The organism is Microcoleus sp. MON2_D5 (assembly GCF_036701905.1).
In the GTDB taxonomy this organism is placed as follows: Bacteria; Cyanobacteriota; Cyanobacteriia; order Cyanobacteriales; family Microcoleaceae; genus Microcoleus.
Genome location: NZ_JAUBRM010000006.1, coordinates 1 through 57,671 on the forward strand (window position 1 = coordinate 1; position 57,671 = coordinate 57,671).

The window sequence follows — 57,671 nt, forward strand, 5'->3', positions numbered from 1 at the left end:
TGTCTACACAGTCTCTTATGCTTATTTTGTTAACTTTGTCAAGTTCATATTATACCAAATTAGATGAGCTTACCCTGTACCAGCGATACCATTGCCTATCGATTCGAGCGCCACCAAAACGAAATTAAACAAGGTGCTAAACTAACTGTACGGCCAGGACAAATAGCAGTCTTTGTCAGCGAAGGCCAAGTTGCCGATATCTTCGATCCGGGAATGCACGAACTGTACACCCGCAACTTACCCGTTCTGGGCACCTTAAAAGGTTGGCCCTACGGTTTCAACTCTCCCTTTAAAGCAGAAGTCTACTTTTTTAACACCAAAATATTTACCAACCTGAGATGGGGAACCTCTAACCCTGTAATTATCCGCGATCCCGAACTCGGCCCAGTGAGAATGCGGGCTTTTGGCACATACAACATTAAAGTTTCCCATCCAGAACAACTCTTAAAGCAACTAATCAGCACTGACGGACTATTTCAAGTAGATGAAATCACCGATCAACTCCGCAATACAATAGTCAGTGCCTTTGCCAATTGGGTTGGCAGTTCCCGCGTTCCCCTGCTGGACTTTGCAGCCAACTACACCCACATGGGCGAACAGGTGCGAGTTGCCATACAGCCAAGTATCCAGCAGTTTGGCTTAGAGTTAACTCAGCTATTAATTGAAAATATCTCGATGCCGCCTGAAGTTGAAGAAGCACTCGACAAACGAGCTTCAATCGGACTTCTGGGAAATATGCAGCAATATACCCAATATCAAGCTGCTAACGCTATAGAAGCATCTGCAAATAACCCTAGCGGCGGCAATCAAGCATTAGAATTTGGCATGGGAATGGCACTAGGCCAGCAAATGACAAATATGATGCAGCCGCCAGCATCGCAAACACCGCCGCCACCTCCTCCGCCAATACAAACTCAGTGGTATATTGCCCAAAACGGTCAACAATCAGGCCCTTTTGAATTGCATCAACTTCTGCAAAATGGTTTGACACATCAGGTAATGGTGTGGCGTGCGGGTTTTGACGGCTGGAAGTTAGCATCGCAAGTGCCGGAATTAGCATCTTTGTTGGCGACAGTACCGCCGCCTCCCCCGCCAGCCGCCGCCTAAAATTTTGCATATTTAGTTAATTGGTAATTGGTAATTGGTATGGTTTCCCGATTACCGATTAGCAATTACATCACCAATTAACCATTATGAATACTTCTGAACCTGCTGTTAAACGTTTTCCTTGTCCTAGCTGCGGGGCTTATTTAGAGTTCAACCCCCAAGCAGGAAAGCTCAAGTGTGCTTACTGCGGCTGGGAAGATGCAATTCCCCAAACGGCTGAAGAGGTAAAGGAGAACTCTTACGAACAATATCTCCAAGTCGATCGCACGACGCTGACAACTTTGTCAACAACAGCCCTGGAAGTAAAATGCAATGATTGCGGAGCAACTGTTACTTTTGAACCGCCGAAAGTAGCGGGCCAATGCCCATTTTGTGCTTCGCCAATTGTGACGCAACCTGAAAAAGCTAGCCCTAGCGTGCATCCAGAGGGAATTGTTCCTTTTGAAGTTACTGATAAACAGGCCAGAGAAAGCATTCAGAAGTGGCTCAGCAATCGCTGGTTTGCTCCTTCTGCTTTGAAATCCCTAGCGCAACAGGAGAAAATTCAAGGGGTTTATTTGCCGTTTTGGACTTACGACACTTATACGGTTAGTTACTATCAAGGTTCTCGCGGAGAACACTACTACGTAACTGAAACTTATACGGAAACAAACTCACAGGGCGAAACAGAAACTAAAACTCGCCAAGTGCAACATACCAGGTGGTGGCCTGCTTCTGGGAAAGTCGATCGCTTTTTTGACGATATTCTGATTCCCGCTACAACTTCAGTCGATCGCCCCCGCCTAGATGCGTTAGAACCTTGGCATCTCAAGGAGTCGCTGCGCCCTTACAATTCATCTTATTTAGCTGGGTTTGAAGCGCAGCGATCGCAAGTTTCTCTCACTCAAGGATTTGAATCTGCTAAAAATGTCATGGCTCCTACTATTCGCTCGGATGTTTGTAGGAATATTGGTGGCGACGAACAGCGGGTTCACAGCATTTCTACTGATTACAGTGGTATCACTTTTAAGCATATTTTGCTACCTGTGTGGCTGTGTGCCTATCGTTATCAAAACAAACGATATCAAGTAATGGTTAATGCACGCACCGCTGAAGTTCAAGGCGAACGTCCCTACAGTGTTTGGAAAATTACTGCTGCTGTTGTTAGCGGTGTCGTGCTTGCGGGTGTTATGTACCTATTGTTTACTGGTAATTGGAAATATATCCGTGTTCCCGGTCTCCCTCAACCCCAACCCCAACCAACTTCCTTACCTGTACCTAGCCAAAAATTACCACCAGCGCCTGTTCCCTCTACCGCACCTGTACCGAACAAAAAATTACCGCCAGCGCCTGTTCCCTCTACCGCACCTGTCCCCCCGAACAAAAAATTACCGCCAGCGCCTATTCCCTCTACACTCTAGTAATTCTCGATGGAGCAGTCACCGGAGGCGGCGGAGGCATCGTCGTCGGTGTAGTAGTCGCGATCGATGTCAGTAAAATTAACTCAATTATTATTTGATCCGAATCAATAAGTTTAATGTAAATCTACCTTAAGGAGTACACAACAGAGTTTTTAAGTATCTTTTTTTAAACACCTAAATTAAAGAGAGCTTGTTCTGTTTAATTTAGGTGTTGCTTTAAGTAAAGATTATGAGTACAGTAGATTTAATTGTACTGATGATTTTAATAAAAACCCATACTATTTTCCGAAATAATATATAAACTACGAAATATAGACCTTTAAAAACACATTCATGAACTGCAATTGATAGCATATAAAACTTCGTGAAAAGCGAAAACTTGTAAATATATTGTGTCAACAAGTCACAGAATATTTAATTAGTACAACAAACGAACTTTTACTAACAAAATTTGAGAATCAATTGTATGAATCAAAATCAAATTAAATGGTTGGCCGCCGCTCTAATGCTAATAGACCACATCGGATTGATGCTTGAAGCAGAACCCATGCGTATCATCGGCCGCCTCAGTTTTCCGTTGTTTAGTTGGGTATTTGCTCAAAACTGGAAACGACCGGGGGACAAAAATCCTCTGATTACTCGACTGATATTATTTGGGGTACTTTCTCAAATACCTCATATGTTACTTTTTGGCAATTTGCAGTTAAACATCATGTTTAGCTTTGCCGTAGCAGCACTAACTTTGAGCTACATCCGACGCTTCGATCGCAAAATTGCAGTTTTAAGCACAGGTCTAGTAAGTGCTCAAATTTTAGGAGTGACTTACGGCTGGTATGCAGTGGCTTGCCCGCTATTGATGATTAGGTGGAAAGGAGGAGGCTCTCGCCTTTGGTGGTTCGGCTGGACTATAGCAAATATCGGATATGCAATTAGTTGCAAAAGCTGGATTCAAATTTTCGCTATATTCACACCGCTAGTTCTGGCCTACTACGATACCTCTAAAGACCAAAAACCCACGGCTCTAGAAAAAAGATTTTTCTATTATTTTTACCCACTACACCTTGGGGGGCTAGCGGCACTGCGAACAATGGTCTAAATAAGACTGGGGATTCTAATTAGTTCATTGTGGATTTTTTATTTAAACGAAGTACAACCGCGTCTCTGAGCGATCGCCCCCAGAAGATCGCGATCGCTTTCCTGTAACTTGCCTTCACTCTGTCATCCAGGAGTATCTGACAGAAGTCGGGATCTTTGCTGGCTTACCCGTCGGTGAGATTTTTCCCTAGGCTGAGAATGACAAAATATTGTAACGAGTTGTAAAGTATAATTAAACCGAAGCGAACACAGAGGCCAAGTAGTATCAAATGCGAGTTGCGATCGCCGGAGCAGGCTTAGCAGGACTTTCCTGCGCTAAATATCTTACCGACGCGGGTCACACCCCCATCCTCCTAGAAAGTCGGGACGTACTCGGCGGCAAAGTAGCCGCCTGGAAAGATGCAGACGGCGACTGGTACGAAACCGGCCTCCACATCTTCTTCGGCGCATACCCGAATATGCTCCAACTATTCAAAGAACTTGACATCGAAGACCGGCTGCAATGGAAAGAGCACTCGATGATTTTCAATCAGCCGGAAACCCCCGGAACCTATTCCCGCTTTGACTTTCCAGACCTTCCGGCTCCCTTCAACGGCGTCGCAGCCATCTTGAGCAACAACGATATGCTCACCTGGCCGGAAAAAATCCGCTTCGGTATAGGTTTGATTCCGGCGATGCTTCAGGGTCAAAACTATGTCGAAGAAATGGACCAATACTCGTTTTCCGACTGGCTCAAAAAGCAAAACATCCCCCCCAGAGTCGAAAAAGAAGTATTCATCGCCATGTCCAAGGCGCTCAACTTCATCGACCCCCACGAAATCTCTGCAACCATACTGCTGACAGCCCTCAACCGCTTCTTGCAAGAGAAAAACGGCTCGAAAATGGCCTTTTTAGACGGTTCCCCCACAGAGAGGTTGTGTCAGCCGATGGTAGACTACATAACTGAGCGCGGCGGCGAAGTACGGCTGAATGCACCCATCAAAGAGTTTTTGCTCAACGATGACAACACGGTGCGCGGCTTCCACATTCGGGGAGTAAAAGGGGCAGAGTCAGAAATTCTGACGGCCGATATTTACGTTTCCGCGATGCCGGTTGACCCGCTCAAGTTGATGATGCCGAAACCTTGGGGCGAAATGGATTATTTCAAACAGCTCGAAGGCTTGGAGGGAGTACCCGTCATTAATGTACACTTGTGGTTCGATCGCAAGCTAACTGAAATCGACCATTTGCTGTTCTCGCGATCGCCCCTGCTGAGCGTCTACGCCGACATGAGCAACACCTGCCGCGAATATGCCAACCCAGACAAATCCATGCTGGAACTGGTTTTAGCACCGGCCAAAGACTGGATAGGCAAATCAGACGAAGATATCGTCGCAGCCACAATGGTCGAGTTAGAAAAACTCTTTCCCGATCAAATCCCAGAACCAGCCAAACTGCTCAAATATCACGTAGTCAAAACCCCTCGTTCCGTCTACAAAGCCACTCCCGGACGCCAGCAGTGCCGTCCCACACAAACAACTCCCATTAGCAATTTCTATCTAACGGGGGATTATACGATGCAGCGTTATCTTGCGAGTATGGAAGGTGCCGTGCTTTCTGGTAAGCTGACAGCGCAGGCTATTTCAACGGCCAATAACCAATGAAAAATTAAGAATTTTTCATAAAGACGTAAAAAATCTCCCGTTTTCTAAACGGGGGAAAATCAGTTCTAATCTTTAAATTTCTTATTCTCGGATGCTGCAACTGTCAAAACTCCAGTGCATGAGAACTCTGGCTTCTGTGGATGACTCTTACGAACTGTGCCGCCAAGTCACCGCGAGTTATGCCAAAAATTTTTATTTAGGCACTCAACTCATGCCCGAAGCCAAGCGTCGGGCGATTTGGGCGATTTACGTCTGGTGCCGCCGCACCGACGAACTCGTAGACGGGCCTGGTTCTGATGCAACGACCCCTGAAACCCTCAATCTGTGGGAAAAACGCCTAGAATCTGTGTTTGCCGGCCATCCTCACGACGACTACGACGTAGCTTTGGTGGATACGCTGTCTCGTTTCCCGATCGACATTCAGCCGTTTCGAGAGATGATTGCGGGCCAGCAAATGGACTTGTACCGCAGCCGCTACGAAACTTTTGAAGAGCTCAATCTTTACTGTTATCGAGTAGCGGGTACTGTAGGGCTGATGTCGATGTCTGTCATGGGTGTAGGCGAATCGAGCTCCGCTGCTAACTGGAATTGGCATTGGGGGAATAGAATTCCCAAAGAAGAAGCGATAGCCCTGGGTATTGCCAAGCAGTTGACTAATATTCTGCGCGATGTCGGAGAAGACGCCCGCCGCGGCCGCATTTACCTTCCCTTAGAAGACTTAGCCTTGTTTAACTACACCGAAGAAGATTTATTCAACGGTGTAATTGACAACCGCTGGCGGGAATTGATGCGGTTTCAAATTCAGCGAGCTCGCAAATTATACGCCAGCGCCGAACCGGGAATTAAAGTGCTCAGTCCCGATATCCGCTGGACAGTTTGGGCTGCTACTATGCTGTACAGCAGGATCTTAAATGCGATCGAACGCAATCAGTACGATGTTTTCCAGAAGCGGGCTTATGTTAGCAATTCTCAGAAACTGCTGTGTCTCCCCGCCGCTTGGATGAAGTCAAAAGTGCTTTAGCCGCAGGCAATTTTGCTGGCGATTCGGCAACGGGTAAGGGGTATTTGTCAAGTTACAAATTATATGATGTCCAGCAAATTGCATATGAGGTTTGTGGGGATGCGCTAGTGCCGTGTCCCTAACTTTGTTAGGTTAACTTAAGTCAATTTATAAGTCAAATTAGTGGAGTAGCGGGCGGAATTTTCAATTGGGCGATCGAACTTTCCAACAATTGCTTTTCCTGCTGGAGTTTTGCTTCTAAATTTTGAATTTGTTCTCGGCGGGCTTCAACTTCAATCAAGCGGCGAGACAATTCTTGACTCTGCAAAGTGAGAGATTGCCTCCAATCTTCTGCTTTCTGGGCTTCTTGCTGCAAAAAATCGGGAGTAAAGCCTGTTGTTAAATATTTCTCAACTAATTGTAGTACCCAGTTTGTAGCTGCTTGAATATTTACAACCTGGTTATTTTCGCCAATATCTGCTAATACTAGCATCCCTTCATTTAAAACATTAGGTGCCGAGTTAATTGGATTTTGAGCAAAATCTGGCGGTAGGGTCAAGACAGTTTCTTCAAAAAGCATAGCCCAAGTATCCTCAGCATTTTGGCAAGCCAGCAATTGCAGACTTATCTCACCTAAAATTTCCTGATTTTGTACTTGGGCTAAATATAACATGAGGGTAATAAGTGATTGCTTATTAGTTATTCATAACTGGTAATGGGTAAAAACAGCTATCCGTGTATTCCGCGTCCTGCTATTGGTAATTGATAATTGTAGGATTTGCGATCTCGTAGGGGCGGGTTTTACAAACAATTTATGCTTGAAACTAACTATCTCGTAAACCCGCCCCGGCCACAGTCAACAGTCAACAGTCAACTGTCAACTCTTAAAACAACTTTAGCCGATCGCGCAAAATCTCCGCCTGTTTTTCGGCTTCCGCCAAAGCATCCCTCGCCCCCTGAACCACATCAGGAGTAGCCTTATCCACAAACTTCTGATTAGTCAAACGCGCCGCAGTATGCTTAATTTCAGCTTCCACCTTGCTCAACTTCTTTTCTAATTTAGCACGCAAAGCGGCCAAATCCACCACCCCAGCCAGAGGAATCAATACTTGCACAGTACCGACAACCCCAGCAATTGACCCCCCTTGACCCCCATTACCAAGGGGAGATTCTGCATCCAAACTAGCAGTTACGGTCAGATTTTCGACTTTTGCCAAATCCTGAATGTAAACGCTTCCATCTGAGATTATTTGGCGTTCTTTCTCGCTTTCGCTTTGCAAAATCGCCGTCACCTTCACACTGGGTTTGATATCAGCATCGGCCCGCAAATTGCGAATAGTGCGAATAGTACCGAACAACAACTCAAATTGCTGTTCTAATTCAGCATCAATTAGCGAGATATCGGCTTCAGGATAAGCTTGCAAAGCCAAACATCGATCGTCACCTGTTTGAGTCAGAGTGTGCCAAATCTCCTCAGTAATGTGCGGCATAAAAGGATGCAGCAGTTTCAGAATACCTTCCAACACAAAAGCAAAAGTTTGCTGTGCCACTTTCTTAGAATTTGGTTCAGCATCCTGCTGCAAGCGAGACTTGACTAACTCAATATACCAGTCACAGAAATCGCCCCAGATAAACTCATAAAGTCCCTTCGCCGCTTCCCCCAAACCGTAATTTTCCAAACAATTGCGGCTTTCTTGCACAACTTGATAATAGCGAGACAGAATCCAGCGATCGCACAATTCCAAACCACCTACCCCAGAAGGACTTCCCAACTGTTCCGGAGTCTGTCCCTCCAAATTCATCATCACAAACCTGGCCGCATTCCACAACTTATTCGTGAAGTTCCGGGAAGCTTCCACTGATTTCGATTCATCAGTTTTGCGATCGTACTCCATGCGAATATTTTGACCGGCCCCAACCACTTCCTTAACCAAAGTGTAGCGCAAAGCATCAGTACCGTACTTGCCAATCAACAGCAGCGGATCGATACCGTTGTTTTTACTCTTAGACATTTTCTGACCGTTTTCATCCAACACCAAACCGTGAATGTAAACAGTATCAAAAGGCATCTTTCCAGTAAAATGTCCGGCCATCATCGTCATTCTAGCAACCCAGAAAAAGATGATATCAAAACCCGTAACTAAAGTAGTTGTGGGATAGTAAAACTCCAAATCTTTAGTTTCATCCGGCCATCCCAGAGTTGAGAAAGGCCACAAACCGGACGAAAACCAAGTATCCAATACGTCTGGATCTCTTGCTAGCTGCACGTCATCACCAAATTTAGCCGTTGCTTTTTCCTTAGCTTCAGCTTCAGTTTTCGCAACTATAAAAGGTGTTGTATCAGTAATTTCTCCTTGGGTTTCGCTAACAGCATACCAAGCCGGGATTTGGTGTCCCCACCACAATTGCCTGGAGATACACCAATCCTTTAGCTTCACCAGCCAATCGCGATAAACCTTTGTCCATCTGTCAGGAACAAAGAGTGGTGAGTTACTTTGATCTAATGCTTCTAAAGCGCGTTGAGAAAGAGGATCTATCTTCACAAACCATTGCGTAGATATCAACGGTTCGACCGCAACTTTGCCGCGTTCGCTGTAGGGAACTGTATGCTTGTAATCTTCTATTTTAACCAAAACCCCGTCATTTTCTAACCGCTTTACCACATTTTTCCGGGCAACAAATCGGTCTTGTCCTTGGAACTCTCCGGCATTTTCATTTAAACTGCCGTCCTTATTCATGATGTTAATAAACGGCAAATTATGACGTTTACCCATCTCGAAGTCATTCGGATCGTGGGCGGGTGTCACCTTGACACAACCAGTTCCGAAAGTCGGATCGACAAACTCATCAGCAATGATTGGGATTTCGCGATTCACGATCGGCAAAGTCACAGTTTTACCGATAAGATGCTTGTAGCGATCGTCCTGTGGATTCACAGCCACCCCAGTATCGCCCAGCATCGTTTCCGGCCGAGTCGTCGCCACCTCCAAATAACCAGAACCGTCCGTCAAAGGATAGCGGAAATGCCACAAATGGCCTTCAACTTCCTGCTGGTCTACCTCCAAATCCGACACAGCAGACTGACTCGCCGGACACCAATTCACCAGGTAATTGCCGCGATAAATCAGCCCCTCATCGTACAGACGGACAAACGCTTCTAAAACCGCAGCGGATAAGCCTTCATCCATCGTAAAGCGTTCACGCGACCAATCGACAGACACGCCCAAACTGCGTAATTGATTAGTAATAGTATTGCCCGATTCCGCTTTCCACTCCCAGGCCCGTTCCAAGAATTTTTCTCTACCTAAATCGTGGCGAGTTTTGCCTTCTGCTTTGAGTTGCTTTTCGAGAATAGTTTGAACTGCGATGCTAGCATGATCCGTTCCCGGCAACCACAGGGTATTGCGTCCAGTCATGCGGTGATAGCGGACGAGGACATCAATCAGCGTCTCTTCAAAAGCGTGTCCCATGTGGAGGCTGCCGGTCACGTTGGGCGGCGGGATGACGACGCAGTAAGGTTCGCCTCCGGCTTCTGGGTCAGCTTTGAAGGTTTGGTTGTCTTCCCAGTATTTTTGCCACTTGGCTTCGGTGGCTTTGGGGTCGTATTGGGGTGGTAGATTTGCGGTCATGGTGGCTTGAGAGTTTGATCTTATTTATGATTGTGCCATAGAAGGGAGGAGAAGAGTTTTGAACCGCATCCGCGTCAGAGGCAGAGGGAAGAGCGATATTCAAGGCGGGGCGGGTTTACGTTAAAATGAAGGTAAAATTAAAAGGTTTGATGGCATTATGAATGTAGCAGCACTTCGACATCAAATCGATCGATGGCTCGATCGACTCTCTCCAGAACATCTGGCATTAGTTGCGAGTTTTATAGAGTTTCTAAGCCAAAAGCAACGTCAGGGGGTAATCATTTCGCAAAATAATCTGCCAGAGGTTTTTTCAGCAGATATCAAAGAGATGCCTCCTGCTAATTCTTTTAGTATTCCAGAACTCTCAGAAATTGACGGAGAGGGCCAATCTAAAGCAGCGCTTCTACAAGATTTTCGGCAAGCTTGGCACGAAGCCATGACTGGGCAAACCATTTCGGTTGCTCAAATGTGGGAAGGAATTGAAAATGACTGACTTGCCCTTAATTCAAGTTATAGTTTCACCAACCTTCAATCGCAATTTACGCACTCTTGCAAAAAAATACCGCAGCATTCGCAATGATATTCAACCCATTATCGAACAACTCACACGGGGAGAACTGCCAGGAGATCGAATTGCTGGAGTGGGTTATGCAGTCTTCAAGTTGAGAGTCCGAAATAGCGACACTCAAAAAGGTAAAAGTGGTGGATACCGTTTAATTTACTACGTCCAAACAGCAACGGGAATCATTTTGCTGACCCTTTACACCAAATCCGAACAAGTCGATATTGCAGCAGAGGATATTCAGAACATTATTACAGAATACGAGCAGCAGCAGAGCGAAGATCGAGAGGATATCTAAGAGTTGGGGAATCTTGCGCCGTCGAATATGAGGTTTCGACATCTTCAGTGGTTAAATCCTTTTAATATCTTATTTGACAGAAATCCCTAATCCACAACCCGCCTTCTCTGGGAGAAAGCCACGATTTTGCCGATCGACCGTTTTTTTGCATTAGTCCTACTGGTAAAACAACTTGCAATAATTAAGAATCGCAATGAATAACAGTTATCCAACTCCAGGAATTGCGTTTTTTGTTCTCAAACTCAAACAAAAATTTATAGTTTGTAGGCGGGATTTAACATCGTATAGCAACACGGGCGACTGCTATACCTCGATTACTTCACCTCCTTATAATCAACTCCATAACTCGTATCTCTCCCCGACAAATACGTAGTTTTCCCGGTTAAAGTCTCCAGAGTGTTTTTCGTTTCAGCCGAAGTAATCGAATTCAGAGGTACGCCGAACTTGCTAGCCAAACCAGCCGCCACGCCCACACCTTGTCCTTGATAAATATTCACCGTCGCAATTCGCCCGACGGATACAGCCATACCGACATAACCGGACGATCGCCCGACAATGGCTAAATTCTTGACTTTGCTAGCTAAAGCGCTTTCTATCCCGAAATTATAGACTGGCAGCGGCGGAATTCTCGCAGATAAATTCTTGACTCCGCCCCGCATATCGAAATCGTAGGAAAAACTGCCGATCGACTTTTCGGGTACTGTTCCTCCTTTGATAATCTCCTTCCCCGTCAGCGGATCTATCACATCGCGAACGTTCAAAGTTTGCCTGATATAAATCTCGTCAGGAAGAAATACTCTCACATCTTTACCAGACTTCTTTTGTAGCCAGTATTGAAGATGTGACATTTCTCTAATCATTTCAGGAGTCGGTTTTCTGCCGTTAGCTTCCATCTTCATGATTTGGTGAACTTGGTATTTAAACAGAAACCCGTTCCAGGACAGCACATTTTTGTTATAAACGCAGACATTGCCTTTATCAAAAAAGAATCCTTTATTTTGACTAAATGGCAGATTTCTGTCTATGTGATACGCTGCGCCTATGGCTACGCTTCTGATATCGTAGCCGTCTGTATATGGCTGATAAATCGTACTCCAGAAATTCCTCAGCCAGAATTTGGTACTAGCCGGATCTTTAGATTTCATAATGCTTTCTTTAATCTTTTTTACCAAAGGCCGGTTGTAAAGAATTGCATCTTCTATTCTGCGGAACTCGGACATCGTTATACCTGTAATTCTCGGAACTATAGAGACAGCTAAAGTTTCATTTTTGGATTTTATATTTTGAGATTCATATCCTGTATAATAAGATAACCCTGCTTTTCTTGCCAATTCGGCGTCTTGAGTTACGTCAATAAAAGAGTTGGCTTTAATGGTTAAATTTCTGCCTTTTACTTCCGCATATTCGATTTTTTTATTTACGACGCGGGGAGTAAGAGTTGAGTTAGAAATAACTTTGACTCCTGCTGCTGAAAGCATCTGTTTGAGAGCTCGATCTGCCTTTTTTGGGTCTAAGCAAGATTCGGGCGCATTCGCTTTATCTAAGAATTCCTTAAAACATTGGGCGTAGGGTTGGCGATACCAACCGGGGATTTTATCTACATCGATGTAAGCTAAACCGCCACGGGTGAGTAAGCCGCCCAAAGGAGCACTTCCGTAGTTCGATCGCACGATCGCAACTTTGCCCTTTGCGCCTAAAGTTTTCTTAGCCCATATCGCCGCACATATCCCCGGTACTTCATCACCATATACTACTACATCGAACTTTTGCTCCGGTGATTTTTTGGGAGGTACTGGAGGCGGGCTGCTGGATTTTTGCTGCCGAGTTCCAGCGTCTAAGGTAGCACTTGCTGGGTCTCTATTTGCGATATAATTTTCTATTTCTCTGAAAACCGGATAATTAAGTAAAAGTTTTAGGGCGGCAAAGATGATTGCAATTGAAGCTAATTTCTTAAAAGTAGAGAGCATTCAGTTGACTCGTTTGTAAATTTGCATTACCTGAAAGCACAGTTCAGGGTTGACGGAATTGAATATAGCACGTTTAGATTATTTCGACACAAGTTTAAATTTTCCGGCAACTGTTGTTAGAGGTTTTGCCAGTGTTACTGGTTTGGCAGGGCAATTGATGAGGGTAAGGATGGTGGGTGCGATCGCATCTCTGATATCTGGTGTCGGGAAGGGCGATCGGCTACAATAATTTAAGAACAACAATTGAGTCACCTTAAACATACAGAAAAAATGAAAAAAGTTTTTGTACATCCTGAATGTCCTTTTTCAGCAGACACATTTAACCTAGTGGCACAATTTAATGAAAATCCCCGATCAGATTTTTACCCTCAACACAAAAAAGTTTTCTTGCAATATGTTGAAAATCCATTAAAATATATTTTAAGCCAGGTGGAAGAGCTGTTACCTGATTTTATCAAAAATTATATAAATTTCAGGATTGACCAATTTGGTTCTCTCCTTTTATTCCAAGGATTTCCCTCAATATCGTACAGTGTAGCTTTGGGTCTGGGAGATATAAATTCTTTAGATAATGCCCAGTTAATGCTAAATATTGAACCTGAAAAATTTACTTTTGGAATTTACTCAAAAATAAAAAATTTAAAAAAATTAATTAACAATTATAGCTCTCAATGTAGAAGTGATTCCTGGAAAACATTGCTTGAATTATATAAGCTGCCCCATCAAAGTTTTTGCGAGTTAAATCGCCAGGTTCATTCTTATAATTACCTAATTGAAGACTATAGGTTCGTAAAGATTGAAAATTCACTATCTGTTTTGAGTTTGCTAGAAGAGATTTTTTGTTGGCAAGAAATACCAAAGAATTTATTAATGACACCTAAAGTCAATAACATTCAGGTTGCTGTCTCACTAGAATCATCAGAGGTATTAGGATATTCGGCTAAACATTTAATCACAAAAATAGCACAAACATTTAAAAAAATATTTCCCTTGTTTTTATTGTTTAATCTTTATGAGAAGGACTTATCTGTTCTGGTAAATGAATATTTTTTATTATACAAAAAAGAATTTAATCAAGCCTATTATCTCGAAGAAATTTCGGAACTAACTGGTTTTCAAACATCTGAAATTAACCGCTGGATACGCACCATTAACCGCAAGCAACAAGCCATCATTCAAGGCCCGCCCGGAACCGGAAAAACCTTCCTAGCTCAAAAACTCGCCCAATACTTAATCGGTGGCGGTGACGGCTTTTCAGACATTATTCAATTTCATCCAGCTTATACTTATGAAGACTTCATTCAAGGCATCCGTCCGCAAAGTCAAGATGGAGGATTAACTTATCCCCTAGTTCCCGGCAGATTCCTAGAATTTTGCAAACAAGCCGAAGCCCGTGAAGACACTTGCGTTCTCATTATTGATGAAATTAACCGTGCAAATTTATCTCAGGTATTTGGAGAATTAATGTATTTGCTGGACGATCGCGATCGCACTGTTAAACTAGCCAGCGGCCAACAATTTACAATACCTAAAAATGTCTGCATCATCGGTACAATGAATACGGCCGATCGCTCTATAGCCTTAGTTGATAACGCACTCCGCCGCCGCTTCGCATTTATCCCCCTATCTCCTAACTATAAAGTCTTGCGTCACTATCACAAAACATGGCAAACAGGTTTTCCCCTTGCTAGATTAAATCGCTTAATTGGTATTTTAAAAGATATAAATGTGGCAATTAACAACAAACACTATCAACTAGGCATCTCCTTCTTTTTGACAAAAACTTTATCTGAAAATATCCAAGATATTTGGCAAATGGAAATCGAGCCATACCTCGAAGAATACTTCTTTGATAACCTGGAAAAAATGGATGAGTTTCTCTGGGAGAAGATCAAGAATAAATTGGGCTATTGACAATCTAACGCCGTCATTAACGCCGAGACAGTGGCGTTACTGCATCCACCACAATTATGAAACCAGAATCACCCCGAATTATCGAACTTACAGAATATCAATTAGCAACTTTTGAACAAGACTCAATCCCCGAATCAGTAGGACAGAAAATATACCATAATTATGCCAAGGAAATAGATATAGAATTTCCCAACCCTAAAACAAAATATCAATGGCACTTAAAATCTAAAGGCAGAGTTGGCAACATTCCCATCACTCCAGAATTTCACATCGCCATCCGCCCCAAGGTTTCCATAAACAACCTCTTCGGAATGCTTGACTATGCCTACAACCTTAAGATAAAATTTCCCCAAGGATCGATTCAGTGCCAATTTTTAGAAGAAAGTTACGAGAGATTAGCTAACTTCCTTGCCCAAAAAATTCTAGAACGCTGTCGCAAAGGATTATATCGCGATTACTTATCCAAAACAGAAAGACTCGCCTACATTCGCGGCCGCGTCGATTTGCGGTCAGCCCTGCAAAAACCTTGGGATGTTAAACTAAAATGCCACTATAACGAACAAACAGGCGATATCGAAGACAATCAAATTCTGGCTTGGACACTTTTCATCCTTGGCCGCAGCGGTTTGTGCGGTGAATCTGTTTCATCGACTGTGCGAAAAGCCTTTCACGCACTCCAAGGATTTGTTACATTAAAACATTTTAAATCAGAAGCTTGTATTGATAGAAATTATCACCGTTTGAATCAAGATTATCAACTTTTACACGCCTTATGTCGATTTTTTTTAGATAACACAGGGCCCAGTCACGAAAAAGGCGATCGCGAAATGCTCCCTTTTCTCATAGACATGGCTAAGTTATATGAACAATTTGTCGCTGAATGGCTCAAAGCAAATACACCAAAAGGCTTTTTTGTCAAACCACAACACCGAGTCACCCATGACCAAAACTATTTCGATCGGATTGACTTACTCCTAGGCGATAGTGGAACAAATGAAATCCTGTACGTCCTCGATACAAAATACAAAGCTCCCGATAAAGTAGACAATACGGATCGTAATCAAGTAGTTACCTACGCAACGCTACTAAACTGTAAAAATGCAATTCTCATCTACCCTCAAACTCTCAAAGCGCCCATAGACCAACAAATTGGCGATATTCAAGTTCGCAGTCTAACTTTTTCCCTAGATAGCGACCTCAATCAAGCCGGAAAAACCTTCTTAACCTCTCTACTTGCAAACACCCTCCCCTATTGGTGACAACTTAAGAAAACGTACAAATTTTTAAGGCATACAAAAAAAATGTAAATAGCTGAAACATTTACAGGCAAAGCAGTTTAGATCCCTTGAAGGAGTAAGGGATCATCTCTGTTTTGCTTTTTTACTGCGATCGCCCCCGCTCGCTAATGAGATGATTCCCAAAACAGTCTTGATGTACAACAGCTTAATTAATAAGCCGTATAATTAAAACAAGAGAAAAAGTAATTATCCAGAAACAACTTCCGTTCCCCAAAAGCGCATTGATTCGCGCCGCCATATTCAGATAGACCAGGCAACTGTGATAGATTGGTTCGACGCAGTATTACTGCACTGCGGCAGTTTCGACACTGCACAACAAGCAGTCCACAAAAAGCTGTGAGCTGGATGAATGCGGCAGAAGGAATTGCCGACAGGGTGCCATCTCTTAAGCTCGCTCGCCCTACTTAAATCACAAATATGATGAACTCTCAAGATTTTTTGAGGAGTGGTGATGGGTACTTACCCAACAAGGAAACTGATGCGCTAAAAACTACCCACGATGTCTGTGTTGATGTTCCATTATATACTCACGATATTTCCTCTGTCGAGGACTCTCAAGTCGATCTAACTCGATCTGACTATGTGAGTATCCATCAATGGTTTGAAGCACAGGTTAAGCAGACTCCTGATGCGATCGCCCTGTCATTTCAAGGGCAAGAATTAACCTATGATGCCTTAAATCAACGCGCAAACCAGCTCGCCCATTACCTTCAAGCACTAGGAGTGCAACCGGATGAACTGATTGCTATCTCTATGAATCGCTGCATGGAAATGGTGATTTGCTTTTTGGGGGTGATCAAGGCTGGGGCGGCCTATGTGCCGATCGACCCAACCTATCCCCACGAACGTCGAGCGTACAAGTTACAAGACGCCGCTGTGCGATTCATTTTGATTCAACAGCATCTGGTTGAATTTTTGCCAGAACACAATGCTCGCGTGATTTGTCCAGATACAGACTGGCACGAGATGGCGCTATACAGCACTGAAAATTTGTCTCTGCTGACAACGCCCGAGCATTTGGCTTACGTTATTTACACCTCTGGTTCGACGGGATATCCCAAGGGTGTAATGATTGCTCACCGGGGCATGGTTCACCACAGCAAGGCGATCGCACAGGCATTTAATCTTGGATTGGGCGATCGGGTACTTCAATTCTCTAGCATGAGCTTTGACACCATCATTGGGGAAGTTTTTCCATCCTTGGTAAGTGGTGCAACAATCGTGCTGCGAACGGAAGACTGTATTAGCTCTACCCGCCAATTCCTCGAATTTATTGAGCAAGAACGCATTACTATTCTGCACTTGCCAACTGCTTTTTGGCATGGCCTCGTCAGCGGACTCTCATTGCTACGCGTTCCCATGTCGCCAGATGTGAGATTGGTGATTGTGGGCGGAGAAAAAGCCTCTCGGGCTCTGTATGGTGAATGGCGACAATTGGTTGGGCAATATCCTCGTTGGCTCAATGCCTATGGGCCAACTGAAACTACGGTGACGGCCACCATTTTTGACCCGATCGCTGAAGATTACGATCTCAGTAGTGAAGCAGACATTCCGATCGGTCGTCCTCTTCCCAACAGCCAAATTTACATTCTGGATGAAAACCTAAATCTTGTGCCAGATGGCGATATTGGAGAACTGTATATTGGCAGCCCAGGGCTTGCGAGGGGATATCTCAATTTGGCAGAACGCACTGCAAGTAATTTTGTTGCTAATCCATTTAGCGATCGACCTGGAGACAAACTTTACAGAACAGGGGATACTGCCCGCTATTTACCCAATGGAACGTTGGAGTTTATTGGTCGCATCGATTTTCAAGTAAAAATTCGAGGTTTTCGGATTGAGTTACTAGAGATTGAAACCTATTTGGAACAGTACCCATCTGTGCAACAAGCTATAGTTTTGGCACGGGAAGATGTACCCGGTGAAAAGCGCTTAGTGGCATATATCATTCCGAAGCACGGACAACCAATTCAGGTGTCTGCATTGCGTAGTTTTCTACAAACAAAGCTACCGGCATACATGATTCCGCCAGCGGTTGTAGTGATGGAGAGCTTCCCCATGACCCCCAATGGTAAAGTCGATCGTCGTGCATTTCCAGAACCGCAGGTTGTTGATATGGTTCAGTACAGTGAAATTGTGTTGCCTATTGATGGACTAGAAGCTCGACTTGTCCAAATTTGGGAGCAGGTACTCAATATTAAGCCGATCGGTACTACGGATAATTTAATGGATTTAGGCGGTACATCCCTGCTAGCAGCTCGCTTAGCTGACAAAATTGACGAAAAGTTCCAGCAGAGTTTGCCACTATCGATTATCTTCCAAGCCCCAACCATCAAACAATTAGCCGACATTCTACGTCAAGGGAATATCCCCAGCCAAAGCCTTTCCTTAGTTGAGATTCAACCGAAGGGTTCTGTGCCACCACTATTTCTGTTTGAAGGAGTGTCTATTTATTATCCGTTAATTCCATATTTGGGGCTAGATCGGCCGATATATGCCCTAATTACTCTTGTTAAAGATCGCATGAATGGACCACTCAATAAGGTTGAGGCGATCGCAGACTATTACATCAATGAACTCGTGAAGGTGCAACCAGAAGGCCCCTATTATTTGGGTGGTTTGTCATTTGGAGGTATTGTTGCTTTTGAGGTAGCTCAAAAATTGGCAGCTAAAGGACAAGAAACAGCGTTATTGGTGATGTTTGATTCCATGTTGCCCTCTGCCTACAAGCCCCTACCCATTCAGCAGCGGCTGCGCTTCCATACCCAAAAAATTGCTAAGGAGGGTATAGGTTACATCGTCCGTAGTGTCGTCGATAAAATAATGACACTTACAGACCCCATGACAATGCCGGCCCGCAAGACGATCGGGCGATACTTTAAGCCGAAAGAACCTACAGAGTCAATGTCTTACACCACAGACTATTTGATGACAGAGAAGATAATTCAGCAAGCAGAACGAGCTTACGTGCCAAAACCCTATGCTGGCAAAGTAGTTATGTTTAGAGCACTGGATTCTGAAGAGGGCGTAAGTGTCAGTCTCGATCCGGATCTAGGCTGGAAACCTTTTCTCAAAGACAATCTGACCATTTACGATATACCTGGAGACCATCTAGGTATTTTACAGGAACCCAATGTCGGGGCGATCGGCAACCGAATGAAGCTATTGCTGGAAGAGGTAATGGTGCAGCAGTAAAGTTTTTGGCATTCTTAATCGATATTCAGACAGGGTTGCATCGAATTATTGCGGTTATTAGAAAGATGAGGTACAACTTAGATTGCAGAATTTTAGATTAGGGGAGTGGAGGATTGGAGGATTGGGGGATTCGAGGATTGGGGAATTGTTAATGAATTGGTGAATACCTCATCTTTCCGAGAACCGCTATAGATAATTCAAGAAAGTAGAACTACCCTCAATCAAGCATGAAAAACATTTTTAAACTCTCTATTGCCAAACACTCTACCCTAACTCAATATGCTTGGGTTAACGCTTTTTTCCGAATCTCATCTCACGATTTCATAGGCAATACAGGCATTTTTTGAAATTTAGATATTTCTGAAATGAATTGTATTATTCCCTAACTCTTCTCTGCGCCCTCTGCGCCCTCTGCGGTTCATTTCTCCACAAAAAAAGAGGCGCAATTGCGCCTCCCAAATCTTTCATGTCTGCGTTTTAAACACTAACAGCCACTTTCGCTTCTTTTGCAGTCAACTTCTCGTAAGTCGCCCGCATCTTCAATCCGACTAACACTTGGAACAAACCAGTACCATTGTTAGAACCAGGATATTCGCGGTGCTGGAGTAACAGGTGAGTTAACTCGCCTTCATACTTCGCAGAAGTCTTGCTCAAATGGCTTTCGATGTAAATAACTTCTTCGAGATTCTCGAATTGACCATCTACTTCCAAAATCGAGACTTCGTGACCGTAGAAAGCATCCGGCCCGTAGTACATCTTAATTCCGGGATAGGAACAAGTCAGCTTGCGGCCGCAAGGAACCCAGTTAATTGTTGAACCTTCGTCAAACAAATACGCAGGCTCAAAATTGGCGATGCCTTCGCGCTGGATCATCTGCACGCGCAGAACCTTCCGCTCTTTGTCATCTTTGATCAAGTTGGTCGGCAACACTTGAATTACCACATCAGCATATTGCTTTTGCGGGTCGATGTAGGCTGTAAAATCGGGTTTGCGAGCATTGATCGCAAACAGCACGTCTTCGTAACGGTGGCCCCGTTCCGCCATGTCGCGCTGGATTTTCCAAGCAATTTTTACCTCGTCGCTGATGTCGAGGTAGACGCTGAAGTCGAGGAGCGATCGAACTCGCTCGTCGTACAGCGGATGCAGCCCCTCAATCACAATCACGTGATTCGGCTCTACCCTTTCGGGCGGGTCGATCATACCGGTTTCGTGGTTGTAGATCGGCTTGTCGATCGCATTACCTTCTTTGAGCGCCTTCATTTGCTCTGCCATCAGGTCAAAATTGTTCGCTCTGGGGTCAAGGGCTGTAATCCCTGTTTCCTTGCGCTGCTTGCGATCGAGACTGTGATAGTCGTCGAGGCAGATTACAGTCACGAAATCTTCCCCGAACAAATCTGTCAATCGGCGTAAAAAAGTAGATTTTCCGCATCCGGAATCTCCGGCAACGCCAATTAAAACCACGCGATCCGGCTTACTGGTCATAGTTTCCCTCTAAAACAATCACGGTTTACTAACTAACTCAAGTCTAGATTCCACAAAATTTCAGCCCGCAGGTAGCGACCAGCAGGCTTTATGCTGCTTTGCTACCCCGAGAGGATCGAGTTCTCACCAGCATACAGCAGTGAGTTGACTGCCTGCCCGGGAAGACCCAAGCAATCTTCAAGGCAAGTAATTAATACTAACTTTAGCGGTTAATCTTACCAGAATGCGTCCGCCCCCTACAAGCTCAACCTCATTAAACTGCTCGAATCTTCCTTTCTCGGGTGGGGCGCTCCCCAAATCACAAGGACTTATCGGGGCAGATCCCCCGATCGGGTAAAATATTGGCAGTACGCAGACAACAATAGCTATAGGTCAACAGCCGAACGCAATAGGGCTCGGTGAGCGCGGCGTTCGGCTAGTAGGGATTTGATACGCGAGCGATCGCAACTTCAACACTCCTGCCGGCGTGGCGAGGCCCAGAAATTGGCGAGGCCAATTAGTCCCGATGGCCTTAAGAAAAAAGTAAATTGAGTCTAACGTCACATTCTCTTTCTTTATAACTCTGTATCGTGAAGGAAAATCAACAAATGTACAGCCCAAGCTTATCTGGTGGAGCGGCAAACTCAGAATCAGGCAGCCGCATCTTTGTTTACGAAGTGGAGGGTATGCGTCAGAGCCAAGCAACTGACCAATTAAGTAACCCGATTCGCCGTAGTGGCAGCGTATTTATCTCCGTGCCCTACGATCGCATGAATCAGGAAATGCGTAGGATTGCTCGCATGGGTGGAAGAATTGTCAGCATCCGCCCCTCAAACAGCGCGCCCGAAACAAATGGCAAAGTCGCACCAGAAGCAGGGCTACAGAGTCAGAAATCTGGAGAAGAAACTAAGCCCATGACTCAAGCCAAGGAAAAAGTTCAGGTTCCTGTTAACCTCTACAAGCCGGCCAATCCCTATATTGGTAAGTGCATTTCTACAGAAGAATTGGTCAGAGAAGGCGGCGAAGGCACAGTCCGTCACGTCACCTTTGACATTTCTGGAGGCAATTTGCACTATCTCGAAGGTCAAAGTATCGGGATTATTCCCGATGGCACAGATAAAAACGGCAAACCTCACAAAATTCGGCTGTACTCGATCGCCTCCACCCGTCACGGCGACCACCTCGACGACAAAACAATCTCCCTGTGCGTCCGCCGGCTGGAGTACAAAAGCCCAGAAACTGGCGAACAAGTGTTCGGTGTTTGTTCGACTTTTCTCACCGGTTTGCAACCGGGGGATGATGTCAAAATCACCGGCCCCGTAGGTAAGGAAATGCTGTTGCCCGACGACGAAGAAGCCACCATTATTATGATGGCTACCGGTACGGGTATTGCTCCTTTCCGCGCTTACTTGTGGCGGATGTTTAAAGAAAACAATCCCGATTACAAATTCAAAGGTTTAGCTTGGCTGTTCTTGGGAGTTGCTTACACCCCCAACATTCTCTATAAGGAAGAGTTGGAGCAATTGCAGCGCGAGTTCCCCGATAATTTCCGCTTGACTTATGCCATCAGCCGCGAGCAAAAGAATGCTGACGGCGGCAAGATGTACATTCAAAACCGGATTCAAGAGAACGCAGACCAATTGTGGGAATTGGTTCAAAAGCCGAATACTCACACTTATATCTGCGGTTTGAAGGGTATGGAAGGCGGAATTGATGAAGGAATGTCTGCGGCGTCTGGCAAGCACGGTGTTGACTGGGCTGGCTATCAGAAACAGTTGAAGAAAGAGCACCGTTGGCACGTTGAAACTTATTAATGTGTTACCTGATTTAATCTGATTTGTAGGGTGGGCTTGGCTCGCCCTACAATTGTTTTTAGGGCAATTGTCTCCGACTTGTAATATCGTTTCCGGTTGCATCGGAATAATAAAATCGAGTCAAGAGTTAACACTCAACCATTCAGTTTTTCGACGCGCCCGTCAACAGTCAACAGTCAACAGTCAACAACCATGTATGAGTGCAACCGGAATTGATATAAGGTACCGAATGCGTACCCTACAATACTATTTTCACTGCTCCGGTACGGGAATAGCCTACAATGGTTGTGGCTTAATTGAGTTTCTACGGGTCAAAGTCGTGGCTTTCAAAATTGGTTTGTTAGGTTTGGGTACAGTTGGCGCGGGAACAGCAGAGATTTTGCTCTCCCCAGACGGCCGCCATCCGCTGTTGCAGGAATTGGAAATCTATCGGGTGGGAGTGCGCGATATTTCTCGAACTCGGTCTTTACAATTGCCAGAAAATGTGCTGACAACTGACCTAGAAGCGATCGCAACTGACCCGGAAATTGATATTGTAGTAGAACTGATTGGCGGATTGGAACCGGCGCGATCGCTCATTCTGCAAGCTATTGCCAGCGGCAAGCACGTCGTCACTGCCAACAAAGCAGTTATCGCCCGCTACGGGAATGAAATCTTCGAGGCCGCCAACAAAAAAGGCGTTTACGTAATGCTAGAAGCTGCGGTCGGCGGCGGCATTCCGGTCATTCAAAGCCTCAAACAATCTTTAGGTGCAAACCGCATTAAAACTGTCACCGGCATTGTCAACGGCACAACTAATTACATCCTGACGCGGATGCAAACAGAAGGCGCCGACTTTGCCGAAGTGCTCGCCGACGCTCAGCAATTAGGTTATGCTGAAGCTGACCCCACAGCAGATGTAGATGGATTAGATGCTGCCGATAAAATTGCTATTTTAGCCTCGCTAGCTTTTGGCGGACGCATCAAATTAGCAGATGTTCACTGCGAAGGTATCAGAAAAGTTAGTGCGGCTGATATTGACTACGCCGACAAGCTGGGATTTGTGATTAAATTGTTGGCTATTGCTCAAGAAACCTCCGGCTACAATGGCAAGCAAGCGGAGGGAGAAAGCGAACTCCTGTCAATTCGAGTGCATCCTACTTTTGTGCCGAAAACTCATCCGCTGGCGAGTGTCAACGGGGTTTACAATGCAATTTTAGTCGAAGGAGAGCCGATCGGGCAATTGATGCTGTACGGGCGCGGCGCCGGTGCGGGCCCCACAGCTAGCGCTGTAGTATCCGACATTATAAATGTGGCGGCCATCCTGAAAAGTCAAGCTGTTCCGACTCCTCATCCTTTACTCAGTTGCAGTCACCAACACTACTGCAAAATTGCTCCGATGCAGGAACTTGTTACTCGTTTTTATGCTCGTTTTCTGACCCGCGATACTCCGGGGGTAATTGGCAAACTCGGCACTTGTTTCGGCAACCACAAAGTTAGTTTGGAATCTGTTGTGCAGACGGGAATTCACGGCGATTTAGCAGAAATTGTCGTCGTGACTCACGATGTTAGGGAAGGCAATTTTCAACAAGCACTCGATGAAATTCGCGCGCTGGAAGCAGTCGATAGTGTTGCTAGCACGTTGCGAGTTTTGTAAAAGTGATTTGCTAGGGGCGGGTTTCACATAAAATATTGGCTAATAATTAACAATCTCTAAAACCCGCCCTATCACTCCCCCAACGGTAAATGTCATGTAGATTTTTGCTATCTGATACAAGTAAAAGTTAATTTAGATTCTTCGTTGTGCGGTGGCGGGTTTAGGTAGATTTTTTGTACTTATTAAATATTGTTGGTAAAATCGGCGGCTACGCGATAATGAAAGGAACAGAATTCGATTTGGTCGATCGGCAAACGGGAAGGCACTTGCTAGATTCCCTCTACGAAAAGTTTGCCAAACCCCAAATGCACGATACTTTTAAACCCAATAATCCTTCAATTTACATTCGGCACGAGGAAGGGCAAGTTATTGATGGAAATTATATCATAGAAAAAGTGTTTGAAGACTCTCGCACTGGTTTTTATGCTGAAAGTCGCGTTCCCATTTCTGGCAATAATCCGCCTGTTATGGTGATTCGCGGATACGGTTCTTGGTATCCTTTCGATCGCGTTTTGGAAGATACGCCAGATGTATTTATGGCAAAACTAGAACGCCAATTAAAATCGGCACAAACTGCGGGTGCTATTGATTGGATAAAACAGCAATTTCACAGCGGGAATCCGCCGGATGTCATCGGAGAAAGTTTGGGCGGCAAAGTTGCTCAGCAAATAGCAGCAAAATACCCGGATTATATTCGATCAACTGTAATTTTTAATTCTTTGGGCGTTTCGGAAAAGTTAGCTAAAACTTGCACGGCTAACAATGTTTTTCACTACTTTACTTTAGGCGAAAGGTATGCTTTCTGGGCAAATGAAGGCGATTACATACCGGGAACGATTTTTGTGATTTCCCAGAAAGGCAACAACTGTTGTTATAAAATCGAAGAGGCGATCGTCCGAATGGCGCGTTTTGAAGGCAATTTTCAGAAAAGACGAGCCCTGGTGGTAGTATTGGCTCAGTTGCTTTTGGTAAACAGACACAATGCGATCGTCCTCAACAAGCCACGGCCGGTAGTCGTTCAGATCGATCGCACTCAATTGCAAATTTTCCGAAAAAAGCGCTTTGTTTAAACTCAGACAGAATGGCTTCAGGCCGCAGATGGCTGATTTTCCCGCGCTGCGACTGCCAGAAGCAGACAAAGTGCTGCTATCGCTTTTTCCCATTCTTGCTTTACAGCGGTGGGTTGAACTTCATCAAAGGCGCTAACTAAACGAGGGATCGCTCGTTCTAATGCCTGTCTGGGAATTGATTTGTGCAACTCAACTAAACGAGTTAAACTTTCTTGATTCTTCAAAAAACCGACTACCCATTTCGTAGTATGATCGGGACTGTCAGGGACGTTTTTCAGTCCTAGTTCTGTTTGCAACCAATTGTAAAAAGGCGGGAGTTTTTGAGCTAAAACAGTTCCAGCAGTAGGCAAAGTTTCTTTGAGTAAAGCAGTATCGAGACTTCCCAATAATTGATTGAATTCCGGTGAATCTAGCAAGCTGGTTAAGGGAAGTGAAAGCAGGGCTTCAGAAGCGTCAGGGGATACATTTAAAGTCCGCGAAAATGTTTGCAGCATGGGAAAGTCTCTGGTAGGGATGACTTTTTTAGCCTAACAATCACGCGAATCAATGAATATGAGCTACCTCATACAGCGTATTCCGGCTTTATGAATTAGGAACAAAGGCTTTCGCCGTGTCCCTACGGCGGGGATAGAGCCATAGGCGGGTATTCTTCATAAACGTGGAATCGGCTGTATCTGCGTATATCTGCGTGCATCTGCGGTTAATAATTCTCTGTTAACAATTCTACACAAATTCTCCCTTAGCAACCATCACCACCTTACCACCAACCAAAACTTCTATTTTCCCTTCATTTTGGGCTGCTTGTAACAACAGCAAAGAAGGTCGATCGATTTCATAACCCTGCTCAACTCTGACATCAATCTTTGCTTCCCCATAATAAGCATATTCTACCAAATATCCAGCCAAACAGCCGTTAGCACTGCCAGTCGCCGGATCTTCAGGAATTCCTAATGAATGGGCAAAAACTCGCACGCTTAAATCATTAAGGTCCCTGTAAGTTTCTGGGCAAAATATTAAAATTTCTTTCGCTTCTGTGGTATCAATCAGCTCAAAATATTTATCTAAGTTGACTTGAGCTTTTTTGAGCGAGGCGAGAGTTTTTAATGGGACAATTATAAACGGCACTCCCGTAGAAACTTCTTGAATTGGGAATCTCGAATCAATTTCATCGGTTTCTAAATTCAAGACATTTGCCAGAGTCTCGGCTGATAAAACTTTACCAAAACTAGGCGCGTTTTGTCGCATCCACAAAATATCTGCCGATTCATTGTGATAATTAAAAGTAACGGGAATTTGACCGACGGCTAGATTGAGAATTACTCGATCGACCTTTTCGCGAATAATCTCTTGCTGCAACACAAACGCAGTGCCCAAAGTCGGATGACCGGCAAAGGGCAATTCCTTCTTGGGCGTGAATATCCGCACATCATAGCCGCCATCTCGCGGATCGGGCGATCGAATAAACGTAGTTTCTGAATAATTGATTTCCCTCGCTATCAGCAGCATTTGGGCCTCAGATAGTTCGGCAACTCCCGCACCGCAAAATACAGCTAGTTGATTGCCAGCATATTTTGACTCCGCAAACACGTCAACTATATAAAAATTCATAATTATGCCTTTGGTAAAAGTCGATAACTGATATTTTACATCCAGCGTTACAAAGCAGATTTATTTTATCGATCGAGTCACCGCGACGATTTGACGCACTTTAAAGAAGCGCTTAGAATTGGAAAGATATAGAGAAACAGGGATTTGTAAGAATTTGTTGAGGGATTTGTAACGATGAGTGAGTTTAAACAAGAGTTAGGGGAAATGTCGCGGGAAAAGCGACTTTATACTTTAGAAACTCTGCCAAGGCATTTAGTAGAAAGTGGGCAAGGGGAAAAGCTGTACCAGTTGTTAACGGATTTCGATTTTATGGAGGCGAAACTGGATGAGCTGGGGCTTCAAGCGTTAATTGAGGATTATGATTTAGCGACAGATTCTAATTTGTTGGGTGGGCCGGAGCAAAGTCGAGATTATCTCTACTGGATTCAACAGGTACTTCACAGGTCAGCACCAATTTTGGAAAGGGATAAAACGCAATTAGCAGGTCAATTATGGGGGAGATTGCTTGCTTTTGAAAAGCCTGAGTTTCAGAGGATGTTGGAACAAGCCAAGCAGTCGAAAAATAGTCCTTGGCTGCGGCCTTTGAGGTGGAATTTAATAGTGGGGCCATGTTGGCGTAACCTCGCGGGCCATTATTTCGGGGTACAAGCAGTGGCGATCGCACCCGACGGCAAACGAGCAATTTCGGCTTCATCGGATAAAACCCTTAAAATCTGGGACACAGACACTGGCATAGAACTGAGAACTCTCACCGGTCATACTGGCCCGGTAAGGGGTGTCGCGATCGCACCGGATAGCCGGACAGCGATTTCGGCTTCAGACGATAACACCCTAAAAATCTGGGACATCGAGACAGGTACAGAACTTCAAACCCTCACCGGTCATACTAACTCGGTAAGGGGAGTCGCGATCGCGCCCGACGGCCTGACAGCGATTTCGGCTTCAGACGATAACACCCTAAAAATCTGGGACTTGGCCAGTGGCAGCGAACTGAGAACGCTCACCGGTCATACTAACTCGGTAAGGGGAGTCGCGATCGCACCCGACGGTCTGACAGCAATTTCGGCTTCAGACGATAACACCGTAAAAGTCTGGAATTTGCTCAGCGGAACCGAACTGAGAACTCTCACCGATACTGGCTATGTATATGCAGTGGCGATGGCACCCGACGGCTTCATAGGGATTTCGGTTCCACAACTTAACACGCTGAAAATCTGGGACACAGACAGCAGCAGGGAACTTCAAACCCTCACCGAGGATTTTAGCTTTGTACAGGCACTCGCGATCGCACCCGACGGCAAACGAGTAATTTCGGCTTCATCGGATAAGACCCTAAGAATCTGGGATCTGGCTAGCGGCAAAGAAATTGCTAGTTTCACCGGAGATAATTGGTTTGATTGCTGTGCGATCGCGCCTGATGGGGTGACAGTGGTAGCGGGGGGTCTACCGGGCACCGTGCATTTCCTGCGATTGGAGGGAGTTAGCGGCGGGGGATAAAAGTTTTAAGTGCGATGGAGTCTTCAATCGGCTTTCGTCGGGTTTTGTTTGACAAGACGCGGTTTCAACCGCCCGGCGCGAGCGAAAAAAGTCGGTTCATAGGCGATCGCGTATAAAATCAGAATAAAAACATAGGAGTAATCGCCGTGAGCGTCACGACTGTAAAATGGACGGTTGCAGACTACCACCGCATCATTGCAGCCGGCATTCTGGAAGGGCGAAATGCTGAATTAATAGATGGAGAAATAATCGAAATAGCTCCCGAAGGAGAATCTCATGCTTACTCTAGCGATGAGGCTGGAGAGTACCTAATTTATTTGCTGGGCGATCGAGCTAAAATCCGCCAAGGTAAACCGATTATCTTGCCACCAAGCAACTCCGAGCCACAACCCGATATCGCTGTAATTCAACGTTTGGGACAAGATTACCGAGAACATCATCCCTATCCAGAAAACATCTTTTGGCTGATAGAATACTCGGATTATACTCTGAACAAAGACTTAGGAATCAAGAGCAAGATTTACGCGGAGGCCAGCATTTCTGAGTATTGGGTTGTCAATTTGCGAACTATGGAATTAATAGTATTTCGAGAGCCTACCAATGAAGGATATCAATCGAGAGAAACTCTGACTCAGGGTAATATTAATCCGCTGGCTTTTCCTGATATTGCAGTTTCGGTCGCTCGAATATTAGGGGCTTAGGTAAATTGGACAATAATGCAATAATTACTGCTGTTTCTGGCCGTTTCTTGTTACCAGGCTCTGCCTGGTAACACAGATCCCGAGGCTCCGCCTCGCTATTTCAAACAGCGAATTGCCTCTAACATTCCCCTGGCTTTATTCAGCGTTTCTTCGTACTCCATATCCGGGTTAGAATCAGCCACCAAACCAGCGCCAGCTTGGACAGAAACCGAATGTTTATCGCCTCCTTGAGAGCGAACAACCATAGTCCGAATTGCGATCGCACTATTCAATTGCCCCTCAAAATCATAATACCCGTAAACCCCAGAATACGGCCCCCGGCGGCAACCTTCCAACTCGTGCACAATCTCCATCGCCCGAATTTTCGGAGCACCGCTAACAGTACCCGCAGGAAAACCAGCTTTCAACAAATCCCAAGCAGTCTTATCCTCAGCCAATTCTCCCACCACATTGCTCACAATGTGCATGACGTGAGAATAACGCTCAATTTCCATTAATTCGTCAACTTTTACAGTACCGTTTCGGCAAACTCTTCCTAAATCGTTCCGGCCCAAATCAACTAACATGACGTGTTCCGCAATTTCCTTCGGATCTTGCAGCAATTCAGCAGCCAAAGCATCATCTTCTTGAGGAGTTTTCCCCCGGCGGCGAGTGCCGGCAATCGGTCGCAAAGTTGCTATCTTTTTCCCATCAGCAGTGTTTTCCGCCTTCACCATAATCTCGGGACTCGAACCGATAATCTGCCAATCTCCGAAATTAAAATAAGCCATGTACGGAGAAGGATTTATGAGACGCAAAGATCGGTAAAGTGCAAAAGAATCGCCACTGTATTCAGCCTCTAGGCGCTGCGAAATAACTACTTGAAAAATATCTCCCGCTTTGATATAATCCTTAGCCTTTAAAACATTGGCACAATACTTTTCACGGGTAATATTGCTAGTGTAAGCCAATTCTGTATTTCCGGTTGTGGAACGGGCATCTTGCCCGTTATTGGGAGGTGTCCATTCTATGAGAGTAGATTGCCGGGAAAGCGGCGATTGCAGCTTCTGAACTAACTTACCAACCCGATCGCACGCTTGCTGATAACCCTCGGTCAAATCAACACCAACCTCCCGCAAATCCGCATAGGCGACGGCCCAAATTTTCCGCTTCACCTGGTCAAAAATCAGCAAATTATCCAACTGCATCCACAATCCATCCGGCAAATCATTCTCGCTTGCTGGATGCACGGGAACTCGCGGTTCTATCCACTTAATTAACTCGTAACCCCAAAAACCGAATAGCCCGCCAATTCCCGGCGGCAACTGCGGCAATTTCACCGGTTGATAAGACTCCAAACATTCAGTTAAAGCTACAAACGGATCGCCCGTAAATACTTTTTCGGAACCGTCACGGTAAACTTGAGTTGTGCGAGATCCCCTTGCCTCCAAAATCCACAACGGATCGCACCCTAAGAAACTATAACGCCCAAGTTTTTCCCCACCTTCCACCGACTCCAGCAGAAAACTGTAAGGTTGACCCGCACAAACCCGATACCACGCAGACACCGGCGTATCCAAATCAGCAACCCATTCTTGATACACGGGTACAAAATTGCCTTGTTTCGCCAGTTCCGAGAATTGTGAGAAATCGGGAAATATCATATACTAACTTCGCTATACAATCAATAAACAAAAGACGGAAACCAACATCCCTCCGGCGACCGATACTCGCCAACTGCCATCACCGCCATGGGTTTGAGGGCGCGCAGCCCCTCTTGCAAGCACCAACGAAACAAACTTGCGTACCTCAGCGGCAAGTGAAAAGAAAGCAATTCTTCGGAACTGTACGCAGCAGCCCCCAAGAGCAAAGCCTGCATATCCGCTTCTGTTTGGGCGACACTGTGGCCCAAAGCAGACACCGCACAAGTATAAGCCACAATGCGACCTTGCTTGCAGGCAACGAAGGGAGAATAGTAATTCAAGGCGTCTTCAATCTCCGAAGTTCGATCGCACCCGCACAGTTTTTTACACAAAGCCGCACATTCCTCAACATCCTCACTAGCCATCGGGCGCACCTCAAACCCATTCTGTGGCTGGCTGCGAAACTTCCCCTCCATTAACACGAAAGGTTCCTTCACCTCAAAACCCAAAGAAGCGTACAGCGACAGCGACGCCATATTAAAAGATTCTTGAACCAAACGGATGCCCCGAGCGTCCTGTCCGCGTTCCAGTAAGGCTTTCATGATTTCCCGCCCCGTGCCGTGGCCTTGAAAAGTTCGATCGACAGTGACAGGCCCGATACCGCGAATCGGGTTGCGTTCGTCTATAAACCCGCAGCCGACAACCGCACCCTCGCTCTCGGCTACGATCCCAAAAAATACCGGACTTTCGATCACAAGACCAATAATTTCAGTTGAAAACTCCAGCGTCGGAAAATCTGTAGGGAATTGATGCCGATCGGAAATCTCTTTAAAAGCTTCATAATTAATGCGAGCGCAAACATCGATATCAGAAGGCTGCGCTCGCCTGATTGCGACATTCATTTTTAATTTAACGATTAACTTTTAATTAGATTTGAAGTTTGCAGTAGTATTCTGGCGCTGCGGGCTTAGCCTGCTGCGTCAGAATACTACTGCAAAAACAAGTTTACAAGCTGAGCCTTACAGGGAATATTACCTATGTTTTGCTCAGCCATGCAGTCATGCTCTAAGGATCGAAAGTCTTCTTACCGCTGAACTTCAGCTTAGCCGGATTTGGATTGCTGCCAATATTGCGGTCAATCTTACCGTTGTAGGGACGACCTTCGTTCACCTTCTCAGGGAACACGCCATCCTTGGGATGGAGGTACTCAGTAGTACCGTCGGGAAACACGCGGTAAATTTTGTAGTTGGTGATTTTGAATTTAGCCCGCAGTTGCTGGCCACCCAAAGCGATGCACTGCTCCTTGCGGGGCAGATGCAGCAAGTTGTCGCCTTGACGCATAATCGCAGCGCCACCAGTAGGCATTTCAAACACCTGCTCCTTGGGGCTAGTCCAAGTGATAGCGTACTTCTCTTCAACTAGCGCCTTGGTCAGCAAGCCGCCGGTGCTGCCGCCGAAGATTGGGGGTTGTCCAGTAAGTTGTTCGGCCATAGATATATCCAAAGGATTTTTACGGCATCGTATCATTGAGACTGCACGCTGTTCTCGAAATTGTAAGGAAAATTAACAGTTTTTTGGCGATCGATCTTTTCTGATAATTGATAATTAGTAATTAATAATTGATTATTGGTAACTTTAACCAAAGTTAGAAAACAGAATTAGGCAGCACGAATACCGAAAAAATAATCAAAAAAAAAACAGCAATTATTCTGGTGCTTGTGGGGCACCCGAATAATCGCACATTCCCCCAATTTTCCCCCACACACGATCGAACAATTTACCGCGCAACCCTAAGTCAAGAACCACTTAGGGTCATAGCCGCGCGGAATTTGGCTCAAAGCAGTCCAAGTTTCTTGATTGACAATCCCGTCGGCCTCAATCCCAAAGCTTTTTTGAAACGCGCGAACAGCTTTGTCCGTCAAAGTTGCAAAGTCGCCGTCAATTTTACCGCCATAATGCTTGGAACTTTTGAGAACTTCCTGAACAGTAGCGACTGCTTCCCCAGAACTGCCCAATCTCAGTACCGGCATATTAACTGGAGCTGCAGTATAAAGCGCCTGCCAAGTGAGTGGCCCGACAATGCCGTCCGGCGACAAGAAAACCCGAAACTGAAACAGCTTCACAGAAAATTCCACTGCTTTGTTAAAAATTCCTTTAGCAGGGTGCCGATAAAGTTGCAACTTGGTTAGCAGTTGTTCGAGTTCCAATACCGCTTTATCTTGGGAACCTAATTTTAGTTGTGGCTTGTTGGCCATAGGTTGAGTAGATTTCATCTGGCTTGTAGGTGACATAATCGATTTTCCTACCATCTAGGTTTGAGTATTCTTCTGGAAACAAACTTTTTCCGGGCGAAACATTTGCATCCTCAACTTTTCACGAATCAACACTGGCGTCGGCAGGCCTCAACAGATTCGATCGACTTTTACCATCTCACGGCTTGTGCAGGACAGACTTATACCATTTTAGATTTTAGATTTTAGATTTTAGATGGGGCATGACTGATTACTATCGGGGTTTGCAGCTTGCCTACAGTTGCATTCTTTTTTTAAACTGGTATGAATTTGCGGCAGCATCCCTAGGTATTCTGTCGCCAAACCGGGTTTAAGAGGGCAAGCGCGTGCTGAATCTGCTTTGATACTTTCTATCCTAAAGGTGAACACCGCTCCCGCCGCATCACCTCTAAGGCCGATCTAAGAGGGTGAGGGTTGAGGGTGAGAGAGGGTGTAGCAGCGGAGGCTGGTTCTGCCGTGAAAACTTTTCTGTGCAATCGTGTGTCGGTCGAGACTTGCGCGCTCAGACGCTCACAAACCCGGTTTTTTAACTTTGTTCCAAGGCTTTAAGCAACTATTTCCTTTAAAAAACCCAGTTTTTGCCAACGTTTTGTTAATCTAGGTCGCCAGCACCATACAAAAGAGTTGTTAGCTCAATAATGTCGGCAGCGCGCACCCTACAACGAGAGTTTAGACGTGAGTAATGTGCGCTTCGGTACACCCTACAATTTTAAGGATTTTGTCTCACCGGCTTAAGCCCAAGAACAACAGATAGGCACTTGAAATCATTAAACATTAGGGTGATTTACAAAATCAGAATGCCATCCGGGACAAATCAATCATGTATTTATAAAAAATTTGATTTCTAATGCGAGCGGGGCTAGGGAATAATCCAACCTGACAAAATCTACGCAAAACCTCAAAAAAAATTCACTATAATTATAGCAATCCTCGCATCATTTGTGAATTTCTTACTCCCGAGCGAACGGCTTCGGGGAGGGTTGGGGCGGGGTAAAAAAATTACGACTCCTGCAAGGATTGCTATACAATTTATATGGTGAGTGTTTGCCCTAAAGAACCGGAAATAATCGACACCCTTGTAATTCCGAGCGCTGACAACAGACTGGAAGATCCGAATCAGGCACATAAAAATTGTTTACGTTATTTTTTACCCATAAAGCAGAAGGCAAAGGTACGGAATTGGGGATGTTTATTGGGTATCAAATAGTAACTGAAAAACCTTGGGGAAGGTGGGAATATTTGTCATCCTTAGAAGAGGGAACAGAGTTGGGGTTTGGGATTTCGATTTAGGGTAAGCCGAGGGTTAGTTTGCAGCGATCTGTCATCCGTTATTAGTGATTAGTTAACTGTTATCAATTGAGTCTAAACAGTGGGAATAGTAAAGTGAAATTCACTTCCTCGGTCTTTTCCTGCCGAATCTACCCAAATTTTACCGCCCCAGCCGGCAACAATCTGTTTGCAAATTGCCAATCCCAAACCGGTACCGCCGGCGCTGCGGCGCAAAGCTCCTTCTTCTTGATAAAATCGATCGAACACTACTTTTAAACTGTTCGCCTCGATTCCCCTCCCCGTATCGGCTACGAGCACTTCCACCATTCGAGAACCGTTGCATTTCGCTCGCACTGTCACGCTTCCTTGAGGTGTGGTGAATTTGCAAGCGTTGTCTAACAGTTTGGAGAGCACCTCCACCAACCACTCTCCGTCAGCTTGCACTAAAGGCAATTCTGCCGACACCTCGGCGATAATTTCCGGTAACTGTTGATCTACCGTGCGCGATCGCACGCTGCTGAGGGCCAAATCAACGCATTCTTGCAGCGTCAGCGATTCTACATTCCATTGGACTCGCCCGCTTTCTAAGTGAGAAAGAGTTAAGAAATCCTGCACGAGTTTTCGCATTCTATCGGCATCGCCGAGGGCAGTTTCTAACATGATTTGCCGCAATTCTGGGGGCATATCTGGTTCGGAGTTCAAACTTTCCAAACAAACTTGAATCGTAGAAAGAGGGGTGCGGAGTTCGTGTCCGGTGATGGCAATTAGATTGCTGCGAGTGCGGTCTAATGCTTCTAATTGTTGGTTGAGTTCTTCTAAATGAGCGTAGGTTTCTGCTTGAATTAAGGCGGCTCCGAGTTGGGTTGCGATCGCCTCTACTAAAGCAATTTCGTCTTCTTCCCAAGCCAAAGTCGATCGGCACTGGTGCATTTCCACCATGCCCAAAACCCGCCCCTGATAAAGCACTGGCACCATTAACCAAGAGACAATTTGCCAATTTTTTACAGTTTTTTTCAGGAATTTTGTATTGACAATCAGCGGGTGTTGTGCTGTGTCTTGGATGTAAACTCGCTCCTGCCGCGCCACCGCGTCGCTCCATATTTGATTGTCGTGCAACAGCCAAGTCTGATCCAGCATGGAACTAGCGCCCGGTCCCAAAAACTCGCGATCGATTTTGACCGCCACATCTGTGGCCTTGCACCGATAAATCAAACATCGGCTTGCCGACAGGGCAGTACCGAGTTCTTGCACTGCGACTTCGACGATTTCTTGCGGGTTGAGAGACTGCCGCATTGCCGTTGTAATTAAGTTTACCAGGCGTTCTTTGCGTTCCTGAGCGGCGATGGCGCTGTATGCTTTGAGCAATTTGTGCTGGCCTGCTTGCAAGTAGGTGACTAAGCGTTCGGTAAAAGCATCGCTCAATTTGGGATTGGGAATTTTTGAGTTTTTTCCCGTAATTATGTCGGGTTTGCTGGCTTTGGAAGTGGCGGATTTCCTGGTTTTTTTCGGTGTTTTGACGAGCTTGTAAGTAGTTCGCGCTCGCTCGATCTTTTCGGCCAATTCCGGGCGATAATTGCCAATTCTATCGAGCAACAATGCCGCAGCTTTGGAGCTTACCTCGCGATCGAACGTCCAAATTCCTTCAAATCTGCGAGCTTGATCCATCAACAGTGGGCCGCGATCGTCCTGGTTGTCGATCGGCACAATTTTTTCTTGACAAATCAGGCAAGTTGAGTATTGTTCGCCCAGGACCACTAAGTGCCACTCTTTACTTAATCCGTCCTCCGGTGCAAACGCGACAGTTTCGTGACACTCCGAAGCATTTTTAAAGTCAGTTTCCGGTGCTGCCAGCACGTATACCTGAGACGAGCGTGAGGCAATTCGCCGATAGCGGTGAGCTTCCTGGCGGTAGAAGCGCTCTCGCTGAAAGCTTGCAATGACTAGCGGTTCGTCGTCGGAACCCGCCAAAACTAAGTCTTCCATCGCGTGAGACAGGGCTGTCATGGAAGATTTGAAATAAATTTGTGCCCGCAGTTGGGGCAAAGCTTGCAGAAGTTCTGCCAGTAGCGAAATAGGGACGATCATCTAGCCTTAAACGTGCATTTTTGCCGATGACAAAACAGGATCGATAGGAGGTTTAGAGCGATCCCTTTTCAGTATCTGATACATTTATGCTTCATAACACGACTGTTTAAGTCATATCATGCTAGCCATATCATTTAGACGAATCTAAGCAGAGGTATGCCTCCAAGACCTTGAGTTCCTCCCAAAGTCACCTGTTTTTACCTCTAGGTTTTGACGCCAACTCATCTATTCAGGCTTCGATTCGGGCGTTAGCACTCTCACCATTCAGACTTGTTAGGCACCGCTTGCGGATCTCTTGCATTATACTATTCTTGAGCTATTTGATATCAGTGCCATCTGTATCGGTTTTTGGTGAACTGGTTTTTGGCGATCTATCGGGCTAATCGGCAATTAAACTTTCAAAAATCACAAATAATTGGCCATTAGTTAAAAACTAACGGCCAATTATTTTTAGGACTTATATCCAATCTGGTGAGATGCGGAATGATGCCAAGGGTGCGAGCATCATCACGAGCTCTTAAGCTCGCACTGAACTCGGAAAATTATTATTCCGATGAAGCGCGGAAACGATTTTCACCAAAATCTATGAAGAAAAAGGGTTTCGGACACCTAGCTTGTAAGTCCTATATTTTTTTTGAGGCCTAGCGCCTAAGTATAAATGCTGCGGCTGTGGTTGTCTTAGGCTAGTTCGCCCCCTTCGTCGCTGCCGCCCGGAGATGATTTGTAGAGAGCATCTAATTGTTCGCGGGCGTCTTGGACAGTCAGCGAACGCATCACTAACAGTGGCTCATTGACTATGTTTCCTTGTTCATCTAAAAGTTCTGGATGCGGTACAGATTGAGAGCCAGGATAGGATGGGTGGCGATTATTTGCCCTAAATTGTTGAGGACGCTGGGACTCCATACCTACGGTGACTAGACTGCGGATTAAGTTACCGACTGCCAGAAAGGCAAGAACGGTAAAAGCTAAAATATAAAGCAGGTGCAACATTATTTTCTCCTCCGGGCTAAACAGCCACACAGCAATTTACAAAAGTGTTTCAGCAAGTAATAACTTATTAACTGGAAATTTGTTTGAGGTTGTCAAGTGGGCCGCCACATTTCCCAAGGTTGGGGATTTGACTCCAAATTTAACTTGAACTCGCTTCCTTATTTTCCAGGGGGATCTGACTGCAATGAGCGAAAGCGTGCCGATACTTGCCAGCATTCGGCGAGCAGTCTGTGCCACGGCATCAGTGCTGTGGTTTCAATCCCAACTTGACCTCCGGTTGCTTGAAATAGACCTTTAGCTGCGCCTACTTCTTGCTGAGCCTGTTTGACTCGCGCCAGCAAGTCAGATTGCTCCTCGTCGCTGAGAAAGGGCATTTCCTCAGTTTCTAAGAGGTTTGCCGATCGATCTAACCAGTAATTGAAATCCTCTAACAGCGGTTCCAGTAACGCTTTGAGCAATTCTGGCTCGGGCAAATTGGAATTAAGCATGGATCAAAATTGGGTTATTTATATATTATAGTCTTAGACGAGCTTTACAAATTGTAACATATTTTTAACAAAAATTCAATGATTTAACAACAATTAGCAGGTGGGTGTGAATAAATTTAATTGTGTCAGCAGCGATTTTTGAGTCGAAATCCTCAAATTCTGCCAAATTAGTTCGGGAACTCACGGGTGGTTAGAACCGGGTTTTTTCAGGCAATACTTAGTTACAGCCCACCAAAATAGTAAAAAATCCGGTTTCTGAGAGTCGGAGTGCGGGAGGCACTAAACGTCGCAACCATCAGGGCCGTTGTTGTAAATTCCCGGAGTGTCCCCCAGCCGGAAGTCGGCGCTTGCTGTCCCAATCTGAGTAATATAGAAGCAACTGCCACTAAATTAATTGCTAATTCAGCCGATGTCTAGCTCAGAATCCATGTCCCCTCCAGAAGAGTCCGTTAAGATTGAGTTGCCCCGCACGAGTGAGTCGGAGCCACTAAAAAAAATTCGCCACACCACGTCCCACGTTATGGCGATGGCGGTGCAGAAGTTATTTCCCAAGGCGCAAGTAACCATTGGCCCTTGGATTGAAAACGGTTTCTATTATGACTTTGACACTCCCGAACCTTTTACGGAACAGGATTTAAAAGCCATTAAAAAAGAGATGATCAAAATCATCAACCGTAAATTGCCTGTAATTCGAGAAGAAGTCAGCCGCGAGGAAGCGGAACGCAGAATTAAGGAGATTAACGAACCTTACAAATTAGAAATTTTAGAAGGTTTGATCGAACCAATTACTCTTTACCATGTGGGGGAGGAATGGTGGGATTTGTGCGCGGGGCCTCACTTGGATAATACCAGTGAATTGAATCCAAAGGCGATCGAGCTAGAAAGCCTAGCAGGCGCTTACTGGCGCGGCGACGAAACCAAAGCTCAGTTACAGCGCATTTACGGCACAGCTTGGGAAACTCCCGAACAACTAGCAGCATACAAGCACCGCAAAGAAGAAGCATTAAGACGCGATCACCGCAAATTAGGCAAAGAATTAGGCTTGTTTATCTTTGCCGATGCAGTTGGACCAGGTTTGCCTTTGTGGACGCCCAAAGGCACTGTTTTGAGAAGTATTTTAGAAGATTACTTGAAACAAGAACAAATCAAGCGCGGCTATTTGCAAGTTGTGACTCCCCACATTGCCAGAGTCGATTTGTTCAAAATTTCTGGCCACTGGCAGAAATACAAAGAAGATATGTTTCCGCTGATGGCGGAGGATGAGGAAGCGGCAGCAAACGAACAGGGTTTTGTCATGAAACCGATGAACTGCCCTTTTCACATTCAAATTTACAAAAGCGAATTGCGTTCCTATCGCGAACTGCCGATGCGATTGGCGGAATTCGGCACAGTTTACCGCTACGAACAATCGGGAGAATTGGGCGGTTTAACGCGGGTGCGCGGCTTTACGGTGGATGATTCCCACTTATTTGTCACGCCGGAACAGTTGGATGCAGAATTCTTGAATGTGGTGGATTTGATTCTGTCAGTCTTCAAGAGTCTGCAACTGAAAAACTTTAAGGCGCGTTTGAGTTTCCGCGATCCGAACAATTTAGAGAAATACATCGGTTCCGATGAAGCTTGGGAAAAAGCTCAAGGTGCAATCCGCCGCGCGGTGGAAACTTTGGGCATGAATTATTTTGAGGGAATTGGGGAGGCGGCTTTTTACGGGCCGAAACTCGATTTCATTTTCCAAGATGTCTTGGATAGAGAATGGCAATTAGGAACTGTTCAGGTAGATTACAATTTGCCAGAACGTTTTGATTTGGAATATGTCGCTGAAGACGGCACTCGCAAGCGTCCGGTGATGATTCACCGCGCTCCTTTCGGTTCTTTGGAACGCTTGATCGGGATTTTGATCGAGCAGTATGCGGGCGATTTTCCGCTGTGGTTGGCGCCGATTCAGGTGCGGTTGTTGCCTGTCAGCGCGGAGTTTTTGCCGTTTGCGAAGGAAGTGGCGGCGAAGATGAAGGCGCTCAATATTCGCGCTGAAGCTGATGAGGATAGCGAGCGTTTGGGCAAGTTGATTCGCAATGCTGAGAAGGATAAAATTCCGGTGATGGGTGTTGTGGGTGCGAAGGAGGTTGAGGCGAATAGTTTGAATATTCGGACTCGGGCTTCTGGGGAGTTGGGGGCGATTTCGGTTGATGAAGTGATTGGGAGATTGCAGGCTGCTATTAGTAGTTACGGCGATTTTTAAGCGATTTTAATCGCAGATTTTAGAACGGGCGTTTCGCCCGTTCCACAATTCACTTAATGGGCGTCTCTCCCGTTCCACGATTCACTTAACGGGCGAGACGCCCGTTTCACAATTAATACAAATGATAAGCTGTTGTGCATTTAATTTTCACAATCCTCTCCGTTGCCTTTGCGTGCAGGTGATGCTGAAGCAATTGTAGATTTACCAGTGTTATTAAATGGGGTTTACGATCGCCCCGCCAAGGACTTTAGAAGAGATTATATCGCCGTATCAGTTCCCCCGCTGTCCGAAACTTAAGCTGCTGGGGCGGATGTTTTGTTGGGGAGAGGGGATTGATCGGATGAGAGAGGGATGTTTAAGTGCGATCGCCCCCATATAAATTGCTGAGATATAATTAGATGACGTAGACTGGCAATAAAAAGTAATGGCCGATATTCAAATCAGCGTCGAAGGACAAGATGCAGTTGCTGGTACAGATGAACTGTTTGCGATTTCTGGCTTGTCGGGAAATTGGGAAACAACCGGGGATGGTGAGAAAGAGGGAACTTTAATAATCATCCGCTTACAAGCCAGAGACAATTCCAGAAGTAGGAGAACTAGATGAGCTACAAATCTTTCTAGGATAAAAAAACAATCTGGGTGTGGACAGCAGTAAATTACTTTAGACCAGGTATTCTAGGATGGGTATTAGGAGACCGAGCGTCCTAAAACGTTTGAACCTTTGTGGGATGTAGTTAGTAGATGGGGATGCTATTTTTATGTGACGGATGGCCCGAAAGTTTATGCAATGTTTATTCCAGATGGAAACCAAATTATGTGCCCAACTTACATGACTTGCTGTTGAAGGTGAAAACACAAGATTAAGACACTATCTGGCTCGCTTAAAACGAAAGACTTTTTGTTATTCTGGCAGCCGAACAAATGCTCATATCTTCAATTAAACTACTTATTCATTATCTCACGTTTAATGATGTTCGCCTTCCCTATTCAATTAATTATTTCGATCGAGCATTACTCACCGCACGCGATTGCTAAACCATACCCCTATTCAGCAACGCCGGAATTGGTTTCTGTGGACGGTGTAGGGTACTGGGTTCTACGGCTGATGCGTTACAAATTGTTGCGAAATGATGCCGTAATGCAGTAAAGAGTGAGAGAGTTGGTAGTGGTGCACGATCATGTTAAACTAATAAAATAATATCAATACTCCTGAGTATATATGAGTATCACTTGTTTAAGATGTCCTGCGGGAAAAATTATTAAATACGCTCATACTTATGGTAAACAAGTGGTAAACAAGTGGTAAACAAGTGGTAAACAAGTGGTAAACAAGGATATAAATGTCAAGAATGTGGGCGACGGTATTTTGTCCATGAGTATAATTTATCGTTAAGGCGAGTTCCGTGACCTGCAATTACTATACACTACTACCCAATTACTATGTACGACAAAAATAATCCAAATAAGCTCATGCCAGATCCAACAAGTGAAGGGAAGACTCACTTTATCTCACCACGGTTACTAAAGTTATTAAGTTACCAGACCCCTATAAGACAATTCTTTACCCAAGCGACCTATATGAGTCGCCGAACTGAGCCGGGAAGTATTGATTTTACTATCGGTGATGCCCATGAAATACCACCTCCAGGGTTTGTAGAAGCCTTACAGCGTTGGAGTGTACCGCAAAATCAAGGGTGGTATGGCTACAAGGGAAATATTCCACAATCACGGATCACTGTATCCGCTGCTCTTCAGGATAAACGCGGACTTTCTATATTGCCTGAAGATATTTTTATGACCAATGGTACTGTAGTTGGTTTGGCGATTTGTCTGCAAATGTTAGCTGGTGAGGGAGATGAGGTAATTATTTTGACTCCACCCTGGTTAGGTTATAGGAGTATGGTGCATTTTACCGGTGCGGTTCCGGTGGGTGTGCCTGTGGATACAAACACCTTTGATATGGATTTGCAGGCGATCGCATCTGCAATTACAGAACGGACTCGAGCAATCATTATCAATTCACCCCACAACCCTACAGGTAAGATTTTTTCAGCTAGTACTCTAGAGGGTTTGAGCGGTATACTTAACGAGGCTTCTAACCACTATGGCAAGCCTATTTATATTATTTCCGATGAAACCTTCAGCCGCATTGTTTTCGACAACAAGACTTGTCCCAGCCCTACTCAGTTTTACCCGTTTTCTTTCTTAGTATATGGTTATAGTAAGACTTTAATGGCACCCGGTCAACGTATAGGGTATATTGCTTTACCTCCCACTATGCCTAATCGGGAAGAAATAAGACGAATCATTGCTTTCCTACAACAAACTCCTTTTGGTTGGTGTTATCCTAGTGTGCTCATGCAGTATGCCTTAGGAGACTTAGAGCAACTAAACATAAATATCGAGCATTTACAAAACAAGCGAGATGGGATGGTGAACGCACTGCGGGATATGGGTTACAACCTGTATAACCCTGATGGGACGTTCTTCCTCTTGGTGAAATCACCTTGGGAGGATGACCTTGCTTTTGCCGAGTTATTAGCAAGTCAAGATATATTTGTTTTACCAGGAACTCCCCAGGAAATACCCGGTTACTTCCGAATTTCCCTTACTGCCAACGAAGAAATGATTTCGCGTTCTCTACCCAAATTCCAAGCTGCGATGGAATACGCTGTTGCTAACCCACTTGCTTCCCCCTCTTCTGTCACTAAGCGGCAGAGTATAATAGAACAAAATCTCTCAAACCAGAGCTAGGTCTATGGTTAACCCTCGCCAAGCTAATTCAACCTTGAAATTGATTGATGAGTATTGTCGCTATTACAGAAATCTGTTTTCAGAAGTCAGAAGCTTCAAAGCTTTTACACACCTTCATGCTGGTATAATTTCTGATATGCCGTTGCTGAATTGGGGTATGGTTTAGCGATCGCGTGCGGTGACTAATGCTCGATAGAAATAATTAATTGAATAGGGAAGGCGAACATCATTAAACGTGAGATAATGAATAAGTAGCTTAATTGGATATCTGAGCATTTGTTCGGCTGCCTGAATAACAAAAAGCCTTTCGTTTCAAGCGAGCCAGATAGTGTCTTAATCTTGTGTTTTCACCTTCAACCGCAAACCATGTAAGTTTGGCACATAATTTGGTTTCTCTCTGGAATAAACATTGCATAAACTTTCGGGCCATCCGTCACATAAAAATAGCATCCCCATCTACTAACTACATCCCACAAAGGTTCAAACGTTTTAGGACGCTCGGTCTCCTAATACCCATCCTAGAATACCTGGTCTAAAGTAATCTACTGCTGTCCACACCCAGATTGTGTTTTTTTTATCCGACAAAGGTTTGTAGCTCATCTAGTTCTCCTACTTCTGGAATTGTCTCTAGATCGTAAGCGGATGGTAGCAGCTTTCCAACTTGCTTGAGCCAATTAATTATTGTCGTGTGATGCAGGTCTTTGACTCTCTGGCTCGCACGAAAACCCATCCCATTGACATATATCTTTAGGTATTGATATTTAACTTCTTGCGCGTAACACTGGTGGGTTTGATAGCAATCTCTAAATGGCCTGCCACAGTCAACACAAATATAATTTTGCTTGCCTTTCTTCGGCGCATTTTTATTAACATGAGTTGACTTATATTCAGGACATTTCATTGGCTTTGACTTTCAGTTAATTGGTTTTTGTGAATCCCTCACTCGCTCTCTCGTACCTCAATTCAACAACGCCAGGAAAAGATTGGCAATGTTCAAGGGAAAGCTGCTACTTTGCACCAACTAGCAGGAATTTATGACAATCAAGGGGATGTTGCCAAGGCGATCGCATTTTATGAACAATCTCTCGAGCTTAAGGAAAAGAGTGGCAATGTTCAAGGGAAAGCTGCTACTTTGCACCAACTAGCAGGAATTTATGCCAATCAAGGGGAAGTAGCAAAGGCGATCACACTTTATGAACAATCTCTCGAACTTAAGGAAAAGAGTGGCAATTTTCAAGGGAAAGCTGCTAGTTTGCACCAACTAGCAGGAATTTATGCCAATCAAGGGGAAGTAGCAAAGGCGATCGCACTTTATGAAGAATCTCTCGAACTTAAGGAAAAGATTGGCGATGTTCGAGGAAAAGCTGCTAGTTTCGCAATGTTAGGACAGTTGTTAGCAGATAAGAAGAGAGATTTTGACAAAGCTTTGAATTATTTACAGCAATCTTTGGACATTTTGCAGCATTTGCGATCGCCCGACGCGGAAAAAGTGAGGAAAATTATTGCTATAGTTCAGCAGATGGCTGGAGATCGATGGTGAGTTTGCAGTTTATACAATATTAAGCGCCTAACCGCTTTTTAAAAGCATCCAAAAAATGAACAGACCAATATTCAATAAATCGGATTTTCAGAGGTTTGATGAATTTATCCCAAGGATTGAGATCAACAACATAATTACCGATTTTGATACCAATCGGCTCTAAATGTTTGCCTTCTATTTCCTGGCTCAATAAAGGCAATTTTCTATTACTTAGCTGTTGTATGAGCCAAAGTACATCGCTGTTTTTTTGTTGTTCTGGACTTTTGTTGATATCATTGATAGAACCAGCAATATCATCTCGGTCGAAAGAAATTATTGCAGTCAAATTAAACAGAGAACTATTAGCAATAAAGCATTGAGTTTGTTCTCTGGTTGGTAGCACTCCTAAACGCAATTTGTCTAACAGTTTTGCTAGCGATCGCACTGGTATAGCGCTCTCTGTATTGCTGATATCAGGAGCTATTAATAAGGACGGCTGGCCTTTAATTGAAGGTCGGTCGATGCCCAGATTTTCGATTAACCTTTGAATCCGTTCGTAGTCAGCGCGATCGCAGAATTTATCCACAATATTTGGATACCGATCGTCGCTTAAAAATTCTAAAAGAGCAATGTACTTGCATCCCAGACTGTGACCAACCCAAAAATAACTTGATGGTTGTTGATAAATTTCGCTTTCATACCCTAATCTTTGAGCAATTATGGTCAGTTCTGTTCTCAGTATCTCCTGCTCTTTTAATAACCCAATAGCGATCGGCCAGTGACAAAAAGTAAATCTAAATGGCAAAGCAACGACGGTATAACCTTCTTCAAACAACTGCTGTAAAAAATATCGATAAAACAAAGTTGGCAAACTACCAAAAAAAGTTCCACCAATAAATTGAACAACACCTTTGGGCTGCGGATGAACAGCCACCCAACTAAAAGAAACAGGCTGAAATTTAAAGGAGTTCGACATTTGAATAAAGCTCACTGAGTGTATAAGTAGGCTTAATTAAACGTAATCAAACATAAGGTGGGCATTGCCCACCCTACAGTTACTTACCATTTAACAGTTCTAGCCGCGAGACATTCTGACAGGAATATCGAATTTATCCATCACTGTATTTAGCTCTTTCAAATTGACATCAGTGGCATCGAGTTGGGCCAGCAGTTGCACTAGCAGTTGAGCTTTTTCTGAATTGTCTGTTTCCAAACTAGCTATGTCCAAATTACCGTTACGTAGCTCTTCCAAAATTGGGGCAACAATTGGTAAATCGATGAGAATTGGTTTACCTGGTTCAGGCGTAATCTCGTTCAAGCCTTTTCCACTGGCGATCGCTAAAGTGTAATTAATTTGATCGAAGTCGGGTAAAGTTGCAGTTTCTGATGGGAAATCGTTTGGCAAGAAAGTACCGCGAATTTCGGGATTCAATAACACCTTGACTGGTTTCTTGCTTTGAGGTACAGGCTTTGGAAAGATGGAACGCGCTGGCACAAATAGTGAGACATATCCGCGCACTTCCAACAAACCTGGAGCCAGAGCTTCTGGGAGTTTGGGCAACAATTCAACAGATGCTGTTTTGTGAGCGGGTATTGTGAAAAACGCACGATATACCTTCGGTTGCCCCTTCACCTGAGTCAGAGGTACCTCGAAGTTAGCGCCTTCAACATCAACAACTAAGAAAGCGTTCTTCTTGTCAAGCAAGATTTTATTAGGATCTGCCGGCACGGGTAAGCTGACGGTAAACTCAATCCGATATCGCAAGTCGATCGGTTCGAGATTGGAGATGGTGAGAAAGTATCCCTGAACGACTCGGCGAGCCACTGGGAGGAGTTCTGTAGGGATGCCCATCACAGGTGCGATCGGCTTTGCGAGGATTTCAAAGGTGGAAACTTCCATGTTTTTGTGCGAGTAATTTAACTTTTAGCTTGGGTTATTTAGCCGGAAAATTTTGTTTCTGTTTTTCCGTGCCTATATCTATGAATAACTGCCCGTCGCGGTTGGTTAACAGTCGCTTTTTCTGGTGACACTCATTTGAGTTAACTCAAATGAGTGTCGCTTGATTGTGCGACTTGACAATTTAAAAATTTTTGTTAAAGCGCACAGGAACACGGATCGGGAATTAAATTTATCCTTGTGTATCTGAAGATAAAAATAAAATATCAAATTGATAATCAGCCCGATCGCACATTAATCTGTTGGTATAATCCCCCTTTAATGGGTCCGGCGCGATCGAAAAGCTCAAAACACCTACACAAAACGTTACATATTTGTTACCATCGGGACGAGCCTATCCTCGGCAGCCTCTCTATTAACCTTCTAAACTAACCACTATGAGTCAACCTCCCTCAGCAATTCCCGCCTCCGAAGAGTCCGCCGAAACCCAGACAGCGCCGACTAACACTGCACCTCCACCTAGTTATGTCAAACTGGCGATGCGGAACATGGTTCGCAAGCGGGCGACTTCTCTGTTTCATTTTGCTTTGACAGCGGCGGGACTTTTAGGCGTACTCGTCGGTTTGGCTTTTCTCGATCGCTATTTCAATTCTTAATCGGGGATTCCAACAATCAGCCTCTAATTTCTGCTGATGTTTTTGATCTTTCTTAATCGGGAGTTAAGCTGATTGTTCTGCCTGCCTGTTGCAATCTCTAACAGATTACTGTATCTTTCCAGCAACAGCAAAATCCCCTGCCGTTCGATCGCGCAATTGGAATTTGTAAAATAATTAAATATATCCCTTGACAGGAGAGCAAAAAAATGTTAATTGAGGTGAACGTCGAAGACTGTTACGGGTTCGCCCAGCAGTCAGCCGACGCTTCCACCCTCCCTGAGAGTGGACCCAGCGGGGAGATTTCAGCCGAAACCTGGGAAAATTGGTTTAGCGTTTGGCTGGAAAACCAGGAGGCAGATGTGCCAGCGGCTCCAGGCTACGAAGTCAGTCTGCGTTTAACCGCCGATCCAGAGATGCAAGCCCTCAACCTCCAGTACCGCCAGCTCGATCGATCGACCGATGTACTAGCTTTCGCAGCTTTAGAGGTAGACTGTCCTCAGTTAGAGGAAATGCAGTCATCTGAACCCCTATACTTGGGTGATATCGTCATCTCGATCGATACAGCTAACCGACAAGCCCAGCAGCAAGGACATCCCCTGAAGACCGAACTAGCTTGGCTCGCAGCCCACGGTTTTCTGCATCTTTTGGGCTGGGATCACCCAGATGAAGAAAGTCTGACTCAAATGCTCGATCGACAAGAAAAATTGCTGCAGGCGATCGGTCTTACGATCCAAACAGCATAACTGAAGTTGATGGTTATTTAACAAATCAGGTCAAGCCCAACATAACTTTCTGAAATTAAACCAAAACTTTAGTAAAAACTTAGAAAAGTTATCTAGACTTGATCAAGTTAATTTGAAAAGTTTAGCTTTCATTCATCTCTGTAAATTAAAGTTGGTTCTTTATGACACTAGATAGACCCTCAATTTCATCACCAATCGCACAGTTTCTGCCCATGCCTCAAGACTCTTCTAGCCAGACAGTCCACGAGCCTAAAAAAGCCTTGAAATACAATCGAGAGCTGTCCTGGAAAATCGCATCTAGCTTAGCTACGAGTTTTAGATACGCTTGGGGGGGTCTGAGTTATGCTTTTGAAACTCAGCGCAATTTTCGGATTCACACTGTTATTGGCACTTTGGCGATCGGACTCGGGCTATTTTTGCAACTCAAACCTGTAGAAATATCTGTGATCGGCGTCACCATTGGCATAGTTTTAGCCATGGAACTGTTGAATACGGCGATCGAATCGGTGGTAGACTTGACAGTCGGGCAATCTTACCACGAACTAGCCAAAATTGCCAAAGACTGCGGTGCGGGAGCGGTTCTGGTATCGGCAATGGCTGCGATCATAGTCGGTGCTGCACTTCTGCTGCCTCCTTTGTGGGCAGTCGTTCAAATTGCGATCGCCCGTCAGTAACTTATTGGGCGATGGCAAATTTTAGGTTTTAGATGACCAATTTGAGATTTTTAGTTTTATTCGTCTATATTGCAGCTATTTTTATCTTCGGCATCTATCTAAAATCTTGAAACCCTTGCTTTCAGGGAGCGAGTCAATCTAAAATCTAAAATCTAAAACCTAAAATCTAACTTAACCCGTGATTATAGTCATCGATAACTACGACAGCTTTACATACAATTTGGTACAGTATCTAGGAGAACTAGGTGCTGAGTTGCCCGTAGCAAGCGAAGTGCAAGTCTACCGCAACGACCAAATTTCTTTAGCAGAAATTCGCCAATTGCAGCCTGCAGCAGTGGTGATTTCTCCAGGCCCGGGGCGGCCGGAAGATGCGGGAATTTCTCTGGAATTAATCAAAGAATTGGGCCCGACTTTACCAATTTTAGGCGTGTGCCTCGGACATCAAAGTATCGGTCAAGTATTCGGTGGCAAAATTGTTTCTGCGCCCGTGTTGATGCACGGCAAAACTTCTCAGGTAGAACACGCAGGAGTCGGAGTTTTTCAGGGCGTGGAATCGCCGATGATTGCAACTCGCTATCACAGTTTGGTAATTGAAAAGCAGAGTTGTCCAGAAGTGTTAGAAATTACGGCTTGGGTTGAAGACGGAACTATTATGGGTGTGCGGCACCGGGAATATCCGCACATTGAAGGTGTACAATTTCACCCGGAAAGTATTTTGACGACTTCGGGAAAGCAATTATTGCGAAATTTCTTGGCGCGGCTTTAGTTGGGTGGTGAATTGTGAGTTTTTGTGTGCATCTTTCGGGTGCGGAATCCACACCTGAGTGTTCAAATTATCTAGATTTTTAGAGTGGGCCTTGCGAACTTTACGGTAAAACTAGGGTGCACATTTTCGCATCTCAACGGCCCACAAAAGGACACAAGCCCCCGAAAATCGTCGCGGTGAACCCCAAATTTTAGACGAAAGTTCCATATCCCAGATTCATCTGTGGAGTAAATCTAAAATCTAAAATCTAAAATCTAAAATCGACTGACGGTGTTTTGTGGTATAACAACAAACGACCAACACCCGATAACCGCAACCACAAGATGAAACGGCGACAATTAATACGTTACGCACAGACGGGTTTGCTAGCAGCTTTCTTCACTGGTTTGCCATCTGGATGGGAAAGCTATCAAGCTCAAACTGCTGATTCTTTGTCGGTTCAGTGGTTGGGCCACACTTGCTTCTTGTTCTCCGGAGGCGGTGCGAGGGTGCTGGTGAATCCTTTTCGCCCCCTGGGCTGTACCGCAGGCTATCGCTCTCCTAAAGTGCCAACAGATTTGATTCTGATTAGCAGTCGGTTGCTCGATGAAGGGGCGATCGACGGATTTGCCGGCAATCCCGGCCTTTTGTACGAACCAGGGGCTTACAGGTCTAACGGGCTGCGGATTCAAGGGATTCGGACGGAAAAAGACCGTGAGGGAGGAAGGCGATTTGGGGTCAATGTGGCTTGGCTGTGGCAGCAAGCGGGCGTTAAGATTTTACACTTGGGCGGAGTTGCTGGCCCGATCGGCATTGAAGAGCAAATCTTGATCGGGCGGCCCGATGTAGTGCTGATTCCCGTGGGCGGCGGGGCGAAAGCTTACACTCCGGCGGAAGCGAAGCAAACTTTGCAACTTCTCAAACCGAAGATGGTGATTCCGACACATTTCAAAACCCAAGCCGCCGATGCTGCTGCGTGCGATTTAGTGCCGCTAGATGAATTCTTGGCCCTGATGGATGGTACGCCGGTGCGCCGATTGAATAATGACACGATTTCGATCAAATCTGCTGACTTACCCCAAACTGGTTCGGTGATTGAGGTTTTGAGTTACCGATTTAGCGGTTGATGCCCGATTTCTCAGCTTGCGTTATAGTAAGGAAGTTTTGTTCGATCGGGGATGCAAGAGAATTTTCTCTCTACCTTAGCCTCTGGCAACCTTGCTTTTTGTCGAGATGTGGCTAACATAACAATTCATCTTCACTGTTTTATCTCCTAAGGAAATGCAAGCGCAATGAAAAATCAAAATTTACCTAGCTGGATGAAACAACTGACAGGTTTCGCAGGAATAATCGGCGCTAGCGCGTTGATTGGTTTCCCGGCTTGGGCTCACATCACCTCCAACACCAATGTTGCTAATGCAACTCAAACTTCACAAGTTGCAGGAAAAGTGAAAACCGCTGCTTCACCGGCACCAACTGGCGCTACACAGGCACCAACTGGCACTACACAGGCACCAACTGGCGCTGCTAAGGATATTGTTGCTATTGCATCTGGCGACGCTCAATTCAAGACGCTGACAAAGGCTTTGGGCTCGGCAGGTTTGGTTACAACTTTACAAGGAAAAGGCCCTTTCACTGTTTTTGCTCCGACAGACGCGGCATTTGCTGCTTTGCCAAAAGCAACTGTGGAGGATTTGCTCAAACCGGCCAACAAAGCCAAACTTACTAAGATTTTAACTTACCACGTTGTTCCGGGTGCGGTTTTATCTACTAGCCTGAAATCCGGCGATGTTAAAAGTGTGGAAGGCTCCTCGCTGAATGTGGCAGTTAGCGCAGGCAAAGTTACTGTCAGCGGCGCTAATGTTGTGAAAGCTGATATCAAAGCTAGCAACGGCGTGATTCACGTAATTGACAAGGTTTTGATGCCGCCCGATGGGATGTAAAAATAGCCGTTTTTGCATCAATTGATGTCAGATTTGGTTAAATGAAGGCGAAGTAAGGACACAACATTGTTGTGTCCTTATTTGTATGGCAGACAATTCAGAATTAATACAGATAAAGCTTTAGCTAGCTGCGGGTACTTACAAAAATGGCTGCCAACCCTTACCCCGATAGCCAAAATCGAAGATTTCGGGATGGAGAATTTCTGCTAAAATTTCTAACGAATCAACCAATCTCGGCCCCGGTCGATTAAAGTAAGAATTGCCGTCAGTTATGTAAACTTTTCCGGTTTTTACTGCTTGCAAATTAGCCCATTCTGCGTATTTAGTTATCTGCATTGCTTCGCTGCGAGTGCGGTTTAAATCAAAGCCGCAAGGCATGAAAATAATTACATCGGGATTAGCTTCTACTAGCGATTCCCATTTTAACCAAGGGGAATGTTCCCCGACAATTCCAAATAGCGAATTGCCTCCCGCCATTGCCACTAATTCGGGAATCCAGTTACCCGCAGCCATCAAAGGCTCAATCCATTCGATGCAAGCTACTTTGGGAAGTCTCTCTTTTGTGGTAAGAATAGATGAGGCTTGTGTTTTCGAGGTAATAGCATCGATGCGGGATTGCAAAAGGTCGATCGCACTTTTGCCATCTACGCCCAAAGCATCAGCAACTCGCTGAATATCCGTCCAGATTTCTGCTAGCAAATTAGGCTGCAAAGAAATAATTTCCGGCTTGCTATTTACCAGCGTGCTTACTGCTTGTTCAACCTCTGTTAGAGAACAAGCGCAGACTTCACATTGAGCTTGAGTAATAATGTGAGTCGGCTGCAATTTTTCCAAAGTATCTATTTCTACTTTATAGACACTCAGCGCATTTTGCAACAATTCTGTCACGCGGTTGTGAATTTCGCTGCTAGTTCCTTCGGGATTGAATTTAGGCTGAGTGCAAATAGGTAAATTTTGGATTTCTGGGGGATAATCGCATTCGTGGGAACGGCCCACAATGGCATCGGTTAATCCTAAAACTGCTACAATTTCGGTGGCACTGGGAATTAGAGAAACAATTCTGAGTTGGTTCATTGATTTTCTGTTTTTTACAGATTTAGAAGCACAGGCGTTACAGATTTATAAGCACAGGCGGGACGCCCGTGCCACAATAAAAGGGATTGTTAAACTTTCAACTTTTTTAAGAATTGCAAATCTTGCCATGCTTGAATGAGATTACCTTGCATTAGAGCCGCTACACCGTTTAAAACTCTAATTTCCGGTAGGTTGGAGTTGAGAGCTAGAGCAGGTTTTAAGGCTGTTTGAGCGGCTTTGGGATGCCAGCCGTACAGGTGTACGAAAGCGAGATAGGCGTAAGCGTAAGGGTTTTTTGAGTCGAGTTGAGTGACTTTTTCTAAGGCGACGATCGCACTTTTGACATTCTGCTGCAATACCCGAGAAAATGCCAAAGCATAAGCCAATTCTAGATTATTTGGTTCCTGCTGCAACCGATATTCTAACGCTTGTTCCGCTTGCACGGTATAATCTTGAATTGGATCGTACTGATTGATGCGCCCAATCTGCTCGAACACGGGTTCTAAACCGGGCAATCCTTTGGGTAAATTAACCGCCATCGCCCGCAATTGAGTCACCAAATCTAACTCAGGCTTATCTGTACTATCCTCGTTTCCAGGCTCTGCCTGAGAACGCATATCCAGAGGCTCTGCCTCGATCTTAACACTCACGGCCGGCACATTAATCGGATAAGTTTCCCCGGTTTTCCGATTTAGATAAGTAGCTTGCAGATTGTAAGTTCCCGGTGCAATATTAGCAGGAGGAAGCATCGCCGTGCGATCGACAACTCGAAACCCCACAGCAAATTTATCCGCTTCCAGCATCCCCGGATGCAAAGTCGCCTGGCCGATCGCGCGATCGTGTAAAATCCTGAAAGTCTGTCCCGGTGGAATATCGCCAGACTGCTGATTTTGCCACGTTACCAACACTAAACCAGACTGCAACTGCTGCCAAGGCCCAGACCAAGTATAAGTAACCGGCAGCGCGACTCCGGGAACTGCTTTTCCCCCGACAGTAACTCGATCTAATTGTACTTGCGATCGCGCTTCATTCAACGGCTGTATTTCGACAGGCTGCACTCGCTTCCGATAAAGATTTAAATTAGTATAATCTGGCAAAATCCAAGTTTTTTCTAACTGAAAGTGATCACCTTTTTCAATTGCAGTTACGGCTGCATTTTGAGCTTGTTTAATACGTTCGCGAATCGAACCTTGCGGGCCGCTTTTAGTTACGAACCAAGAGAGCGATCGCACATCTTGCGGGACTTCTTTTAAATTCGTTCCCACCTGCCGCCCGTAAACCTGAAAATTAGCCAAGGCACCGTAAAAATTCAAATTATGCTGGTTAATTTCCGGTGTCGAAGGCAACACGCCTAAAGTAGATTGCAAATAAGGTTCCCTATCAATTATTTCGGCAATTACCTCTCGGTGGGGCCACTCTTTCCCCAAATAAGGATAGTTAGAATTTCCGGGACTGATAATTTGAACTAAGCTATGTCCAAAAGCACCTCCCAGCGGCCACATATGGAACAGCATCGCCAGAATTGCCAAGCCAATTGTACCCCAGCGAATTTGTCGTCCCCGCCGAGAAGGCCACAGCGTTAAACAGTAGGCTAAGAAAATAGATAAAACTGGCAAATAAGGTATCACATATCTGTCGTCTTTGTTGATATTTAGAGAATTAATTAAATAAGCTCCTCCCCAGAAAACAGCCAGCCAGCGACAGGAGTTGAGATGCAATATTGAGGAACTATTTTGCCGACGACGCCAATAAAGTATCAATCCGACTAAGGGAACAAGTAACAGAGGCCAAGAAACGTGTTCGGGTAAGTGTTGACCGTAGTAAATCCAAGCGTCGATCGTATTGAGGGCCGGATCTCCTTCGGCGATCGCAGAATCCAGCGTTGCCCGTTTTCCCCCGGTCAAAATTAACAGCCAATTGGTTTTCGCCCACGGGCCAAACACCGCCACCGACAGCAACAGAGCACCAGTTAATTGACCTAATCTCCCCCAAGCTTTTTGCCGCACAGCACCCACAGCCAACCACACAATCGGGGTAAATAGAAATAATACGGTAGTGTGTTTAACTAATATTGATAAACCGAGAGAAATTCCAAAGGCGATCGCCCAAAAGAAAGACGACGCGGAGAGTGAGGGAGTGGGCGAGGGAGAGAATTTATACTTTTTCTTTGTTGGTTCCTCCAACTGACTTCTATCGGTTACATCCGTTAAATCCGTAGCCGAACTTCCTTCTTCCTTCTTCCTTCTTCCTTCAGAAGCCTTCCACATAGTCAGACAATAGAAAGCAAAAGTAATCGCAGCAGTGAGGGGATAGTCGAGCAAAAATTGCAAGCGGAACCGATAAAGTCCCGGTAACAAAACGCAAATAGCAGCGGCCCACAAACCGACTTGTCGGTTAAATAATTGGACGCCCAGACTGTAGACTGAGGCGAGGAGAATTGCACTAAATAATAGATGAACGAGGGTTGCCCGATCGCCCCCAGTACCGAACACCTGAAGAAACGGAACGGTTAAGATGTATGCCAAGGGCGGAATTTTCGTCGAAAGCAGCCAGAAGTTTGTCCACCACTCCCCGGAAAACCACTGAGGATGCTGCAACGCCTGCAAGTATTTCAGGGTGTTAGTCAGGTAGTCGGCTTGATCCCAGGCCGGGACAGATCGATCGAGGGCAAACCAGAGACGATCGCTAATTGCCCCCAGCAGCCAAATTATGCCCAAGACAAGCAGACTCTTGCCCTCGCTGTCCCGATGTTGCTGTGCCATTGCGATTTTTGGATTTTAGGTTGCAGCTTTTAGCTTACAGGCGGGCGGTTCCGGGCGATCGAAAATTAATTTGAAAAAGTGCTTGCTAAATTTTGTATGTGTCTGCTAAGATAGTAAAGCGCGAAAAAACAAGCCGGGATAGCTCAGTTGGTAGAGCAGTGGACTGAAAATCCACGTGTCACGAGTTCAAGTCTCGTTCCTGGCATCGCAAAGCCCTCACAAAGTTGAGGGCTTTTTTTTAGGAAAAATGCGGGCAATGCAGCTAATCAAGATGTAGGTTGGCCGATGGCGGAGTGACAACCCCGCCGGAAATCCAGGGAGAGCTAATATTTGACCGACTTGTGCTAAAAAAAACATAGGTCATATCAGACAAAAATTACACTCGAGTATAATTGTCAGATTAATAAGTCCAGTTTTGCTTGGTCTGCAAGCTATAGGTTCCATCTTTCACATTCACCCGCTCAGGAATCAGATCTAAATCTTTAAACATATTTGCCTGGTGCTGTAGGGCCGTGAGCGATTGGTCGTCGATCGGGATAATAGCGCGTTCGGCACTACGTTGCTGTAAAATTTCTACAATGGATGGATCTATTTCATGGTGCTCTGCCAATCGCACAGCAGCTTCTAACTCCTGTTTCTTAGCCCAAGCTCCCGCTTCATTTACCTCTTCTAAAATCACCTTGAGCAAGTCGGGATAGTCGCGTACCAACTCTGGAATTGCATAGTAATAGGTCGGAACTTCTAAAGAGGCTTTGTCACCAAAGATGCTCTCTAAGTCTGCAATCGATCGCCCTGGATAAGCACTTCGGGCTTGAGTTGTCGTGTAGGGAACCCAAATCACCCAAGCATCGACCTCACCCGCGCGGAATAGGGGTAGCGCCTGTGGCTGGGTCAGATAAATTGGCTCAATGTCACTAAACTCTAATCCCACTTTTGCCAGTGCTCGCACAAGTATGTAATGGGCGCTTGAGCCTTTGTCAAAAACAATCTTCTTACCCTTCAGGTCGGCCAGCGTCTGAATCGGAGAGTCTTCTGGTACCAGAATCGCTTGACCTTTAGGAGCGGTATATTTTTCTTTAGCCACCCGCACAAATACATGATCCGCTGCTTGCGAGAAGATGCTGGCCGTACCACCGCCGCCGCAGAAATCGATCGTCCCATTGCTTAATGCTTCTATCAGAGCAGAAGCTGATAAGAAGCTTGTCCAAGTCACACTCAGCCCAAATGGTCGCAAACGGCTTTCGAGCCAACCTTTAGCACGCAGGACTTCCAGATTTGTCATACCCTCTGGATAACCGATTTTGAGTTGCTTGAGCCGCCGCGCTTGCTCAGCTAAGGGTGTGTTGCCCGAATGAGCAGAACGGTTAGAAAACCAGCGATCCAAAAATACACAAAAAAGTATGCCCCCCACAAACAGTCCCACCGTTTCCAGTAACCGGATTGTTGATTCTTTAGGCAATTTGACCTGATTTACCTGACTGACTAGAGGGGAGTGTACATTGCCAGAGGCAGAAGCGGCAACAGCATGACTGTCAAAAGCCAGCAGACTCAAAGCTAAAACCGAGACCAGGCCGATACAAAACAGACCTGCAAACCGATAGGCTGCGGATCTACGAGTGGCCGACGAACTGAGCGACCGTAAGATATGTTGACCTGCGCCTCTAGGCAGAAGGTCAATCAAACGGCTAATCATAATGACTCCTTTGATAAACACAGGTGATGGACGCTGGATGAGCTGAAGATGGGGGATCGAGTCAAAGCACCGCTTGATACGGATAAACTACCCAATTTGCTTGCTCGTTACACCCAATATGCGATACTCACATTATCATATCGAGATTGTGGTGGTTTGCCACAACGATTGAGAAATCGGTAGTTTCGGCGATCGGATAGGTATTGAGTGAGAGATGGTAATGGATTGGTTAATTGCAACAATTAAGATCGGACTGGCTGTTGCTGTCGCAACAACTTTTGACGACAACATTTATCTGACGGCCTTCTTCAGTGAGGTTAATCGTACTTTTCGTCCTCAACATATTGTGGTTGGTGAGCTTCTAGGGTTCACGGTATTGGTGATGATAAGTTTAGTTGGTTTCTTGCTGGGGCTAGCAATTCCCTCAACTTGGACGGGGCTACTGGGGATTCTGCCGATACTGATTGGCTTGAATAATTTACTCAACCTTAACAAGGATGATTCAGCCGAAGATAAGTCAGATAATCTGAAAAGAAACTCTAAATTTCGCGGATTTGATTCTCGGCAGCGATCGCTCTGGGACATAATTCGCGATCCGCAGACTTATCGTGTTTCCGCAGTCACGATTTCTAACGGTGGTAACAATCTTGGCATCTATATTCCCCTATTTGCTAGTAGCAGCATTCAAAATCTGGCTGTGATCGTACCGATTTGCTATTTTTTTATTTGCTGCTGGCTGTTTATGTCCTATACTCTGACGCATCTACCTGGTATTGCTTTGATCCTCAGCCGTTATGCTAGCAAGATTTTCCCTTTTGTGCTGATGTGGCTGGGTTTCAGAATTCTGATAGACAGCGAATCATATCGTCTTTTTCTACCGAACGCTTGACAGACTCATGCGAGCGAAACATCGAAAAAATTCATGACAACAGTACCATTTCCTCCAATAAAGCAAGAAAAAAGGCTTTAACATTATAAAATTATACAAAAAAAAGCGATGCCGTAAATCCCCAATTACTGGTCTATCAATTTAATATCCTTGCCATTCCATATCTGGCAGTTCCTTTGGAGGAAGTAGCGAGGTGGCTTCAATTTATTGCCGGATTGCTGTTGTGACTTCGCAGTTACTATTCAAGCAATCGATCGGGAGCAGTGGACTGAAAATCCACGTGTTACGAGTTCAACTCTCGTTCCTGGCATCGCAAAGCCCTCACAAAGTTGAGGTTTTTTTTTAGGAAAAATGCGGGCAACTGGGGGGGTGACAACCCGCCTGAAACCCTGAGGGAGTAAAGATTTAGCCAACTTATGCTAAAAAAAGATAGGCAGCCGAAT

48 protein-coding genes, 2 tRNA genes and 2 pseudogenes are annotated in these 57,671 nt (G+C 45.2%); 32 read left to right on the plus strand and 20 right to left on the minus strand.

The genetic code is table 11. The features are described from left to right. Nucleotides 1–63 precede the first annotated feature (63 nt). The 5 genes from QUA47_RS03455 (at nt 64) to crtB (ending at nt 6,266) form a co-directional block, all read left to right on the plus strand. Entirely contained in the window at nt 64–1,107 is a 1,044-nt protein-coding gene (locus QUA47_RS03455; protein WP_333429729.1) for an SPFH domain-containing protein, read from the plus strand. Between the two features lie 86 nt (nt 1,108–1,193). After that, nucleotides 1,194–2,507, plus strand: coding sequence for a hypothetical protein (locus QUA47_RS03460; protein ID WP_333429730.1), 1,314 nt, complete (start codon nt 1,194–1,196; stop codon nt 2,505–2,507). Between the two features lie 466 nt (nt 2,508–2,973). Next, nucleotides 2,974–3,603, plus strand: a complete 630-nt coding sequence (locus QUA47_RS03465; RefSeq protein WP_006632783.1) for a TraX family protein — start codon at nt 2,974–2,976, stop codon at nt 3,601–3,603. A gap of 268 nt (nt 3,604–3,871) precedes the next feature. Beyond that, entirely contained in the window at nt 3,872–5,245 is a 1,374-nt protein-coding gene (pds, locus tag QUA47_RS03470; protein WP_333429731.1) for a 15-cis-phytoene desaturase, read from the plus strand. Between the two features lie 91 nt (nt 5,246–5,336). Next, nucleotides 5,337–6,266 carry a 15-cis-phytoene synthase CrtB gene (crtB, locus tag QUA47_RS03475; RefSeq protein ID WP_333283482.1) on the plus strand — a complete coding sequence of 310 codons (930 nt, stop codon included), beginning with the start codon at nt 5,337–5,339 and terminating at the stop codon, nt 6,264–6,266. A 154-nt stretch (nt 6,267–6,420) separates the two neighbouring features. Here crtB and QUA47_RS03480 read toward each other — a convergent pair whose 3' ends face one another. Next, the gene (locus QUA47_RS03480; RefSeq protein ID WP_333214535.1) at nt 6,421–6,918 is read right to left on the minus strand and encodes a hypothetical protein; all 498 of its coding nucleotides are present in this window, start codon (nt 6,916–6,918) and stop codon (nt 6,421–6,423) included. A gap of 211 nt (nt 6,919–7,129) precedes the next feature. Continuing rightward, entirely contained in the window at nt 7,130–9,874 is a 2,745-nt protein-coding gene (locus QUA47_RS03485; RefSeq protein WP_333429732.1) for a valine--tRNA ligase, read from the minus strand. A 157-nt stretch (nt 9,875–10,031) separates the two neighbouring features. On the opposite strand from QUA47_RS03485, the gene QUA47_RS03490 reads away from it, so the two are divergent. Together QUA47_RS03490 and QUA47_RS03495 are read left to right on the plus strand one after the other, a co-directional pair. Continuing rightward, entirely contained in the window at nt 10,032–10,367 is a 336-nt protein-coding gene (locus QUA47_RS03490) for a hypothetical protein (RefSeq protein WP_333429733.1), read from the plus strand. Next, nucleotides 10,360–10,734 (plus strand): type II toxin-antitoxin system RelE family toxin, encoded by a 375-nt coding sequence (locus QUA47_RS03495; RefSeq protein ID WP_015179269.1) that lies wholly within the window; start codon nt 10,360–10,362, stop codon nt 10,732–10,734. The genes QUA47_RS03490 and QUA47_RS03495 overlap by 8 nt, the downstream gene beginning before the upstream one ends. A gap of 314 nt (nt 10,735–11,048) precedes the next feature. Here the strand turns inward: QUA47_RS03495 and QUA47_RS03500 are convergent, their stop codons facing one another. Beyond that, a complete protein-coding gene (locus QUA47_RS03500; RefSeq protein ID WP_333429734.1) occupies nt 11,049–12,701 on the minus strand; it encodes an FAD-dependent oxidoreductase in 1,653 nt (550 codons plus the stop codon). A gap of 58 nt (nt 12,702–12,759) precedes the next feature. On the opposite strand from QUA47_RS03500, the gene QUA47_RS03505 reads away from it, so the two are divergent. The 4 genes from QUA47_RS03505 (at nt 12,760) to QUA47_RS03520 (ending at nt 19,108) form a co-directional block, all read left to right on the plus strand. After that, entirely contained in the window at nt 12,760–12,930 is a 171-nt protein-coding gene (locus QUA47_RS03505; RefSeq protein ID WP_333429735.1) for a hypothetical protein, read from the plus strand. A gap of 41 nt (nt 12,931–12,971) precedes the next feature. Next, entirely contained in the window at nt 12,972–14,615 is a 1,644-nt protein-coding gene (locus QUA47_RS03510) for an AAA family ATPase (RefSeq protein WP_333429736.1), read from the plus strand. A 56-nt stretch (nt 14,616–14,671) separates the two neighbouring features. Further along, complete coding sequence (locus QUA47_RS03515; protein WP_333429737.1) at nt 14,672–15,874, plus strand: 5-methylcytosine restriction system specificity protein McrC; 1,203 nt, start codon at nt 14,672–14,674, stop codon at nt 15,872–15,874. A gap of 456 nt (nt 15,875–16,330) precedes the next feature. Further along, nucleotides 16,331–19,108 carry an amino acid adenylation domain-containing protein gene (locus QUA47_RS03520; RefSeq protein WP_333429738.1) on the plus strand — a complete coding sequence of 926 codons (2,778 nt, stop codon included), beginning with the start codon at nt 16,331–16,333 and terminating at the stop codon, nt 19,106–19,108. A 477-nt stretch (nt 19,109–19,585) separates the two neighbouring features. On the opposite strand, the gene QUA47_RS03525 is transcribed toward QUA47_RS03520, so the two are convergent. Then, nucleotides 19,586–20,590: a phosphoribulokinase gene (locus tag QUA47_RS03525; RefSeq protein ID WP_190662616.1), complete on the minus strand. Its 1,005-nt coding sequence runs from the start codon at nt 20,588–20,590 to the stop codon at nt 19,586–19,588. A 587-nt stretch (nt 20,591–21,177) separates the two neighbouring features. Here QUA47_RS03525 and petH point away from each other — a divergent pair. From petH to QUA47_RS03540, 3 genes are all read left to right on the plus strand, one after another. Beyond that, on the plus strand, nt 21,178–22,383 hold the full coding sequence (gene petH, locus QUA47_RS03530) for a ferredoxin--NADP reductase (protein ID WP_333429739.1): 1,206 nt from the start codon (nt 21,178–21,180) through the stop codon (nt 22,381–22,383). Nucleotides 22,384–22,702: 319 nt separating this feature from the next. Beyond that, complete coding sequence (locus QUA47_RS03535) at nt 22,703–24,019, plus strand: homoserine dehydrogenase (RefSeq protein WP_333429804.1); 1,317 nt, start codon at nt 22,703–22,705, stop codon at nt 24,017–24,019. Between the two features lie 173 nt (nt 24,020–24,192). Next, nucleotides 24,193–25,089 (plus strand): alpha/beta hydrolase, encoded by an 897-nt coding sequence (locus tag QUA47_RS03540; RefSeq protein ID WP_333429740.1) that lies wholly within the window; start codon nt 24,193–24,195, stop codon nt 25,087–25,089. Between the two features lie 17 nt (nt 25,090–25,106). On the opposite strand, the gene QUA47_RS03545 is transcribed toward QUA47_RS03540, so the two are convergent. Beyond that, entirely contained in the window at nt 25,107–25,583 is a 477-nt protein-coding gene (locus QUA47_RS03545) for a hypothetical protein (protein ID WP_333429741.1), read from the minus strand. A 229-nt stretch (nt 25,584–25,812) separates the two neighbouring features. Next, nucleotides 25,813–26,697: a PhzF family phenazine biosynthesis protein gene (locus QUA47_RS03550; RefSeq protein ID WP_333429743.1), complete on the minus strand. Its 885-nt coding sequence runs from the start codon at nt 26,695–26,697 to the stop codon at nt 25,813–25,815. 174 nt (nt 26,698–26,871) lie between these two features. On the opposite strand from QUA47_RS03550, the gene QUA47_RS03555 reads away from it, so the two are divergent. Together QUA47_RS03555 and QUA47_RS03560 are read left to right on the plus strand one after the other, a co-directional pair. Continuing rightward, complete coding sequence (locus QUA47_RS03555) at nt 26,872–28,194, plus strand: WD40 repeat domain-containing protein (RefSeq protein WP_333429744.1); 1,323 nt, start codon at nt 26,872–26,874, stop codon at nt 28,192–28,194. Nucleotides 28,195–28,340: 146 nt separating this feature from the next. Next, nucleotides 28,341–28,895, plus strand: a complete 555-nt coding sequence (locus tag QUA47_RS03560) for a Uma2 family endonuclease (protein WP_333429745.1) — start codon at nt 28,341–28,343, stop codon at nt 28,893–28,895. A gap of 95 nt (nt 28,896–28,990) precedes the next feature. Here QUA47_RS03560 and trpE read toward each other — a convergent pair whose 3' ends face one another. The 4 genes from trpE to QUA47_RS03580 all read right to left on the minus strand — a co-directional run bounded on the left by trpE (nt 28,991) and on the right by QUA47_RS03580 (nt 32,808). After that, nucleotides 28,991–30,538, minus strand: coding sequence for an anthranilate synthase component I (gene trpE / locus QUA47_RS03565; RefSeq protein ID WP_333429746.1), 1,548 nt, complete (start codon nt 30,536–30,538; stop codon nt 28,991–28,993). Between the two features lie 20 nt (nt 30,539–30,558). Beyond that, nucleotides 30,559–31,419 carry a GNAT family N-acetyltransferase gene (locus QUA47_RS03570; RefSeq protein WP_333429747.1) on the minus strand — a complete coding sequence of 287 codons (861 nt, stop codon included), beginning with the start codon at nt 31,417–31,419 and terminating at the stop codon, nt 30,559–30,561. 163 nt (nt 31,420–31,582) lie between these two features. Further along, on the minus strand, nt 31,583–32,008 hold the full coding sequence (locus tag QUA47_RS03575) for a photosystem I reaction center subunit II PsaD (RefSeq protein WP_332949173.1): 426 nt from the start codon (nt 32,006–32,008) through the stop codon (nt 31,583–31,585). Nucleotides 32,009–32,307: 299 nt separating this feature from the next. Further along, nucleotides 32,308–32,808 (minus strand): peptidoglycan-binding protein, encoded by a 501-nt coding sequence (locus QUA47_RS03580; protein WP_333283515.1) that lies wholly within the window; start codon nt 32,806–32,808, stop codon nt 32,308–32,310. 1,131 nt (nt 32,809–33,939) lie between these two features. Between QUA47_RS03580 and QUA47_RS03585 the strand changes: the two genes are divergently transcribed. Then, a complete protein-coding gene (locus tag QUA47_RS03585) occupies nt 33,940–34,098 on the plus strand; it encodes a hypothetical protein (protein WP_333429748.1) in 159 nt (52 codons plus the stop codon). Between the two features lie 72 nt (nt 34,099–34,170). Here QUA47_RS03585 and QUA47_RS03590 read toward each other — a convergent pair whose 3' ends face one another. The 4 genes from QUA47_RS03590 to QUA47_RS03605 form a co-directional block, all read right to left on the minus strand. Continuing rightward, entirely contained in the window at nt 34,171–36,162 is a 1,992-nt protein-coding gene (locus QUA47_RS03590; RefSeq protein WP_333429749.1) for a DICT sensory domain-containing protein, read from the minus strand. A 678-nt stretch (nt 36,163–36,840) separates the two neighbouring features. Further along, nucleotides 36,841–37,152 carry a DUF2973 domain-containing protein gene (locus tag QUA47_RS03595; RefSeq protein ID WP_006632805.1) on the minus strand — a complete coding sequence of 104 codons (312 nt, stop codon included), beginning with the start codon at nt 37,150–37,152 and terminating at the stop codon, nt 36,841–36,843. Between the two features lie 158 nt (nt 37,153–37,310). Beyond that, a complete protein-coding gene (locus tag QUA47_RS03600) occupies nt 37,311–37,640 on the minus strand; it encodes a DUF2605 domain-containing protein (RefSeq protein ID WP_333429750.1) in 330 nt (109 codons plus the stop codon). A gap of 221 nt (nt 37,641–37,861) precedes the next feature. Next, on the minus strand, nt 37,862–38,026 hold the full coding sequence (locus tag QUA47_RS03605) for a hypothetical protein (RefSeq protein WP_333429751.1): 165 nt from the start codon (nt 38,024–38,026) through the stop codon (nt 37,862–37,864). A gap of 23 nt (nt 38,027–38,049) precedes the next feature. On the opposite strand from QUA47_RS03605, the gene thrS reads away from it, so the two are divergent. From thrS to QUA47_RS03630, 5 genes and pseudogenes are all read left to right on the plus strand, one after another. Then, entirely contained in the window at nt 38,050–39,879 is a 1,830-nt protein-coding gene (gene thrS / locus QUA47_RS03610) for a threonine--tRNA ligase (RefSeq protein WP_333429752.1), read from the plus strand. Nucleotides 39,880–40,086: 207 nt separating this feature from the next. Then, a complete protein-coding gene (locus QUA47_RS03615) occupies nt 40,087–40,176 on the plus strand; it encodes a hypothetical protein (RefSeq protein ID WP_445302481.1) in 90 nt (29 codons plus the stop codon). Nucleotides 40,177–40,303: 127 nt separating this feature from the next. Further along, the gene (locus QUA47_RS03620; protein ID WP_333429753.1) at nt 40,304–40,483 is read left to right on the plus strand and encodes a hypothetical protein; all 180 of its coding nucleotides are present in this window, start codon (nt 40,304–40,306) and stop codon (nt 40,481–40,483) included. After that, a pseudogene (locus QUA47_RS03625) lies at nt 40,443–40,914 on the plus strand (IS1 family transposase); the annotation flags it as partial. The gene QUA47_RS03620 and the pseudogene QUA47_RS03625, both read left to right, overlap by 41 nt. 405 nt (nt 40,915–41,319) lie before the next feature. Next, nucleotides 41,320–42,633, plus strand: coding sequence for an aminotransferase class I/II-fold pyridoxal phosphate-dependent enzyme (locus QUA47_RS03630; protein WP_333429754.1), 1,314 nt, complete (start codon nt 41,320–41,322; stop codon nt 42,631–42,633). Between the two features lie 162 nt (nt 42,634–42,795). Here the strand turns inward: QUA47_RS03630 and QUA47_RS03635 are convergent. Continuing rightward, a pseudogene (locus tag QUA47_RS03635) lies at nt 42,796–43,534 on the minus strand (IS1 family transposase). An 81-nt stretch (nt 43,535–43,615) separates the two neighbouring features. Between QUA47_RS03635 and QUA47_RS03640 the strand changes: the two are divergent. After that, nucleotides 43,616–44,173 carry a tetratricopeptide repeat protein gene (locus QUA47_RS03640; protein ID WP_333429806.1) on the plus strand — a complete coding sequence of 186 codons (558 nt, stop codon included), beginning with the start codon at nt 43,616–43,618 and terminating at the stop codon, nt 44,171–44,173. Between the two features lie 19 nt (nt 44,174–44,192). Here QUA47_RS03640 and QUA47_RS03645 read toward each other — a convergent pair whose 3' ends face one another. Further along, nucleotides 44,193–45,128, minus strand: a complete 936-nt coding sequence (locus tag QUA47_RS03645) for a DUF1350 family protein (protein WP_333429755.1) — start codon at nt 45,126–45,128, stop codon at nt 44,193–44,195. Between the two features lie 99 nt (nt 45,129–45,227). Beyond that, the gene (locus QUA47_RS03650; protein ID WP_333429756.1) at nt 45,228–46,052 is read right to left on the minus strand and encodes a hypothetical protein; all 825 of its coding nucleotides are present in this window, start codon (nt 46,050–46,052) and stop codon (nt 45,228–45,230) included. Nucleotides 46,053–46,486: 434 nt separating this feature from the next. On the opposite strand from QUA47_RS03650, the gene QUA47_RS03655 reads away from it, so the two are divergent. The 6 genes from QUA47_RS03655 (at nt 46,487) to QUA47_RS03680 (ending at nt 50,810) form a co-directional block, all read left to right on the plus strand. After that, nucleotides 46,487–46,705 (plus strand): DUF3285 domain-containing protein, encoded by a 219-nt coding sequence (locus QUA47_RS03655; protein ID WP_333062727.1) that lies wholly within the window; start codon nt 46,487–46,489, stop codon nt 46,703–46,705. Between the two features lie 206 nt (nt 46,706–46,911). Continuing rightward, nucleotides 46,912–47,448: an rRNA maturation RNase YbeY gene (gene ybeY / locus QUA47_RS03660; protein ID WP_333429757.1), complete on the plus strand. Its 537-nt coding sequence runs from the start codon at nt 46,912–46,914 to the stop codon at nt 47,446–47,448. Between the two features lie 161 nt (nt 47,449–47,609). Next, on the plus strand, nt 47,610–48,122 hold the full coding sequence (locus QUA47_RS03665; RefSeq protein WP_190737467.1) for a diacylglycerol kinase family protein: 513 nt from the start codon (nt 47,610–47,612) through the stop codon (nt 48,120–48,122). 178 nt (nt 48,123–48,300) lie between these two features. Beyond that, entirely contained in the window at nt 48,301–48,888 is a 588-nt protein-coding gene (locus QUA47_RS03670) for a glutamine amidotransferase-related protein (RefSeq protein WP_190737465.1), read from the plus strand. A gap of 323 nt (nt 48,889–49,211) precedes the next feature. Further along, nucleotides 49,212–49,994, plus strand: a complete 783-nt coding sequence (locus QUA47_RS03675) for an MBL fold metallo-hydrolase (RefSeq protein WP_190737463.1) — start codon at nt 49,212–49,214, stop codon at nt 49,992–49,994. A gap of 165 nt (nt 49,995–50,159) precedes the next feature. Continuing rightward, nucleotides 50,160–50,810: a fasciclin domain-containing protein gene (locus QUA47_RS03680; protein WP_190737461.1), complete on the plus strand. Its 651-nt coding sequence runs from the start codon at nt 50,160–50,162 to the stop codon at nt 50,808–50,810. A gap of 138 nt (nt 50,811–50,948) precedes the next feature. On the opposite strand, the gene QUA47_RS03685 is transcribed toward QUA47_RS03680, so the two are convergent. Together QUA47_RS03685 and QUA47_RS03690 are read right to left on the minus strand one after the other, a co-directional pair. Further along, nucleotides 50,949–51,884 carry a cobalamin-binding protein gene (locus QUA47_RS03685; RefSeq protein WP_333429758.1) on the minus strand — a complete coding sequence of 312 codons (936 nt, stop codon included), beginning with the start codon at nt 51,882–51,884 and terminating at the stop codon, nt 50,949–50,951. A gap of 89 nt (nt 51,885–51,973) precedes the next feature. Further along, on the minus strand, nt 51,974–54,646 hold the full coding sequence (locus tag QUA47_RS03690) for a phospholipid carrier-dependent glycosyltransferase (protein ID WP_333429759.1): 2,673 nt from the start codon (nt 54,644–54,646) through the stop codon (nt 51,974–51,976). 132 nt (nt 54,647–54,778) lie between these two features. Between QUA47_RS03690 and QUA47_RS03695 the strand changes: the two genes are divergently transcribed. Continuing rightward, nucleotides 54,779–54,851 (plus strand) — tRNA-Phe (locus QUA47_RS03695). Between the two features lie 195 nt (nt 54,852–55,046). Here the strand turns inward: QUA47_RS03695 and QUA47_RS03700 are convergent. Continuing rightward, complete coding sequence (locus QUA47_RS03700; protein ID WP_333429760.1) at nt 55,047–56,339, minus strand: aliphatic sulfonate ABC transporter substrate-binding protein; 1,293 nt, start codon at nt 56,337–56,339, stop codon at nt 55,047–55,049. Nucleotides 56,340–56,559: 220 nt separating this feature from the next. On the opposite strand from QUA47_RS03700, the gene QUA47_RS03705 reads away from it, so the two are divergent. Next, nucleotides 56,560–57,228, plus strand: coding sequence for a cadmium resistance transporter (locus QUA47_RS03705; protein ID WP_333429761.1), 669 nt, complete (start codon nt 56,560–56,562; stop codon nt 57,226–57,228). A gap of 208 nt (nt 57,229–57,436) precedes the next feature. Continuing rightward, nucleotides 57,437–57,539 (plus strand) — tRNA-Phe (locus QUA47_RS03710). Nucleotides 57,540–57,671 lie beyond the last annotated feature (132 nt).

Bases quoted from the DNA above. Each gene is read 5' to 3' on its own strand.
- QUA47_RS03550 (WP_333429743.1), bottom strand. From the start codon at position 26,697: ATGAATTTTTATATAGTTGACGTGTTTGCGGAGTCAAAATATGCTGGC.
- QUA47_RS03705 (WP_333429761.1), top strand. From the start codon at position 56,560: ATGGATTGGTTAATTGCAACAATTAAGATCGGACTGGCTGTTGCTGTC.
- QUA47_RS03685 (WP_333429758.1), bottom strand. From the start codon at position 51,884: ATGAACCAACTCAGAATTGTTTCTCTAATTCCCAGTGCCACCGAAATT.
- thrS (WP_333429752.1), top strand. From the start codon at position 38,050: ATGTCTAGCTCAGAATCCATGTCCCCTCCAGAAGAGTCCGTTAAGATT.
- ybeY (WP_333429757.1), top strand. From the start codon at position 46,912: ATGTTAATTGAGGTGAACGTCGAAGACTGTTACGGGTTCGCCCAGCAG.
- QUA47_RS03620 (WP_333429753.1), top strand. From the start codon at position 40,304: ATGGCCGATATTCAAATCAGCGTCGAAGGACAAGATGCAGTTGCTGGT.
- QUA47_RS03495 (WP_015179269.1), top strand. From the start codon at position 10,360: ATGACTGACTTGCCCTTAATTCAAGTTATAGTTTCACCAACCTTCAAT.
- QUA47_RS03630 (WP_333429754.1), top strand. From the start codon at position 41,320: ATGTACGACAAAAATAATCCAAATAAGCTCATGCCAGATCCAACAAGT.
- QUA47_RS03690 (WP_333429759.1), bottom strand. From the start codon at position 54,646: ATGGCACAGCAACATCGGGACAGCGAGGGCAAGAGTCTGCTTGTCTTG.
- petH (WP_333429739.1), top strand. From the start codon at position 21,178: ATGTACAGCCCAAGCTTATCTGGTGGAGCGGCAAACTCAGAATCAGGC.
- QUA47_RS03675 (WP_190737463.1), top strand. From the start codon at position 49,212: ATGAAACGGCGACAATTAATACGTTACGCACAGACGGGTTTGCTAGCA.
- QUA47_RS03515 (WP_333429737.1), top strand. From the start codon at position 14,672: ATGAAACCAGAATCACCCCGAATTATCGAACTTACAGAATATCAATTA.
- QUA47_RS03595 (WP_006632805.1), bottom strand. From the start codon at position 37,152: ATGTTGCACCTGCTTTATATTTTAGCTTTTACCGTTCTTGCCTTTCTG.
- QUA47_RS03490 (WP_333429733.1), top strand. From the start codon at position 10,032: ATGAATGTAGCAGCACTTCGACATCAAATCGATCGATGGCTCGATCGA.
- pds (WP_333429731.1), top strand. From the start codon at position 3,872: ATGCGAGTTGCGATCGCCGGAGCAGGCTTAGCAGGACTTTCCTGCGCT.
- crtB (WP_333283482.1), top strand. From the start codon at position 5,337: ATGCTGCAACTGTCAAAACTCCAGTGCATGAGAACTCTGGCTTCTGTG.
- QUA47_RS03520 (WP_333429738.1), top strand. From the start codon at position 16,331: ATGATGAACTCTCAAGATTTTTTGAGGAGTGGTGATGGGTACTTACCC.
- QUA47_RS03460 (WP_333429730.1), top strand. From the start codon at position 1,194: ATGAATACTTCTGAACCTGCTGTTAAACGTTTTCCTTGTCCTAGCTGC.
- QUA47_RS03665 (WP_190737467.1), top strand. From the start codon at position 47,610: ATGACACTAGATAGACCCTCAATTTCATCACCAATCGCACAGTTTCTG.
- QUA47_RS03590 (WP_333429749.1), bottom strand. From the start codon at position 36,162: ATGATCGTCCCTATTTCGCTACTGGCAGAACTTCTGCAAGCTTTGCCC.
- QUA47_RS03555 (WP_333429744.1), top strand. From the start codon at position 26,872: ATGAGTGAGTTTAAACAAGAGTTAGGGGAAATGTCGCGGGAAAAGCGA.
- QUA47_RS03570 (WP_333429747.1), bottom strand. From the start codon at position 31,419: ATGAATGTCGCAATCAGGCGAGCGCAGCCTTCTGATATCGATGTTTGC.
- QUA47_RS03575 (WP_332949173.1), bottom strand. From the start codon at position 32,008: ATGGCCGAACAACTTACTGGACAACCCCCAATCTTCGGCGGCAGCACC.
- QUA47_RS03680 (WP_190737461.1), top strand. From the start codon at position 50,160: ATGAAAAATCAAAATTTACCTAGCTGGATGAAACAACTGACAGGTTTC.
- QUA47_RS03600 (WP_333429750.1), bottom strand. From the start codon at position 37,640: ATGCTTAATTCCAATTTGCCCGAGCCAGAATTGCTCAAAGCGTTACTG.
- QUA47_RS03650 (WP_333429756.1), bottom strand. From the start codon at position 46,052: ATGGAAGTTTCCACCTTTGAAATCCTCGCAAAGCCGATCGCACCTGTG.
- QUA47_RS03580 (WP_333283515.1), bottom strand. From the start codon at position 32,808: ATGTCACCTACAAGCCAGATGAAATCTACTCAACCTATGGCCAACAAG.
- QUA47_RS03655 (WP_333062727.1), top strand. From the start codon at position 46,487: ATGAGTCAACCTCCCTCAGCAATTCCCGCCTCCGAAGAGTCCGCCGAA.
- QUA47_RS03455 (WP_333429729.1), top strand. From the start codon at position 64: ATGAGCTTACCCTGTACCAGCGATACCATTGCCTATCGATTCGAGCGC.
- QUA47_RS03510 (WP_333429736.1), top strand. From the start codon at position 12,972: ATGAAAAAAGTTTTTGTACATCCTGAATGTCCTTTTTCAGCAGACACA.
- QUA47_RS03465 (WP_006632783.1), top strand. From the start codon at position 2,974: ATGAATCAAAATCAAATTAAATGGTTGGCCGCCGCTCTAATGCTAATA.
- QUA47_RS03500 (WP_333429734.1), bottom strand. From the start codon at position 12,701: ATGCTCTCTACTTTTAAGAAATTAGCTTCAATTGCAATCATCTTTGCC.
- QUA47_RS03645 (WP_333429755.1), bottom strand. From the start codon at position 45,128: ATGTCGAACTCCTTTAAATTTCAGCCTGTTTCTTTTAGTTGGGTGGCT.
- QUA47_RS03525 (WP_190662616.1), bottom strand. From the start codon at position 20,590: ATGACCAGTAAGCCGGATCGCGTGGTTTTAATTGGCGTTGCCGGAGAT.
- QUA47_RS03545 (WP_333429741.1), bottom strand. From the start codon at position 25,583: ATGCTGCAAACATTTTCGCGGACTTTAAATGTATCCCCTGACGCTTCT.
- QUA47_RS03480 (WP_333214535.1), bottom strand. From the start codon at position 6,918: ATGTTATATTTAGCCCAAGTACAAAATCAGGAAATTTTAGGTGAGATA.
- QUA47_RS03700 (WP_333429760.1), bottom strand. From the start codon at position 56,339: ATGATTAGCCGTTTGATTGACCTTCTGCCTAGAGGCGCAGGTCAACAT.
- QUA47_RS03485 (WP_333429732.1), bottom strand. From the start codon at position 9,874: ATGACCGCAAATCTACCACCCCAATACGACCCCAAAGCCACCGAAGCC.
- trpE (WP_333429746.1), bottom strand. From the start codon at position 30,538: ATGATATTTCCCGATTTCTCACAATTCTCGGAACTGGCGAAACAAGGC.